At 71.2% G+C, this 55,821-nt stretch carries 52 protein-coding genes and 2 pseudogenes (1 of these 54 only partly in view); 12 read left to right on the top strand and 42 right to left on the bottom strand.

The features are described 5' to 3' along the window. The 7 genes from ACFY6U_RS37490 to pdhA all read right to left on the bottom strand — a co-directional run. A protein-coding gene (locus tag ACFY6U_RS37490; RefSeq protein WP_390045580.1) for an NAD(P)H-quinone oxidoreductase crosses the window boundary here: on the bottom strand, positions 1–662 show its 5' portion. The gene continues 319 nt to the left of window position 1, outside the view; the window shows 662 of its 981 coding nt (coding positions 1–662); it begins with the start codon at positions 660–662; the stop codon falls past the left edge of the window. Between the two features lie 63 nt (positions 663–725). Beyond that, entirely contained in the window at positions 726–1,823 is a 1,098-nt protein-coding gene (locus tag ACFY6U_RS37485; protein ID WP_390045578.1) for a potassium channel family protein, read from the bottom strand. Further along, complete coding sequence (locus ACFY6U_RS37480) at positions 1,820–3,208, bottom strand: molybdopterin molybdotransferase MoeA (protein WP_390045577.1); 1,389 nt, start codon at positions 3,206–3,208, stop codon at positions 1,820–1,822. The genes ACFY6U_RS37485 and ACFY6U_RS37480 overlap by 4 nt, the downstream gene beginning before the upstream one ends. Next, a complete protein-coding gene (locus tag ACFY6U_RS37475; RefSeq protein WP_390045575.1) occupies positions 3,205–4,134 on the bottom strand; it encodes an NTP transferase domain-containing protein in 930 nt (309 codons plus the stop codon). Before ACFY6U_RS37475 ends, ACFY6U_RS37480 begins: the two co-directional genes overlap by 4 nt. Positions 4,135–4,329: 195 nt before the next feature. Then, a complete protein-coding gene (locus tag ACFY6U_RS37470) occupies positions 4,330–5,676 on the bottom strand; it encodes a dihydrolipoamide acetyltransferase family protein (protein WP_390045573.1) in 1,347 nt (448 codons plus the stop codon). After that, complete coding sequence (locus ACFY6U_RS37465) at positions 5,676–6,680, bottom strand: alpha-ketoacid dehydrogenase subunit beta (protein WP_294004403.1); 1,005 nt, start codon at positions 6,678–6,680, stop codon at positions 5,676–5,678. The genes ACFY6U_RS37470 and ACFY6U_RS37465 overlap by 1 nt, the downstream gene beginning before the upstream one ends. Continuing rightward, positions 6,677–7,822 carry a pyruvate dehydrogenase (acetyl-transferring) E1 component subunit alpha gene (gene pdhA / locus ACFY6U_RS37460; RefSeq protein ID WP_390045571.1) on the bottom strand — a complete coding sequence of 382 codons (1,146 nt, stop codon included), beginning with the start codon at positions 7,820–7,822 and terminating at the stop codon, positions 6,677–6,679. Before pdhA ends, ACFY6U_RS37465 begins: the two co-directional genes overlap by 4 nt. Positions 7,823–7,997: 175 nt before the next feature. On the opposite strand from pdhA, the gene ACFY6U_RS37455 reads away from it, so the two are divergent. Continuing rightward, positions 7,998–8,501, top strand: coding sequence for an Lrp/AsnC family transcriptional regulator (locus ACFY6U_RS37455; RefSeq protein ID WP_390045569.1), 504 nt, complete (start codon positions 7,998–8,000; stop codon positions 8,499–8,501). A gap of 12 nt (positions 8,502–8,513) precedes the next feature. Here the strand turns inward: ACFY6U_RS37455 and ACFY6U_RS37450 are convergent, their stop codons facing one another. Together ACFY6U_RS37450 and ACFY6U_RS37445 are read right to left on the bottom strand one after the other, a co-directional pair. Then, positions 8,514–9,101: a TetR/AcrR family transcriptional regulator gene (locus ACFY6U_RS37450; RefSeq protein WP_390045567.1), complete on the bottom strand. Its 588-nt coding sequence runs from the start codon at positions 9,099–9,101 to the stop codon at positions 8,514–8,516. Beyond that, positions 9,098–10,612 (bottom strand): 3-hydroxyacyl-CoA dehydrogenase, encoded by a 1,515-nt coding sequence (locus tag ACFY6U_RS37445; protein ID WP_390045565.1) that lies wholly within the window; start codon positions 10,610–10,612, stop codon positions 9,098–9,100. Before ACFY6U_RS37445 ends, ACFY6U_RS37450 begins: the two co-directional genes overlap by 4 nt. A gap of 149 nt (positions 10,613–10,761) precedes the next feature. Here ACFY6U_RS37445 and paaN point away from each other — a divergent pair, with 149 nt between their 5' ends. After that, on the top strand, positions 10,762–12,453 hold the full coding sequence (gene paaN, locus ACFY6U_RS37440; RefSeq protein WP_390045563.1) for a phenylacetic acid degradation protein PaaN: 1,692 nt from the start codon (positions 10,762–10,764) through the stop codon (positions 12,451–12,453). 310 nt (positions 12,454–12,763) lie between these two features. On the opposite strand, the gene ACFY6U_RS37435 is transcribed toward paaN, so the two are convergent. The 4 genes from ACFY6U_RS37435 to pepN form a co-directional block, all read right to left on the bottom strand. Continuing rightward, positions 12,764–13,498 carry a TrmH family RNA methyltransferase gene (locus ACFY6U_RS37435; protein WP_390045561.1) on the bottom strand — a complete coding sequence of 245 codons (735 nt, stop codon included), beginning with the start codon at positions 13,496–13,498 and terminating at the stop codon, positions 12,764–12,766. Beyond that, a complete protein-coding gene (locus ACFY6U_RS37430) occupies positions 13,495–14,706 on the bottom strand; it encodes an HTTM domain-containing protein (RefSeq protein WP_390045559.1) in 1,212 nt (403 codons plus the stop codon). The genes ACFY6U_RS37435 and ACFY6U_RS37430 overlap by 4 nt, the downstream gene beginning before the upstream one ends. Further along, positions 14,703–15,503, bottom strand: coding sequence for a DUF5819 family protein (locus ACFY6U_RS37425; RefSeq protein ID WP_390045557.1), 801 nt, complete (start codon positions 15,501–15,503; stop codon positions 14,703–14,705). Before ACFY6U_RS37425 ends, ACFY6U_RS37430 begins: the two co-directional genes overlap by 4 nt. A gap of 391 nt (positions 15,504–15,894) precedes the next feature. Beyond that, on the bottom strand, positions 15,895–18,330 hold the full coding sequence (gene pepN, locus ACFY6U_RS37420) for an aminopeptidase N (RefSeq protein WP_390045555.1): 2,436 nt from the start codon (positions 18,328–18,330) through the stop codon (positions 15,895–15,897). Positions 18,331–18,491: 161 nt separating this feature from the next. Between pepN and ACFY6U_RS37415 the strand changes: the two genes are divergently transcribed. Then, the gene (locus ACFY6U_RS37415; protein ID WP_390045553.1) at positions 18,492–19,649 is read left to right on the top strand and encodes an acyl-CoA dehydrogenase family protein; all 1,158 of its coding nucleotides are present in this window, start codon (positions 18,492–18,494) and stop codon (positions 19,647–19,649) included. A 131-nt stretch (positions 19,650–19,780) separates the two neighbouring features. Here the strand turns inward: ACFY6U_RS37415 and ACFY6U_RS37410 are convergent, their stop codons facing one another. The 6 genes from ACFY6U_RS37410 to ACFY6U_RS37385 all read right to left on the bottom strand — a co-directional run bounded on the left by ACFY6U_RS37410 (position 19,781) and on the right by ACFY6U_RS37385 (position 25,174). Further along, positions 19,781–20,110 carry a rhodanese-like domain-containing protein gene (locus ACFY6U_RS37410; RefSeq protein WP_390045930.1) on the bottom strand — a complete coding sequence of 110 codons (330 nt, stop codon included), beginning with the start codon at positions 20,108–20,110 and terminating at the stop codon, positions 19,781–19,783. A 49-nt stretch (positions 20,111–20,159) separates the two neighbouring features. Beyond that, on the bottom strand, positions 20,160–20,972 hold the full coding sequence (locus ACFY6U_RS37405; protein WP_390045551.1) for a hypothetical protein: 813 nt from the start codon (positions 20,970–20,972) through the stop codon (positions 20,160–20,162). A 9-nt stretch (positions 20,973–20,981) separates the two neighbouring features. Beyond that, positions 20,982–21,461, bottom strand: coding sequence for a hypothetical protein (locus tag ACFY6U_RS37400; protein ID WP_390045549.1), 480 nt, complete (start codon positions 21,459–21,461; stop codon positions 20,982–20,984). 70 nt (positions 21,462–21,531) lie between these two features. After that, complete coding sequence (locus ACFY6U_RS37395) at positions 21,532–22,950, bottom strand: DUF2252 domain-containing protein (RefSeq protein WP_390045547.1); 1,419 nt, start codon at positions 22,948–22,950, stop codon at positions 21,532–21,534. A 296-nt stretch (positions 22,951–23,246) separates the two neighbouring features. After that, on the bottom strand, positions 23,247–23,906 hold the full coding sequence (locus tag ACFY6U_RS37390; protein WP_390045545.1) for a response regulator: 660 nt from the start codon (positions 23,904–23,906) through the stop codon (positions 23,247–23,249). Continuing rightward, positions 23,879–25,174 carry a sensor histidine kinase gene (locus ACFY6U_RS37385; RefSeq protein ID WP_390045543.1) on the bottom strand — a complete coding sequence of 432 codons (1,296 nt, stop codon included), beginning with the start codon at positions 25,172–25,174 and terminating at the stop codon, positions 23,879–23,881. Before ACFY6U_RS37385 ends, ACFY6U_RS37390 begins: the two co-directional genes overlap by 28 nt. Positions 25,175–25,339: 165 nt before the next feature. Here ACFY6U_RS37385 and ACFY6U_RS37380 point away from each other — a divergent pair, with 165 nt between their 5' ends. Beyond that, a complete protein-coding gene (locus ACFY6U_RS37380; RefSeq protein WP_390045541.1) occupies positions 25,340–26,218 on the top strand; it encodes an ABC transporter ATP-binding protein in 879 nt (292 codons plus the stop codon). Continuing rightward, positions 26,212–28,656, top strand: coding sequence for an FtsX-like permease family protein (locus tag ACFY6U_RS37375; RefSeq protein WP_390045539.1), 2,445 nt, complete (start codon positions 26,212–26,214; stop codon positions 28,654–28,656). The genes ACFY6U_RS37380 and ACFY6U_RS37375 overlap by 7 nt, the downstream gene beginning before the upstream one ends. A gap of 685 nt (positions 28,657–29,341) precedes the next feature. On the opposite strand, the gene ACFY6U_RS37370 is transcribed toward ACFY6U_RS37375, so the two are convergent. From ACFY6U_RS37370 to ACFY6U_RS37350, 5 genes are all read right to left on the bottom strand, one after another. Next, positions 29,342–30,493 carry an ABC transporter substrate-binding protein gene (locus tag ACFY6U_RS37370; RefSeq protein ID WP_390045537.1) on the bottom strand — a complete coding sequence of 384 codons (1,152 nt, stop codon included), beginning with the start codon at positions 30,491–30,493 and terminating at the stop codon, positions 29,342–29,344. Positions 30,494–30,610: 117 nt separating this feature from the next. After that, entirely contained in the window at positions 30,611–30,991 is a 381-nt protein-coding gene (locus ACFY6U_RS37365; protein WP_352178932.1) for a nuclear transport factor 2 family protein, read from the bottom strand. A gap of 35 nt (positions 30,992–31,026) precedes the next feature. Continuing rightward, the gene (locus ACFY6U_RS37360) at positions 31,027–31,437 is read right to left on the bottom strand and encodes a nuclear transport factor 2 family protein (RefSeq protein ID WP_390045535.1); all 411 of its coding nucleotides are present in this window, start codon (positions 31,435–31,437) and stop codon (positions 31,027–31,029) included. Positions 31,438–31,439: 2 nt separating this feature from the next. Continuing rightward, positions 31,440–32,246, bottom strand: coding sequence for an MBL fold metallo-hydrolase (locus ACFY6U_RS37355; protein ID WP_390045533.1), 807 nt, complete (start codon positions 32,244–32,246; stop codon positions 31,440–31,442). 184 nt (positions 32,247–32,430) lie between these two features. Further along, complete coding sequence (locus ACFY6U_RS37350; RefSeq protein WP_390045531.1) at positions 32,431–32,757, bottom strand: hypothetical protein; 327 nt, start codon at positions 32,755–32,757, stop codon at positions 32,431–32,433. Positions 32,758–33,242: 485 nt separating this feature from the next. Here ACFY6U_RS37350 and ACFY6U_RS37345 point away from each other — a divergent pair, with 485 nt between their 5' ends. Then, the gene (locus ACFY6U_RS37345) at positions 33,243–33,680 is read left to right on the top strand and encodes a MarR family winged helix-turn-helix transcriptional regulator (RefSeq protein WP_030319631.1); all 438 of its coding nucleotides are present in this window, start codon (positions 33,243–33,245) and stop codon (positions 33,678–33,680) included. A gap of 230 nt (positions 33,681–33,910) precedes the next feature. On the opposite strand, the gene ACFY6U_RS37340 is transcribed toward ACFY6U_RS37345, so the two are convergent. Further along, positions 33,911–34,864: a nuclear transport factor 2 family protein gene (locus tag ACFY6U_RS37340; RefSeq protein WP_390045529.1), complete on the bottom strand. Its 954-nt coding sequence runs from the start codon at positions 34,862–34,864 to the stop codon at positions 33,911–33,913. Positions 34,865–35,041: 177 nt separating this feature from the next. On the opposite strand from ACFY6U_RS37340, the pseudogene ACFY6U_RS37335 reads away from it, so the two are divergent. Continuing rightward, positions 35,042–35,175, top strand: a pseudogene (locus ACFY6U_RS37335) (aldo/keto reductase); the annotation flags it as partial. A gap of 267 nt (positions 35,176–35,442) precedes the next feature. Here ACFY6U_RS37335 and ACFY6U_RS37330 read toward each other — a convergent pair. The 4 genes from ACFY6U_RS37330 to ACFY6U_RS37315 all read right to left on the bottom strand — a co-directional run bounded on the left by ACFY6U_RS37330 (position 35,443) and on the right by ACFY6U_RS37315 (position 38,593). Beyond that, positions 35,443–36,381, bottom strand: a complete 939-nt coding sequence (locus ACFY6U_RS37330; RefSeq protein ID WP_390045527.1) for a catechol 1,2-dioxygenase — start codon at positions 36,379–36,381, stop codon at positions 35,443–35,445. Positions 36,382–36,477: 96 nt separating this feature from the next. Continuing rightward, the gene (locus tag ACFY6U_RS37325; protein ID WP_390045526.1) at positions 36,478–37,143 is read right to left on the bottom strand and encodes an NAD(P)-dependent oxidoreductase; all 666 of its coding nucleotides are present in this window, start codon (positions 37,141–37,143) and stop codon (positions 36,478–36,480) included. A 36-nt stretch (positions 37,144–37,179) separates the two neighbouring features. After that, positions 37,180–37,824, bottom strand: a complete 645-nt coding sequence (locus ACFY6U_RS37320; protein WP_390045524.1) for an FMN-dependent NADH-azoreductase — start codon at positions 37,822–37,824, stop codon at positions 37,180–37,182. A gap of 55 nt (positions 37,825–37,879) precedes the next feature. Continuing rightward, entirely contained in the window at positions 37,880–38,593 is a 714-nt protein-coding gene (locus ACFY6U_RS37315; RefSeq protein WP_390045522.1) for a DsbA family protein, read from the bottom strand. Positions 38,594–38,714: 121 nt separating this feature from the next. Between ACFY6U_RS37315 and ACFY6U_RS37310 the strand changes: the two genes are divergently transcribed. After that, the gene (locus tag ACFY6U_RS37310; protein WP_390045520.1) at positions 38,715–39,125 is read left to right on the top strand and encodes a winged helix-turn-helix transcriptional regulator; all 411 of its coding nucleotides are present in this window, start codon (positions 38,715–38,717) and stop codon (positions 39,123–39,125) included. 45 nt (positions 39,126–39,170) lie between these two features. Further along, positions 39,171–39,876, top strand: a pseudogene (locus ACFY6U_RS37305) (bifunctional 5,10-methylenetetrahydrofolate dehydrogenase/5,10-methenyltetrahydrofolate cyclohydrolase); the annotation flags it as partial. A 337-nt stretch (positions 39,877–40,213) separates the two neighbouring features. On the opposite strand, the gene ACFY6U_RS37300 reads toward ACFY6U_RS37305, so the two are convergent. Continuing rightward, positions 40,214–41,146, bottom strand: a complete 933-nt coding sequence (locus ACFY6U_RS37300; protein ID WP_390045518.1) for an oxidoreductase — start codon at positions 41,144–41,146, stop codon at positions 40,214–40,216. A 114-nt stretch (positions 41,147–41,260) separates the two neighbouring features. Here ACFY6U_RS37300 and ACFY6U_RS37295 point away from each other — a divergent pair, with 114 nt between their 5' ends. Further along, a complete protein-coding gene (locus tag ACFY6U_RS37295) occupies positions 41,261–41,854 on the top strand; it encodes a TetR family transcriptional regulator (RefSeq protein WP_132888402.1) in 594 nt (197 codons plus the stop codon). A gap of 670 nt (positions 41,855–42,524) precedes the next feature. Here the strand turns inward: ACFY6U_RS37295 and ACFY6U_RS37290 are convergent. The 4 genes from ACFY6U_RS37290 to ACFY6U_RS37275 form a co-directional block, all read right to left on the bottom strand. Then, the gene (locus ACFY6U_RS37290; protein ID WP_390045517.1) at positions 42,525–42,917 is read right to left on the bottom strand and encodes a hypothetical protein; all 393 of its coding nucleotides are present in this window, start codon (positions 42,915–42,917) and stop codon (positions 42,525–42,527) included. Between the two features lie 142 nt (positions 42,918–43,059). Continuing rightward, positions 43,060–44,559 carry an MFS transporter gene (locus tag ACFY6U_RS37285; protein WP_390045516.1) on the bottom strand — a complete coding sequence of 500 codons (1,500 nt, stop codon included), beginning with the start codon at positions 44,557–44,559 and terminating at the stop codon, positions 43,060–43,062. A gap of 110 nt (positions 44,560–44,669) precedes the next feature. Further along, positions 44,670–45,689, bottom strand: coding sequence for an NAD(P)/FAD-dependent oxidoreductase (locus tag ACFY6U_RS37280; protein WP_390045928.1), 1,020 nt, complete (start codon positions 45,687–45,689; stop codon positions 44,670–44,672). A gap of 346 nt (positions 45,690–46,035) precedes the next feature. Further along, the gene (locus tag ACFY6U_RS37275; protein ID WP_390045515.1) at positions 46,036–46,419 is read right to left on the bottom strand and encodes a hypothetical protein; all 384 of its coding nucleotides are present in this window, start codon (positions 46,417–46,419) and stop codon (positions 46,036–46,038) included. 24 nt (positions 46,420–46,443) lie between these two features. On the opposite strand from ACFY6U_RS37275, the gene ACFY6U_RS37270 reads away from it, so the two are divergent. Next, positions 46,444–46,653 carry a hypothetical protein gene (locus ACFY6U_RS37270; protein WP_390045514.1) on the top strand — a complete coding sequence of 70 codons (210 nt, stop codon included), beginning with the start codon at positions 46,444–46,446 and terminating at the stop codon, positions 46,651–46,653. A 414-nt stretch (positions 46,654–47,067) separates the two neighbouring features. Here ACFY6U_RS37270 and ACFY6U_RS37265 read toward each other — a convergent pair whose 3' ends face one another. The 8 genes from ACFY6U_RS37265 to ACFY6U_RS37230 form a co-directional block, all read right to left on the bottom strand. Next, positions 47,068–47,583, bottom strand: coding sequence for a DUF302 domain-containing protein (locus tag ACFY6U_RS37265; RefSeq protein WP_390045512.1), 516 nt, complete (start codon positions 47,581–47,583; stop codon positions 47,068–47,070). Between the two features lie 51 nt (positions 47,584–47,634). After that, complete coding sequence (locus ACFY6U_RS37260) at positions 47,635–48,513, bottom strand: alpha/beta fold hydrolase (protein WP_390045510.1); 879 nt, start codon at positions 48,511–48,513, stop codon at positions 47,635–47,637. A 112-nt stretch (positions 48,514–48,625) separates the two neighbouring features. Continuing rightward, positions 48,626–48,811 carry a hypothetical protein gene (locus tag ACFY6U_RS37255; RefSeq protein WP_390045508.1) on the bottom strand — a complete coding sequence of 62 codons (186 nt, stop codon included), beginning with the start codon at positions 48,809–48,811 and terminating at the stop codon, positions 48,626–48,628. Between the two features lie 106 nt (positions 48,812–48,917). Further along, positions 48,918–49,268, bottom strand: coding sequence for a UBP-type zinc finger domain-containing protein (locus ACFY6U_RS37250; RefSeq protein ID WP_390045506.1), 351 nt, complete (start codon positions 49,266–49,268; stop codon positions 48,918–48,920). Continuing rightward, on the bottom strand, positions 49,265–50,749 hold the full coding sequence (locus ACFY6U_RS37245; RefSeq protein ID WP_390045504.1) for an ATP-binding protein: 1,485 nt from the start codon (positions 50,747–50,749) through the stop codon (positions 49,265–49,267). Before ACFY6U_RS37245 ends, ACFY6U_RS37250 begins: the two co-directional genes overlap by 4 nt. Then, entirely contained in the window at positions 50,746–52,422 is a 1,677-nt protein-coding gene (locus ACFY6U_RS37240) for an FAD-dependent oxidoreductase (RefSeq protein ID WP_390045502.1), read from the bottom strand. Before ACFY6U_RS37240 ends, ACFY6U_RS37245 begins: the two co-directional genes overlap by 4 nt. A gap of 185 nt (positions 52,423–52,607) precedes the next feature. Continuing rightward, positions 52,608–53,450, bottom strand: coding sequence for an alpha/beta fold hydrolase (locus ACFY6U_RS37235; protein ID WP_390045500.1), 843 nt, complete (start codon positions 53,448–53,450; stop codon positions 52,608–52,610). Positions 53,451–53,558: 108 nt separating this feature from the next. Further along, positions 53,559–54,374, bottom strand: coding sequence for an oxidoreductase (locus ACFY6U_RS37230; RefSeq protein WP_390045498.1), 816 nt, complete (start codon positions 54,372–54,374; stop codon positions 53,559–53,561). Positions 54,375–54,578: 204 nt separating this feature from the next. On the opposite strand from ACFY6U_RS37230, the gene ACFY6U_RS37225 reads away from it, so the two are divergent. Continuing rightward, positions 54,579–55,202 carry a TetR/AcrR family transcriptional regulator gene (locus tag ACFY6U_RS37225; protein ID WP_390045496.1) on the top strand — a complete coding sequence of 208 codons (624 nt, stop codon included), beginning with the start codon at positions 54,579–54,581 and terminating at the stop codon, positions 55,200–55,202. Positions 55,203–55,821 lie beyond the last annotated feature (619 nt).

Here is a 55,821-nt window from a genome sequence, read left to right as displayed (position 1 = left end):
AGGTACTTGGCGCCCATGTTGTCCAGGATGACGTCGGCCCCCGCGCCGCCGGTGGCCTGCTTCACCTCGGCGACGAAGTCCTGCTCGCGGTAGTTGACGAGGATGTCCGCGCCGAGCTCGGCACAGAAGTCCAGCTTCTCCTTCGTGCCCGCGGTGACCGCGACCTTGGCACCGACCGCCTTGCCCAGCTGGATCGCCATGGTGCCGATGCCGCTGGAGCCGCCGTGCACGAGAAGGGTCTCGCCGGGGCGCAGGTGGGCGATCATGAAGACGTTCGACCAGACCGTGCAGGCCACCTCGGGCAGGGCTGCGGCCTGCTTCAGGTCCAGGCCCCCGGGCACCGGCAGCAGCTGTCCGGCCGGCACGGCGACCTTCTCGGCGTAGCCGCCGCCCGCGAGCAGCGCGCACACCTCGTCGCCGACCGACCAGCCGGAGACACCGGGGCCGAGCGCGGTGATCCGCCCGGAGCACTCAAGACCGGGGTACGGGGAGGCGCCCGGCGGCGGGTCGTAGTAGCCCTGCCGTTGCATGATGTCGGCGCGGTTGACGGCACCGGCCACCACCTCGACCAGCACTTCGCCGTCCCCGGGCACGGGATCGGGAACCTCGTCCCACACCAGCGCCTCGGGCCCACCAGGTTCGGGAATCGTGATCGCATACATGCGGCCGACGCTACTCCCCGCCCGTCCGGGCCCCGCTGGTGACGTCACCGGCGGCTCGCCCGGTCAGGCGCGGGGTATCGGTCGTACATCGGGGGCGACCTGGCTGCCCGGCGAGGCCCGCACGATCGTGATCAGCCGGTCCGTCGCCTCGATGGTGCCGACGGCCGGATCGTCGTACCCGAGCACCCGGTGGCCGCGTACGACGCTCACCACCAGGTCGGCCGTCTCGCGTGGCGTCCTGCCGACCTCGGCCTTGACCGCGGGGCGCTCCACGAGGTCAAGGCCGCTGCCCTGCTGGATGAGGTCCTCTATGACCATGCCGGCGGCCGGACTGAGCACGGACAGCCCGAGCAGCCGCCCGGCCGCGCTGGCGCTGGTGATCACGGCGTCGGCGCCGGACTGCTTGAGCAGCGGCGCGTTCTCCTCCTCGCGGACCGCCGCCACGATCTTCGCGGCCTTGTTGAGCTGCCGGGCCGTCAGGGTCACCAGCACGGCCGTGTCGTCACGCTGGGTCGCGATGATGATCTGCCGCGCCCGCTGCACCTCGGCGCGCTTCAGCACCTCGCTGCGGGTCGCATCGCCCATGACGCCCGCGTATCCGTCGGCCGTGGCCGCCTCGATCACCTGGGAGCTCGGGTCGACCACGACCACCTGCTCCTTCTTCAGCCCGGTCGCACAGACGGTCTGGATCGCCGACCGCCCCTTCGTCCCGAACCCGACGACGACGGTGTGATCGCGCAAGGCCGACCTCCAGCGGTTCAGGCGCCATTCCTCCCGGGTGCGTTCGGTGAGGACTTCGAGCGTGGTGCCGACCAGGATGATCAGGAACAGCACACGCAGGGGCGTGATGACGAAGATGTTGGTGAGCCGCGCACTGTCGCTGACGGGGGTGATGTCGCCGTAGCCCGTGGTGGAGAGGGTGACGGTCGCGTAGTAGAAGGCGTCGAGGAGGTCGACCGAGCCGTCGGAGTTGTCGGTGTAGCCGTCACGGTCGGCATAGACGATCAACGCGGTGGCGACCAGCACCAGCAGCGCCATGGCGAGCCGTCTGGCGACCTGGCGGATCGGGCGCTCCACCACCTTCGTCGGGAGTTTCACCCGATGGGTCACCAGGTGTTCGTCCGCCTGGCGGGCGATGGCGTCATGGCCGGGAAGTTTCACGTGAAACAGACTCCGATGCCCGCGGCCGCCCACGGCAGGTCAAGGAGTTCCGTCTCCGTACCCTGCTGTGCTCCGCCCGGCGCCACGACCGCGAGCGCATCGGCGGCGGCGATGCCGCGGAGCATGGCCGGGCCGTTGTAGTGCAGCGGGACCGCGGTGTCGCCCCGCAGGACGACCGGGATGAGCCGGGTGTCGTACGGGTGCCCGTGCGTCGCCTCCGCCAGGGGCAGCGTGTACGGCTCGGGGGCCGGGTGGGCGGCGAGGGTGCGCAGCAGGGGTTCGGCGAGGGTGAGCAGGCCGGAGACGGCTGCGAGGGGGTTGCCGGGGAGGCCGACGAGGTGCTGGTTCTCCTTGGTGCGGGCCAGCAGCATGGGGTGGCCGGGGCGCACCTTGACGCCGTCGACGAGGAGTTCGGCGCCGATGCGTTCCAGGGTGGGGTGGATGTGGTCGACCGGGCCGGATGCGGTACCGCCCGTGGTGACCACGAGATCGGCCGTCGACGAGGTGATCGCCTTGTACAGGGCCTTGGCGTCGTCGCCGATCCGGCGGACGGCGGTGACCTCGGCGCCGAGCCCGCGCAGCCAGGGCGGCAGCATCGGGCCGAGCGCGTCCCGGATGAGTCCGTCGTGCGGGAGCCCTTCGGTGAGCAACTCGTCGCCCAGGATCAGGACTTCGACGCGGGGGCGGGGAACGACGGTGACGGTGTCGTATCCGGCGGCCGCGGCGAGACCGAGGACGGCCGGGGTGACCAGGGTGCCGACGGGCAGCAACTGGTCGCCGGTGCGGCACTCCTGGCCGCGCGGGCGGATGTCCTGGCCGTGGACCACCTCGCGGGTGGGGTGCAGTCGGCCCTGGGCGTCGAGACGGCCGTGCTCGCTGCGCAGCACCGCGGTCGTGTCCGCCGGGATCCGGGCGCCGGTGGCGATACGGACCGCCTCGCCGTCGGTGAGCGGCTCGGGCTGCGCGTGCCCGGCCAGCACGCCTTGCTCGCGGACGTCCCAGGGGCCGGGGCCGGCGACCGCCCAGCCGTCCATCGCGGAGGTGTCGAAGGAGGGCAGGTCGGTGAGCGCGTCCAGCGAGGCGGCGAGGGTCAGCCCGAGAGCGTCGCCCAGCGGTACGGAGACGGGGGCGCGGCGGGCTCCCGACCGGGCGGCGGACCGGGCGGCGCGGGCGGCGGTCTCGCGGGCCTGGGGCCAGGGGGTGGCGCGGTGGCGGTGCGCCGAGTGACCGCCGTGCGCGTGCTCACCGTGGGGGGTGGGCGCTGCGGTCGCGTCCTGCCGGGGCTCCCTGGGCTCTCTCACGAGGGCGAGCGCCTCCTCGACGTCGAGATCGTCGTCGGTGTCCGCGGTGGCGGGGGTGCCGGACCGGGTGCCGCGGGCGGTCACCGGCCGGGCCCGGGGGCGGGGTTGCCGGGGCCCGGCTGGTCGGAGCCCGGCCCGTCGGTGGCGGGCTTTCCGGTGCCGGCCTCGGCCTCTTCCGCCCAGCGCAGGGCCAGCGCGGCGGCCTTGTGGGCCGCCTCGGCGACCGCCTCGGGGCCGCCCTTGCCCTGTGCGGCCGCGTAGCCGACGAGGAAGGTGGTCAGCGGGGCGGCAGGGCGGTCCACGCCGTGCGCGGCGTCTCTGGCCAGGTCGAGCAGAAGGCGGATGTCGACGTCCAGGTCGATGCCCAGTTCGTCCTTGACTGCGGAGATCCATTCATCCAACACGTGCCCATGCTCCCTGATGCGTGCCCTGGCGTCGGCGATGTCGTCCCAGGTGTCGCAGTCGAAGGCCGCGAGGGGGTCCGGGACGCGGGTGAGGTTCAGTGCGGCGGTCAGGCGCCGCAGGGGGAGGCCGGTGAGGCCGTTGCCGCTGTCCTCGGCGAGGGCCGAGAGGGCGTGGCGGAGTGCGGTGGTGCGGTAGGCCGCGACGAGGGGCTGGTCCCGGCCGTCGGCGTCGGTGAGCAGGGCACCGTCCGCGGCGGACGCGTGCAGGGCCGCCAACAGGCGCTCCACGGTCGCCTCTTCGAGGAACGGGAGGTCTGCGGAGAGTACGACCGCGCGGTCGGCGGTGGTGTGACGCAGGCCGGCGTCGAGGGCGGCGACCGGGCCGCCGCCCGGGGGGTCCTCGCGGGTCCAGTGGACCGGGCGGGAGGTGGGGCGGGGGGCCGCCACGACGACGGTCCGCCGGGCTCCGGCGCAGGCCGTGAGGACGCGGTCGAGGAGGGGGCGGCCGCCTACCCGGACGGAGGGTTTGTCGGTTCCGCCGAGGCGCCTTGCGGCGCCGCCGGCCAGCACGATCGCGTCGTAGGGCGGGGGGTCGGTGGCGGTCACCTTTCGAGTATGGGGGGCGTTCTGATCACGGGGAACCGACGGGAGGCGTGGGATCTGCAGGGTGTGGTTGCGTGCGCCTGGGAGGCCGGGGGGAGCGGCCGTACGCGGGCGCGGGTTGTGTGTGGCTGGTCGCGCAGTTCCTCTCCCCAGCCTTCGGCGGGGGGGTACCCCCAGCGCCCCTATAGGCAGGGGCGCTCAAAGTGTCCTGAGAAGGACCGTCGGCTGTTCTACGCAGTCGGCCACGTACCTCAGGAAACCACCCGCTGTGCCGCCGTCGCAGACCCTGTGGTCGAAGGTGAGGGACAGCTGGACGACCTGGCGGACCGCCAGCTCGCCTTCGTGGACCCAGGGTTTCGGGACGATGCGGCCCACGCCGAGCATGGCCGCCTCGGGGTGGTTGATGATCGGGGTGGAGCCGTCGACGCCGAAGACGCCGTAGTTGTTCAGGGTGAAGGTGCCGCCGGTGAGGTCCGTGGGGGTGAGGGTGCCGGCGTGGGCCGACTCGGTCAGGCGGGCGAACTCCGCGGTCAGGGACTCGGCGTCGCGGGCATGGGCGTCGCGGACGACGGGGACGACCAGGCCGCGGTCGGTCTGGGCGGCGAAGCCCAAGTGGACGTGGTCGAGTTGGACGATCTCGCGGGCCTCGACGTCGACGTAGGAGTTCAGCTCGGGGTGGCGGGCCAGGGCGGCGGTGCAGATCCGGGCGAGGAGCGCGAGGAGGGAGATCCTCGGGCCCGCCGCCGCGTTCATCGCCGTGCGCGCGCGCATCAGCTCGGTCGCGTCGGCGTCCACCCAGCAGGTCGCGTCGGGGATCTCCCGGCGGCTGCGGGAGAGCTTGTCGGCGACCGCGCCCCGGATGCCCTTGAGGGGGGTGCGGATGCCGGAGGGCGCGTTCAGAGGGGTGGGCGGGGTCTTGGGGGCGGCGGCGCGGGCCGCGCTGACCCGCAGGGCGTCCTCGACGTCCGCGCGCAGGATCAGGCCGTCGGGGCCCGAGCCGGACAGCCTGCGCAGGTCCAGGTCGTTGTCCCGGGCGAGGCGGCGGACCAGGGGGGAGATCACCGGGACAGGGCCCTCGGTGAGCGGAGCGGGTGGTGCGGGCATCTGGGCGTGGGGCGCCGTTGCCGCTTCCGTGAGGGCGGCGTGCGGCGCCGGTTCCCGGGCGGTGTCCCGGTCGGCCGTGCCGTTGGCCCGCTCCGGGACGGCGTTGCGGACCCTGCGGCGGCGCGCCGGAGGCGTTCCCGTGCCGTATCCCACCAGGACGTTGCCCGAGCCCTCCGGCTCGGGGACGGTGGTCGCCTCGCCGACGGCGACCGTCAGGAGCGGGGCGCCGACGGGCAACTCGGTGCCCTCCTCGCCGAAGCGGGCGGTGACCACACCGCCGTAGGGGCAGGGGACCTCGACCATCGCCTTGGCCGTCTCGACCTCGACGACCGGCTGGTCGATCGCGACGACCTCGCCGACCTGGACCAGCCAGGTCACGATCACCGCCTCGGTGAGCCCCTCCCCGAGGTCGGGCAGTTTGAACTCCAGCACCTGTGCCATCAGCCCTCGGCCTCCCACTGCAGACGCGCCACCGCGTCCAGGATGCGGTCCACGCCGGGCAGGTGGTGGCGCTCCAGCATCGGCGGCGGGTAGGGAATGTCGAACCCGGCCACGCGCAGCACCGGCGCCTCCAGATGGTGGAAGCAGCGCTCGGTCACGCGGGCCGCGATCTCCCCGCCCGGGCCGCCGAACCCGCCCGACTCGTGTACGACGACCGCGCGCCCGGTGCGCCGTACGGAGGCGCAGACCGTCTCGTCGTCGAACGGCACCAGGGAGCGCAGGTCGACGACTTCCAGGTCCCAGCCCTCCGCCTGGGCGGCCTCGGCGGCTTCGAGGCAGACCGGTACGGACGGGCCGTAGGTGATGAGCGTGGCGCTGCGCCCTGTTCGGCGCACCACCGCGCGGCCGATGGGTTCAACGTCCGTCGGGTGCTCGGGGTTCCAGGTGTCCTTGGACCAGTACAGGCGCTTGGGTTCGAGGAAGACGACCGGGTCGTCGGAGGCGATGGACCGGCGCAGCAGCCCGTAGGCGTCGGCGACGGTGGCGGGGGTGACGACGTGCAGGCCCGGAGTGGCCATGTAGTAGGCCTCGGAGGAGTCGCTGTGGTGCTCGACGCCGCCGATGCCGCCGCCGTAGGGGATGCGGACGGTGATCGGGAGGGGCATCCGGCCGCGGGTGCGGTTGCGCATCCGGGAGACGTGGCTGATGAGCTGTTCGAAAGCGGGGTAGGCGAAGGCGTCGAACTGCATCTCCACGACCGGGCGCAGGCCGTACATGGCCATGCCGACGGCGGTGCCGAGGATGCCGGCCTCCGCGAGGGGGGTGTCGGTGCAGCGGGTCTCGCCGAACTCCTTGGCGAGGCCGTCGGTGACCCGGAAGACCCCGCCGAGGGTGCCGACGTCCTCGCCCATGACGTGCACGGCGGGGTCGGCGGCCATGGCGTCCCGCAGCGCGCGGGTGAGGGCCTGCGCCATGGTGGCGGGCTTGACGGCGACGGTCGTCATCGCGGGCCGCCTTCCTGGTCCTGCTGCTCGGCCTCCAGCTCGGCGCGGAGCAGGGCGCGCTGTTCGCGCAGCTGTGTGGTGGTTTCGGCGTACACCTGGTCGAAGAGGTGCATGGGGTCGAGTTCGGGGTCGCGGTTCATGCGCTCGCGGAGGTCGGCGGCCATGGTCTCGGCGTCCTCGCGGGCGCGCCGTACGGTGTCCTCGTCGAGGAGTCCGCGGTCGGTCAACTCGCGTTCGAGCAGCAGGATCGGGTCGTGGTCGCGCCAGGCGTCGACCTCGGTGTCACCGCGGTAGCGGGTGGCGTCGTCGGCGTTGGTGTGGGCGTCGATCCGGTAGGTCACCGCCTCGACCAGGGTCGGGCCGCCGCCCTCGCGCGCGTGCCGTACGGCGTCGGCGAGGACCTCGTGCACGGCGGCCGCGTCGTTGCCGTCGACCAGGCGGCCCGGCATGCCGTATCCGACGGCCTTGTGGGCCAGGGAGGGCGCGGCGGTCTGCTTGGCGAGCGGGACGGAGATGGCGAAGCCGTTGTTCTGGACCAGGAAGACGACCGGGGCCTGCCAGACGGCGGCGAAGTTCAGGGCCTCGTGGAAGTCGCCCTCGCTGGTGCCGCCGTCGCCGACCATGGCGAGCGCGACCACGTCGTCGCCCTTGAGGCGGGCCGCGTGGGCGAGGCCGACGGCGTGCGGGAGCTGGGTGGCGAGGGGGGTGGAGAGGGGGGCCACGCGGTGGGCGTAGGGGTCGTAACCGGTGTGCCAGTCGCCGCGCAGCAGGGTGAGCGCCTCGACGGGGTCCACACCGCGGGCGATCACCGCGAGGGTGTCGCGGTAGCTGGGGAAGAGCCAGTCGCGCTCCTCGAGGGCGAGCGCGGCAGCGACCTCGCAGGCCTCCTGGCCCGTGCTGGAGGGGTAGACCGCGAGGCGGCCCTGTTTGGTGAGGGCGGTGGCCTGGGCGTTGTACCTGCGGCCGCGGACGAGCTGGGTGTACAGCCGGCGCAGCAGTTCGGGGTCGGCCTTGGCGGCCGAGTCCGTCCCCAGGACGCGGTACGGGCGCTCGTCGGGCAGCAGCGGTGCGGGGTCCGTCCGGGGCTGCCAGGCGGGCGGCGGCGACGGGCGGTATGCGCCGCGCTGCTCCATGACCGTCATGACGGCACCTCCTTGTGGGGGTGGCTACGGGAGACGGGTCGCCTGTGACCCGTCCCACCTACCGATTGTTCGGTCGTCGGCACATTTTGGCTACAGGCGGCTCCAGGCTGTGGACAAACGGTTCTCCACAACCTGGAATGAACGCAGTACGTCCATGGTAGGGAGGTGGGGGGACATGGCACCTGAACAAATGGCCGAGGGCCCGCAGGACCGCGCGGCACTGCCGCCCGCGCGCCCGCTGGACGCCATTGATCAGGACATCCTGCAGATCCTGCAGGCGGACGGCCGGGCGTCGATACGGTCGGTCGCCGAACGCGTCCATGTCTCCCGCGCCAACGCCTACGCGCGTATCAACCGGCTCGTCGAGGACGGGGTGATCCGCGGTTTCGGCGCCCGTGTGGACCATGAGCGGGCCGGTCAGGGCACCTCGGCGTACATCACGCTGAAGATCGTCCAGAACAGCTGGCGGACCGTGCGCGAGCAGCTGCGGCAGCTGCCCGGCGCCTCCCACATCGCCCTGGTGGGCGGGGACTTCGACGTCCTGCTCCTGGTGCACACGCCCGACAACCGGGCGCTGCGCGAGCTGGTGCTGACCCGCCTCCAGGCCATCCCCGAGGTGCTCAGCACCCGCACCCTGCTGGTGTTCGAGGAGGAGGACCTGGAGCCGGAGGACGGCTGAGCACGGCTGAGGTCAGTGCGCGCGCAGGCCGGAGAAGACCAGCCGGACGACCGCTTCGGAGACCTCGCGCTCGCTCGCGCCGCGGCCGTCGGGGCGGTACCACTCCACGATCGAGTTGACCATGCCGAAGACCAGCCGGGTGGCGAGGCGCACCTCGACGTCACCGCGTATGTCGCCCTCGGCGGCGGCCGCCTTCAGCAGGTCGGCCACCCGGTGGTCGAAGTCCCGGCGCCGCTCCAGCGCCCACCGCTCGGTGCCGGTGTTGCCGCGCACCCGCAGCAGCAGTGTCACGTACGGCAGTTCGGTGATCAGCACCTCGACCATGCGCCGTACGACGTGTTCCAGGCGGTCGGCGGCGGGGCCCACGCGCGCGTGCTCCTCGTCGAGGATCGCGAACAGGCCGTCCAGGGCCCGGCTGACCGCGCGGCGCAGCAGCTCCTCCTTGCCGGCGACGTGGTGGTAGATCGACGACTTGGAGATGCCGGCCGCCTTGGAGAGGTGCTCCATGGAGGTGCCGTCGTAGCCGCGCTCGTTGAAGACCTGGACGGCCACCGAGAGCAGGGTCTCGGGGGTGTAGGTGTCGCGCTTGGCGGTGGTCATGAGGCGCCCTCCCGCTTCTCGGTGGCGTAGGCGTGCCGGTAGAGCGCGAGGGAGGGGGCGTAGCGGCCGCTCGGATCGCGCAGGTGCAGGTCGTCGAGGAGGTCGTAGGCGAAGTCCCGGCCGAGGCGGCGGCTCCACTCGAAGGGGCCGAGCGGGTAGTTGACGCCCAGGCGCATCGCGGTGTCGATGTCCTCCTCGGTGGCGACGCCCTTGGCGACGGCGTCGTGCGCCAGGTCTACGATCCGGGCTACCGTGCGCGCGACGATCATGCCGGGGACGTCGCCGATGACGCTGACCTGCTTGCCGAGCGCCTGGAAGAGGCCGATCGCCTCGCCGAGGGTCTGGGGCAGGGTGTCGTGGCCCGCGGACAGGGCGATGCGGGTGGCTCGGCGGTAGTCGAGGGCGAGGTCGAAGTAGACGACGTCCCGGAACTCCACCGACGTCTGGCCGTCGGCGAGGACCAGCTGGCCACCGCTGGGCAGGACAAGTCGGGTGCCGTGGTCCTCGCCCTCCTCGCGGACCTGGATGCCGGCCTCGCGGATCATCGCGAGCAGTTCGGCCGCAGGGCCCAGGCTGCCCTCGGCGACGACGTAGGCGGGCCGGTCGGCGGGCTCGGCGGTGTGCGGCTCCGCGGGCTCGGCGTCGTCCGCGTAGTCGTACCAGCCGTGCCCGGTCTTGCGGCCGAGCCGGCCGGACTCGACCAGCCGGCGCTGGGCCAGGGAGGGCGCGAAGCGGACGTCCTGGAAGAACGCCTGCCACACCGAGTGCGTGACGGACTCGTTGACGTCCTGGCCGATCAGGTCGGTCAGTTCGAAGGCGCCCATCTTGAAGCCGCCGCACTCGCGCAGCACCGCGTCGATGGTGGCCGGGTCGGCGGCCTGCGCCTCGTAGACCGCGAACGCCTCGGCGTAGAAGGGCCGCGCGATGCGGTTGACGATGAAGCCCGGGGTGTCCGCGCAGGCGACCGGCGTCTTGCCCCACGAGCGGGCGGTCTCGTACGCGCGCGTGGCCGACGTGACGTCGGTGGCGAACCCGGAGACGACCTCCACCAGCGGCAGCAGCGGGGCCGGGTTGAAGAAGTGCAGGCCGACCAGGCGGGAGGCGTTGCGCAGGGCGCCGCCGATGGCCGTCACCGACAGGGAGGAGGTGTTGGTGGCGAGCAGACAGTCCTCGCCGACGATGTCCTCCAGGGCCCGGAACAGCTCCTGCTTGGCCTCCAGCCGCTCCAGGACGGCCTCCAGGACCAGCGTGCAGTCGGCGAACTCGGTGAGCTCGCCGGCGGGCAGCAGCCGGGCGCGGGCGGCGTCCCGGGCGGCGGCCGTCATCCGGTCCTTCTCGACGAGCCGGTCGAGGCGGGCGACGATCGCCGCGGCCGCCTCCCCGGCCCGCCCGGGGACGGTGTCGTACAGCCGGACGGGATGGCCCGCGACGAGTGCGACCTGGGCGATGCCCTGGCCCATGGTGCCGGTGCCGACGACTCCCACGGTGCTGCTGAGGTCGAGTGCTGTCATGTGCGCGATCCTCCCGCACGGGGTTTTCCACAGATGCGGCAGGCCCCCTTGTCCCGACCGATCGTTCGGTTACTCTAACTCTGTCCGGCCGTTTCCGCCCAGGTCATGAGCTTCAAGGGGAAGCTCATCAGACGAGGAGTTGGTCCCGCATGACCGCCGAACTCACCGCGCACGAGCTGATCGCCAAGCACCGGCCCACGCTTGACCAGGCGCTGGAGGCGATCCGCACGCGCGCGTACTGGTCCCCCCACCCCGAGCACCCCAAGGCCTACGGCGAGCACGGCAGCCTGGACGCGGCGGCGGGCAAGGCCGCCTTCGACGCCCTCCTCGGCAACCGCATCGACCTCGGTCAGCCCGGCACCGACGACTGGACCGGCGGCGAGGTCTCCCCGTACGGCATCGAGCTGGGCGTGACCTACCCGCATGCCGACGTCGACACACTGCTGCCGGCCATGCGGGCCGGGCAGCGCGCGTGGCGTGACGCGGGCGCGGAGGCGCGTGCGGTGGTGTGTCTGGAGATCCTCAAGCGGATCAGCGACCGGACGCACGAGTTCGCGCACGCGGTCATGCACACCAGCGGCCAGGCCTTCATGATGGCGTTCCAGGCGGGCGGCCCGCACGCCCAGGACCGCGGCCTGGAAGCGGTGGCCTACGCCTACGCGGAGCAGGTCCGCACTCCCGACGCGGCCGAGTGGACCAAGCCGCAGGGCAAGCGCGACCCGCTCGCGCTGACGAAGACGTTCAAGCCGGTCCCGCGCGGCATCGCGCTGGTCATCGGCTGCAACACGTTCCCGACGTGGAACGGCTACCCGGGCCTGTTCGCCTCCCTCGCCACCGGCAACGCGGTCCTGGTGAAGCCGCACCCGCGCGCGGTGCTCCCGCTGGCCCTCACCGTCCAGGTCGCCCGCCAGGTCCTCGCCGAGGCCGGCTTCGACCCGAACCTGGTGGCACTGGCGACGGAACACCCCGGCGAGGGCATCGCCAAGACGCTCGCGACCCGTCCCGAAATCAAGATCGTCGACTACACCGGCTCGACCGCCTTCGGCGACTGGCTGGAGGCCAACGCCCGGCAGGCCCAGGTGTACACCGAGAAGGCCGGTGTCAACACGGTCCTGGTCGAGTCGACCGACAACTACAAGGGGATGCTCTCCAACCTGGCCTTCTCGCTCTCCCTCTACAGCGGCCAGATGTGCACCACCCCGCAGAACCTGCTGATCCCCCGCGACGGCATCCGCACCGACGAAGGCCCGCGGACGTACGACGAGGTGGTCGCCGACATCGCCCGCGCGGTCGACGGCCTGCTCGGCGACGACGCCCGGGCCAACGCGCTGCTCGGCGCCATCGTCAACCCCGACGTCAAGGCCCGTCTTGAGGCCGCCGCCGGGCTCGGCGAGGTCGCCCTCGCCTCCCGCGAGATCGCCAACCCGGAGTTCCCGAGCGCGGTCGTGCGCACGCCGGTGATCGTGAAGCTGGACGGCGCCAAGCCGGACGACGAGGCCGCCTACACGAGCGAGTGCTTCGGCCCGGTGTCCTTCGCCGTCGCCGTCGACTCGGCCGCCGACGCGGTGGAGCTGCTGCGGCGGACGGTCCGCGACAAGGGCGCGATGACGGTCGGCGCGTACACGGTCGACGCCGACGTGGAGCGCGCGGTGGAGGAGGTCTGCCTGGAGGAGGCGGCCCAGCTGTCGCTGAACCTGGTGGGCGGGGTGTACGTCAACCAGACCGCCGCCTTCTCCGACTTCCACGGTTCGGGCGGCAACCCGGCGGCGAACGCGGCGCTGTGCGACGGGGCGTTCGTGGCGAACCGGTTCCGGGTGATCGAGGTGCGCAGGGAGGCGTAGCGCGCGGGGCGCGCGACCGGCCGACGCAAGCGGCAGGGGCGGGGCGTGTGAGCGGCCGACGTTTTCGGTGGGCACCGGTTCCTGTCCAGGCCGTCACCAGTTCGTCGGTCTCCGCCGTCTCTTTGGCCGCCGCAACGGCGCTCCGCCACGACGGCGTTGACCGGCGGTGCCGAACCGGGCGGCACCCGCCGTTGCGGCGGACGGTCGTTGGGCGGGTGCGGCACCGCTGTGGCTGGTCGCGCAGTTCCTCCTCCAGCCTTCGGCCGGGGGTACCCCCAGCGCCCCTTTCGGGGCGCTCCGGTCCCGCCTCCTACAAAGCACTCCAGTGGTACAAGGTCATCGCCACGCTCGTCGCCAGGTTGTAGCTGCTCACCTGGGGGCGCATCGGCAGGCGTAGGAGATGGTCGGCACGTGTGCGTAGCTCCCCCGACAACCCGGTCCGCTCGGAGCCGAAGGCGAGGATCGCGTCGTCGGGGAGTTTCACCGCTCTGATGTCCTCGCCCTCCGGGTCGAGCGCGTACAGCGGGCCCTTCGGCAGTTCGGCCACCGTCAGCCGTTCCACCGCCGTGGCGAAGTGGAGGCCCGCGCCGCCGCGGACGACCGTCGGGTGCCAGGGGTCGAGGGTGCCGGTCGTGATGACGCCGGTCGCCCCGAAGCCCGCCGCGAGGCGGATCACCGCGCCCGCGTTGCCCAGGTTGCGCGGCTCGTCGAGGACCACGATCGGGGCCGTGCGCGGGACGCGGGCCAGCTCGCGCAGGCTGGCCTCGCGGGACGGCCGTACGGCCAGGGCGGCCACGGCCGTGGGGTGCGGGCGCGGGACCAGGGACGCGTACGTCTGCGCGGGCACCTCCGTCAGCAGCGCGGCCAGCGCCTCCCGCACGTCCGGTGCCAGCTCCTCGGCCAGGGCCAGCGCCGCCGCCCGGTCCGCCGTGACCGCCACCGGCACCTCCGCGCCGAAGCGCAGCGCGTGCTTGAGGGCGTGGAAGCCGTCGAGGAGGACGGCCGAGCCGGCCAGCCGCGCCCAGTGGTCGAGGGGGTCGGTCATGCCCCGAAGCCTACGCGGGGCTGTTCGTCGGGCTCCGGCGAGCGCTGCGCGGGCAGCTCCGGGGCGGTCCGGTGGGAAACCCGGTCGCGCGCGCGTGCCGCCCAGCCGCCGACCCGGTGCAGGAAGGAGGCCGGCAGGAAGACGGAGTCCGCCGCGATCATGGCCAGCGAGAAGAAAGGCAGCCCGAGGACCACCGCGATCACCGCGTGCTCGGTCATCATCACGGCCAGCAGCACGTTCTTGACCCGCCGGTTGAACAGCGTGAACGGGAACGCGACCTGCACGATGACCGTCCCGTAGGTCACCAGCATCACCATCGTGCCGTTGGCGGACAGCAGGTCGGCGAGGGCCGGCCAGGGCGAGAAGTAGTCCAGGTGGAGCGGGTAGTAGACGGCGGTGCCGTCCTGCCAGCGGGAGCCCTGGATCTTGTACCAGCCGGCGGTGGCGTAGATCAGGCAGGCCTCGGCCATGATCACGAACAGGGCGCCGTTGTGCAGGATGTTCGCGACGACGTCGAGCAGGATCCGGGGCTCGGACGTACGCCCGCGACGGCCGGCCGCCCACCACAGGGCGGTGCCCGCCCAGGTCGCCCACAGCACGGCCGGGACCAGCCAGCCACCGCCGGTGCGGCCGGTGAGGGCCGCCGCGAGCAGGACCAGACCCGACGCCGCCCACAGGGCGGGACCCGCCAGGTCGGGGGCCACGCGCAGGCCCCGCGCGCGTGCGGCGCTCGCGCGGGCCGCCCGGCGGGCGTCCAGGGACCACACCTGGCCGCAGCGCGTGAACACCAGGTAGAAGGACATCAGGTGCAGCACGTTGTCGCCGCCGTCGCCCACGAAGACGCTGCGGTTCTGCAGGGACAGCACACCGATCATGAAGAACAGCGAGGTGGCCCGGGTCCGCCAGCCCACCAGCAGCAGCGCGCTGGAGACGACGGCGAGGAAGTAGAAGACCTCGAAGAAGACCTGGCTGTCGGAGGCCAGCAGCGCCGTGAAGGCGTGGTTGTCGGCGGTCAGCTGCTGGGCGAGGTCGAAGCTCCAGGTGGCGTGGGGGCCGTACAGCTCCTGGCGGTGCGGGTACTCGCGCAGCAGGAACAGCAGCCAGGTGGTGGCGAAGCCGATGCGGACGACGGCCGTCTGGTACGGGCCGAGCGCCGCCTCGGTGACCCGGGCGATGGCACGGGACAGGCACAGGGCGAGACGGTTCACCGCACACCGCCGTTCGCTTCGTCCTTCGTGACCGTCCACCAGGGCAGCACCCGGTAGACGGGCGTGTCGGAGACCTTCTCGCCGCTCCAGTCCGGCGGGGTCACGTTGGTGGTACTGGAGCGCACTTGCACGCGTTCGATGGTGCCCTTCCGGCTCGTGGCGTCCCCCTTGTACATGCGCATCACGACGATCCGTCGCAGGTACTGCTCGGACAGGGAGCCGCGCAGGCCGATCGGCCGGTTGTCGGTGCCGTGCGTGGAGGTGAAGAAGTCCCAGGCCCGGCGCAGCTCGTTCTGCACGGTGTGGCTGGGTACCAGGCTGCCGTCGATGGCCCTGCCGTCCTGTGCGGACAGGTCGTTCCAGCCGGTGGTGCTCGTGGTGCCGTCCGGCATCAGCACATCGGCGCGCACCTGCACGGCGATGTTCTGCTGCAGCGGGTTCGGCGCGAAGAGCTTCCAGTTCTGTTCGAACTCCGGGTACACCCAGTCCTCGATCGCCTTGCCGTGCTGCTTGGTCACCGTGTTCGCCGGTGCCACGCTCAGGAACACCATCCCGAGGTGCACGCACGCGGCGACCGCGACCAGGGCGAGGGCGAGGGCCGCACCGACCTGGTAGCGGGGGGAGAGGGCGGCGACGCCGGTACGGGGGAGGGTGGGGGACTCCGCCGGTGGGCCGGGTGGCGGCTGTTCCGGAGAGGCCGGACGGGCCGGTGGGGCGGGCTCCGGCTCCGCACGCGTCCCGCTCGGGGCGTCCGGCCCGTGCCGGGCGTCCACGCCCTCGTCGTACGCGTCGTCCATGCCGCCCCGTTCCCCGATTCCGCCGCGTCGTCCGGGCGGCCGCCGATCCGGCACCGCCCGGTGTGCCGCTGCCCGGCACTCGCACGGAACGGTACTCAGCACCGGCCACCGGGCGCAGCCCCGGGGACGAGGCCGCCGGCGTGGCCATCACCACTCCGGGCGCGGCCGTCGGCCCTTGCGGTCCGGGGCGCCAGAGCCCGACGTCCGAGATCGCCGCAGGTCATACGGCGTACGAGCGCACCCACCGACTGCACTTCCGCGAGTTCTCCACAGGTCGCGGCCGAGGTTTTCCACAGGGATTGATCGTCGGTACGGGCACGGCGACCATGGGATTGGCCGGAACCGAACGATCGGGCGGGGCACGGCCCGGCTGGGCTGTGCCCCGCCGGGGTCAGGCCTTCGCGATCCGGGCGTCGAGCATGCGGCGGACGGCGTCCGAGCGTTCCAGAAGGGTTTTGCGGACCACGGGAACCGCTTCCCGGGCCGCCTGACGGACCTTCTCGATGTATTCGGCATCGACGGCGTACGACGGGAAGAGGTGGGAGGTGTAGGTCATCGCCGGGATCATGCCGCCCTGGTGCAGTTCGGGGATCAGGTCCAGGTAGCGCTCGGCGTAGGGGGCGAGCTGGGTGTCCTGGCCGGGACGCCAGAAGGCGGCCGCGACCGCGGAGACCGACGCGACGGGCACCTCGCGGTCCACGGTCAGCCGCTGCCAGACCTCGGCCTTCGCGGCCGGATCGGGGAGGGCGGCGCGGACGGTGAGGGCGCGGACCCAGGCGTCGGGGTCGGCGTCGCGTTCGAGCAGCGCGGCGGACTCGGCGGTGACGTCGCCGCCGAGTTCGGCCTCGCGGACGAGGGCGCGCCAGCGCAGGTCGACGTCGTCGCCGGCCTGCTCGCGGAGCCAGGCCAGGTCTTCGGCGCCGGTCGCGGTGCGGGCGAGGCCGCGCAGGGCGACCTGGCGGCGGCCCGGGTCGGCGGCGAGCCGCCGGCACACCGCGGCCACGGCCTCGGTCAGCGCGGGGCGTTCGGCGGGCGGGGCCCAGAGCTCGGCGATGTTGGTCACGAGCGTGAGGTAGGGCTCGATCACGGCGTCGGACGTCTCTGCCGCGAGAACCGCGGTGAGGCAGTGGCCGGCCTCGGCCGCCGTGGCCTCGCCGGCCGTGAGCATGTCCCAGACGGTGGCGGCGGCCACGCCCCGCGAGATCGCCGTGGGCAGCTGGGCCGCGGCGCGGAAGAGGGTGTCCCGGGCGGTGGGGTCCGGGCGCGTGGTGGCGAAGGTGAGGTCGTCGTCGTTGACCAGGAGGAGGTCGGACGTGGCGGGAAGGCCGGTGACCGGGGTGCGGGCCTCGGTGACCTCGACGCGGACCAGCGCGGTGCGTTCCAGGGCGTCGCCGGCGCGGTCGTACGCGCCGACCGCGAGGACCTGGGGGCGCGGGTTGCCGTCGGCGAGCAGGGCGAGGGTGTCGCCGTCGTGCTCCAGGGTGAAGCGGTCGGTGCCGGCGGTCTCCAGCCAGGCCTTGCGCCAGCCGGTCAGGTCGCGGCCGCCGGCCTCGGCGAGGGCGTCGATCAGGTCCTGGAGGGTGGTGGTGCCCCAGGCGTGGCGGGCGAAGTAGGCGGCCATGCCGGTGCGGAAGCGGTCCTCGCCGACGTAGGTCATCAGCTGGTGCAGGACGGAGGCGCCCTTGGGGTAGGTGATGTTGTCGAAGATCGACGCGGCCTGGGCGACGTCGTGGATGGGCTGGTGGATCGGGTGCGAGACCGGGCCCTGGTCGGAGAGGTACGCCCTGACCTTGCCGCTGAGGAGATGGCCGGCCCAGGCGTCGGTGTGGCGGGTGGCGCCCTCGGCGGCCCAGTGGCAGGCGAACTCGGCGAAGGCCTCGTTCAGCCAGAGGTCGTCCCACCAGCGCATGGTGACGATGTTGCCGAACCACATGTGCGCCATCTCGTGCAGCAGCACCACCGCGAGCAGCTCGCGCTCGGCGGGCGTCGGCTCGGCCCGCCGCAGGAAGGCGTCCGACCACGTCACACAGCCGTAGTTCTCCATCGCGCCGCCGAACTCGGGCATGAAGACCTGGTCGTACGTGCGCTGCGGGAAGGGCATCGCGAAGGCCTCGGCGTAAAAGGCGAGGCCCTGCCGGGTGAGGGTGAAGATTTCGTCGGCGTCGCGTTCCAGGACCTCGGCGAGCGAACGGCGCGCGTAGATGCCGAGGTCGTGGCCGTCGGCCTCGCGGCGGATCCCGTGGAAGGGGCCGGCGTTGACGACGGTGTTGTACACGGACAGCGGCGGGGTGTCCGGGAAGCTCCAGCGGCGGGCCGCGCCCTGCTCCTCGATCCGCGGGTCACCGGAGTTGCTGAGGACGGTCCAGGCGGCCGGGGCCGTGACGGTGAAGGCGTGCGGGGCCTTGAGATCGGGCTGGTCGAAGCAGGCCCAGACGAACCGGGCCTCGTCGGGTTCGAAGCTCGTCCAGACGTACACCTCGCCGTCGGCGGGGTCGGTGGCCTTGTGCACGCCCTCCCCGGCCGCGGTGTCGGCCTGGACGCTCTCGACGCGCAGCACGTTGTACGCGGCCAGACCGGGCAGCGGGATCCGGCCGTCGCCGGCGGGGGTGAGGGGGGTGCCGTTCAGGGTGGCGGCGTGGACCTCGGCCGCGCAGTCGACGAAGGTCTCCGCGCCCGGCTCGGAGCAGGTGAAGGTGACCGTGGAGACGCAGCGGACCTCCGGCCCGCCGGGCAGGGCGGTGAGGTCGATGTCTATGTCGTACCGCTCGACCGTGACCAGTGCGGCCCGGTGCTCGGCCTCGGTGCGGGTCAGGCTTCGGATCCCCATGTGTCCTCCCTCGTGTGTCCGGCCCCCGTCGGCGGACAGCGGCCGTCAGCCTATGACGGGAGGAGCTGGTGATCGCAGGGGTTTTGGGTTCCCTTCTTCTAGAACCTGTTCTATCTTGACGGACCGTCAGATCAGCGGGGACCCGCCGGGAGGACAGGACCGTGGACTTCACCTTCACCGAGGAGCAGTTGGCGGCGGCCGAAGCGGCGCGCGGGGTGTTCGCCGGGGTGGCGCCGGACGCGGTGCCGAGCCCGGCGCTGACCACCGGCGCCGTGGCCGAGGGCTTCGACCGGGAGCTGTGGGACAGGCTGGCGGGCGCGGATCTGCTGAGCCTGCTGCTGGGCGAGGAGTACGGCGGCGCCGGTCTGGACGCCATCGCGCTCTGCCTGGTGCTTCGGGAGTCGGCGAAGGTGCTGGCCCGGGTGCCGCTGCTGGAGCACGGCGCGGCCCTGGCGGCCCTACAGACGTATGGAACGGCGGAGCTCCGGGACCGGCTGGCGGCGCGGGCGGGGCGGGGCGAGCTGGTGCTGACCGTCGCCGCGAGCGGGCGCACCGGGCACGACCCGGCCGAGCTGGCGGTGACCGCGCGGCGGGACGGTGACACCTGGGTGCTCGACGGGGTGCAGACGGCGGTGCCGTGGGCGTATGACGCCGATCTCGTCGTCGTACCGGCGCGCACCGAGACGGACCGGAGCGTGCTGGCGCTGGTGGCGCCGGACGGCGAGGGGGGCGCGTCCGGCGTCTCGGCCGGGGTCACGGTCGCCGAGCAGGTGTCGACCAGCGGCGAACGGCTCGGGGAGCTGCGCCTGGAGTCGGCTCGGGTCGCGGACCGGGACGTGGTGGTGGCGGAGGGGGCCTGGGAGTGGCTGCGGGAACTGCTGGTGACCGGGACGTGTGCGCTGGCGCTCGGGATGGGTGAGCGGGTGCTGCGGATGACCGGCGAGTACGCCGGGAAGCGGGAGCAGTTCGGGCATCCCATCGCCACCTTCCAGGCGGTGGCCGTACAGGCCGCCGACCGGTACATCGACCTGCGGGCCATGGAGGCGACGCTCTGGCAGGCGGCGTGGCGGATCGCGTCGGGGGCGGCCGGGGCGCTGCCGGCGGCCGGAGACGTGGCGGTGGCGAAGATCTGGGCGGCCGAGGGGGTGCGGCGGGTGGTGCAGACCGCGCAGCATCTGCACGGGGGGTTCGGGGCCGACACGGAGTATGTGCTGCACCGGTACCACGCGTGGGCGAAGCAGATCGAGCTGGCGCTCGGGGGGGCCGGGGCGCATGAGGAGGCGTTGGGGGACTTGCTGGCTGCGCATCCACTGGGGTAGGGGATGGGAAGGGGGGCGCTCGGTCGTATGTGATCCGCGGGCCGGATGGGGGCTGGTCGCGCAGCTCCTCCCCCAGCCTTCCGCCGGGGGTACCCCCAGCGCCCCTGAAGGGGCGCTTCAGCGCGGCCTTCTCAGATGACGAAGCCCGGTTCTCCCCCGTCCGTGACGACCTCGCGGCCCGCTGCCTGCCACACCTGCATGCCGCCGTCGACGTTCACGGCGTCGATGCCCTGCTGGACCAGGTACATCGTGACCTGGGCCGAGCGGCCGCCGGAGCGGCAGATGACGTGGACGCGGGCGTCCTGAGGGGCCGCCTCGGTGAGTTCGCCGTAGCGGGCCACGAACTCGCTGATCGGGATGTGCAGGGCACCGGCGGCGTGGCCCGCCTGCCACTCGTCGTCCTCGCGGACGTCCAGCAGGAAGTCGCCGTCCTTGAGGTCCGCGACCTCGACCGTGGGCACACGCGCTGCGAAGTTCATGTCCCCGACGCTACCCGACCCGAGCGGAGGGCTACTCCTGGGTCAGCAGGGCCGCCAGTTCCGCCTCGCGTTCGGTCACGTCCTTCCGGAGCCGCTCCGCGATCTCGTCGAGGAGGCCGTCGGGGTCGTCCGGGGCCAGCCGGAGCAGGCCGGCGATGGGGCCGTTCTCCAGCTCCTTGGCGACCAGGCCGAGCAGTTCCTTGCGCTCGGAGAGCCATTCCAGGCGGGCGTACAGCTCCTCGGCCCGGCTCGGCCTGCGCTCCGGCGGGACCGGGCCGGCCGCCCACTCCTCGGCCAGCTCGCGCAGCAGGGCCTCGTCTCCGCGGGCGTAGGCCGCGTTGACCCGGCTGAGGAACTCCTCGCGCCGCTCCTGCTCGGCCTCGTCCTGCACCAGGTCGGGATGGGCCTTGCGGGCCAGCTCGCGGTAGAGCCGGCGGGCCTCCTCGCTGGGGCGGACCCGCTGCGGCGGCCGGACCTCCTGCTCGGTGAGCATCGCGACGGCCTCCGGGAACAGGCCGTCGCCGTCCATCCAGCCGTGCAGCAGCTCCTCGACGCCGGGGATGGGCAGGACCCGGGCCCGGGCCTCCTCGGCGGCGCGGATGTCCTCGGGGTCGCCGGTGCGCGCGGCCTTCGCCTCGGCGATCCGCGCGTCCAGCTCCTCGATGCGGAGGTAGAGCGGGCCGAGCTTCTGTTCGTGCAGCCGGGAGAAGTTCTCCACCTCGACGCGGAAGGTCTCGACCGCGATCTCGTACTCGATCAACGCCTGCTCGGCGGCCCGCACGGCCTGCTCCAGCCGTTCCTCGGGCCGCGGTGCCTGGGACTGCTCAGCTTCCGGGGTCGTCACCCGACCAGCCTAGGGCCTGTCGTCGCCGGCGGTGGCCGGGACCCACTCGGCGACCAGATCGGTGCAGGCCACGACGAGGGTGCCGGGGCGGCAGGCCAGCTCGTGGGTGCAGCCGCCGGGGTGCGGGAGGATCTCGTCGAGGATCACCTCGCCGAGCGAGGTGAGGTCGCAGGCGCCCAGGATGTCCGTCTGGAAGCGGGAGACGCCCGTGTAGCGGACGATCAGGTCCTCGTCGTGCTGGTAGCAGTTGCGGCGGAAGCGGATCTCGATGTCGGCGGGGGCCGTGCGGCGCATGTCCAGCGGGTGCAGGTCCTTCACGCAGCGGCGGCCGCCGAACTCGTAGTGGCGCGGGTCGGTGGCGAAGGCACGGGCGCCGGGCGGCAGGCCGTCGGCGAGTTCCGGCAGCCGCGCCAGGTAGGGGCCGGGGTCGACGGAGACCGCGGCCACGCCCTCGTCCGCCGCGCCGTCGCCTATTTCGACGTACTTCACTTCAGTACCTCTCGGGAGACCGGAGGCCGGAAGCCGGAAGCCGGGGACGGGAAGCCGGAGAGCACGCGGATCACACCCCGAGCTCCGCCGCTATCCGTCCCGCCCGCACCGCGGTCACCAGCTCCTCGTGGTCCGCCTCCGTACGGTCGGCGTAGGTCACGGCGAACGCGGCGATCGCCTCGTCCAGCTCCTCGTTCTTGCCGCAGTAGCCGGCGATCAGGCGCGGGTCGGCGCTGTGCGAGTGCGCGCGGGCCAGCAGGGCGCCGGTCATCCGGCCGTAGTCGTCGATCTGGTCGGGGGACAGGGCGGCCGGGTCGACGCTGCCCTTGCGGTTGCGGAACTGGCGGACCTGGAACGGGCGGCCGTCCACCGTGGTCCAGCCGAGCAGGATGTCGCTGACCACCTGCATCCGCTTCTGGCCGAGGACCACCCGGCGGCCCTCGTGGTCGACGGCCGGCGTCTCGAAGCCGGCCGTGGCGAGATGGGGGACGAGCGCGGACGGGCGGGCCTCCTTGACCTGGAGGATCAGCGGCTCGCCGCGGTGGTCGAGGAGGAGGACGACGTAGGAGCGGGTGCCGACGCTGCCGGTGCCGACGATCCGGAAGGCGACGTCGTGCGGGGTGTGCCGGGCGAGCAGCGGGTGGCGGTCCTCGGAGAGCGTGGTCACGTAGTGCTCCAGGGCGGCGGTGACCGCCTCGGCCTCCGCGTCCGGGACCCGGCGCAGCACCGGCACGGCGTCCACGAAGCGGCGGCCGCCGTCCTCGGTGGGCGCGGTGGAGCGGGCCGCGAACCGGCCGCTGGTGTTGGCGCGGGCCTTCTCCGAGACCCGGCGCAGGGTGCCGACCATGTCGTGGGCGTCGGAGTGGGAGACCAGCTCCTCGTCCGCGATCGCGTTCCACGCGTCCAGCACCGGAAGCTTGGCCAGCAGGCGCATGGTGCGGCGGTAGGCACCGGCCGCGTCACCCGCGGCCTTGCGGCACATGTCCTCGTCGGCGCCCGCCTCCCGGCCGGCCAGCACCAGGGAGGCCGCGAGCCGCTTGAGGTCCCACTCCCAGGGGCCGAGCACCGTCTCGTCGAAGTCGTTCAGGTCGATGACGAGGTCGCCGCGCGGGTCGCCGTACAGGCCGAAGTTGGCCGCGTGGGCGTCGCCGCAGATCTGGGTGGCGATCCTGGTCATCGGGGTGCGGGCCAGGTCGTGCGCCATCAGGCCGGCCGAGCCGCGCAGGAACGCGAAGGGGCCGGCCGCCATTCTCCCGACCCGTATGGGGACCAGCTCGGGGATGCGGTCCCGGTTGGACTCCTCCACCGCGCTCACCGCGTCGGGACGGGAGCCGTCCAGGTCCAGGGCGTCGTGGCTGCGGCGCGGGACCGCCGAACGCAGCGCCTTGCCCTCCTCCTTGGGGGAGCCCTTCGAGGGCCACTGCGCAAAGCCCTTCGGCGCGGGCAGCCTGCGCCCGCCGACCGTCGTCAGCCCTTCCACTCCGGTCACGTCGACCGCCTCCCCCGTCGTACTCCACGCACACACGCACGAACATCAACTCGTGGAGACGGTACAGGTGGGGGCCGAAAGCCGTCAGACCCTGTGGATAACTTCGGGGTGGTTCAGGAAGGGTGGGTCACCGTCGTCGTATATCCACCGGCCGGTGGGGGTTGTTCGCGCAGTTCCCCGCGCCCCCAAGAAGGGTGGGGCCACTGGTCCCACCTCAAAGGGGCCCGGGGAACTGCGCGAACAACCACGACGCACCCGCAGCCGAAAACGTCCCGGAAGGCCCCCGAACAAAGTAGTCACGCCCTCAGATACGCCAGCACAGCCAGCACCCGCCGGTGCGAATCCTCCGCCGGCGGCAGGTCCAGCTTCGTCAGGATCCCCCCGATGTGCTTCCCCACCGCCGCCTCGGAGACCACCAGCTCTCTCGCGATCGCCCCGTTCGACTTCCCCTCGGCGACCAGCGCGAGCACCTCCCGCTCGCGCGGGGACAGCCGCTCCAGCGGATCCCGGCGCCGGCGCAGCAGTTGCCGTACCACCTCGGGGTCGACCACCGTCCCCCCGCCGGCCACCTCCCCCAGCGCCGCGACGAACTCTGCCACCTGCCCCACCCGGTCCTTGAGCAGGTAGCCGATGCCCGACCCGTCCCCGGAGTCGAGGAGTTCGGCGACGTAACTGCGCTGCACGTACTGGCTGAGGACCAGGATCGGCAACGTCGGCCTGGCCGCACGCAGCCGCACCGCCGCCTGCAGGCCCTCGTCCTGGAAGCCCGGCGGCATCCGCACGTCCGTCACGACGACGTCGGGCGCGTGCTCCCCGACCGCCGCGACCAGCGCCTCCGCGTCCCCGACCGCGGCGACCACCTCGTGACCGAACCGGCCCAGCAGCCCCGCGATCCCCTCCCGCAGCAGCACGCCGTCCTCGGCCAGGACTACGCGCAGAGGTCGATCGGCTCGCACGGCAACTCCACACGCAGCAGGGTCGGTCCGCCCGGCGGGCTGGACAGGGAGAGTCTGCCATCGAGGACGGACACCCGGTCCGCCAGTCCGGTGAGGCCGCTGCCCGCCCCGGCCGCCGCGCCGCCGCGGCCGTCGTCGCGCACCTCCAGGTGCAGCCGGCCGTCCCGGTGCCCGCCGGTCACCTCGCAACGGCCCGCACCACTGTGCCGGTCGACGTTGGCGAGCGCCTCCCGCACCACGAAGTACGCGGCCGCCTCGACCGCCTCCGGCAGCCGCCCGGGCAACCGGAGACCGACGTCCACGGGAACGGCCGTCCGATCCGCCGCATCCGCCACCGCCGCCTCCAGGCCATGGTCGGCCAGCACCTTCGGGTGGATCCCGTGCACGATCTCCCGCAGCTCGGCGAGCGCCTCGCCCGCCTCCCGCTGGGCCTTGGCGAGCTGGTCGGCGAGCGGACCAGGCGGGGCGTCCAGACGGGCCAGGCCCAGGGTCATCGAGAGAGCGACCAGGCGTTGCTGGGCCCCGTCGTGCAGATCGCGCTCAATGCGTCGCCGTTCCGCCTCGAAGGCGTCCACCAACCGCGCCCGGGACCGCGCCAGTTCGACGACCCGGTCCCCCAACTCGGCCTCGCGCGGCGCGATCAGCAGCCGGACGAGTCCGGCCCGCGCACCGGCCGCCACGCCCAGCGCATAGCCGCCGAGGGCCAGCAGCAGCACCCCGGCCAGCGCGATGCCGAAGGCGGCCGGCCAGCCGGTGACCGTCCACGCCTTCAGCACCTTCGTCTCCCGGCCGCCGCCGACCGTGGCCAGCAGCAGCGGGGCGGCGGCCATCGACAGCGGGCAGATCAGCGCGAGCGTCACGGCGAGCGCGTCCACCGGCCACAACAGGCCCGCGAACAGCAGCGCATGGCCGAGCTCGCGCCAGGTCGCCCGCTCCCGCAGCCGGGTCGCGAGCCACGCCCGCAGTCCCGGGGCGGACGGCCGGACATGGGGGTCGTACACCCGCTCCCGGTCGACCAGCCGCAGCCGGCACCGTTCGAGCCAGGCCACCGGAAGGCCCGCGAGCGCCGTGAGGAGCAGCAGCGGCAGCCCGACGAGTACCACGGCGAGCACCCCGCCGGCCGTGACCGCGACCACCAGACCCACGAGGAGTACGGCTCCGGTCACCGCGCCGGTCAGCAGGTAACCGGCGGCCCGCCAGGGCCAGGAGGAGATCAGGAAGCCGGGCCCGGCCATGGCCTGCCAGACGCTGCGGGGACGGGGCTGCATGCGGTCACCGTAGGCGGCGGGCGGACGGCGCGGCCATCCGTCCAGCCGCCGGAGCGGGGGTATGCCTGGCCCTACCCCGGGTCTCGGTCCTGCCGCAGTGCGCCGCCCCGCCCCCGAACGGTTTCGTGGCCGTACCGCCGCCGTCGAACCGACATGTGAGGACCCATGGACGCCATCAACCTGCGCTCCGTCAGCAGACGTCACGGCTCAGGCGACCGCGCCGTCACCGCGCTCGACGAGGTCTCCCTGGACTTTCCGAGGAGGACGTTCACCGCCGTCATGGGGCCGTCCGGCTCCGGCAAGTCGACCCTGCTGCAGTGCGCGGCGGGCCTCGACCGGCCGACTTCCGGGTCGGTGACCCTGGGCGGGACCGAGCTGACCGGGCTGAGCGAGACGAAGCTGACCCTGCTGCGCCGGGAGCGCGTCGGCTTCGTCTTCCAGGCGTTCAACCTGCTGCCCTCGCTCACCGCCGAGCAGAACGTGGCGCTGCCGCTGCGGCTGGCGGGCCGCCGTCCCCCGAGGGCCCGGGTCCGCGAGGTCCTCGGCCGGGTGGGACTCGCCGACCGCGCCCGGCACCGGCCGGGCGAGCTGTCCGGCGGGCAGCAGCAGCGCGTCGCGCTGGCCCGCGCCCTGATCACCCGCCCCGACGTCCTGTTCGGCGACGAGCCGACCGGCGCCCTGGACTCACGGGCCGGCCACACGGTGCTGACGCTGCTGCGCGCGATGGTGGACGACGAGGGCCGGACGACCGTCATGGTCACCCACGACCCGGTCGCCGCCTCCTACGCCGACCGCGTCGTCTTCCTCGTCGACGGCCGGGTCGTAGGCGAACTGACCGGCGCGTCGGCCGCCGACATCGGCACGCGCCTGACCGGACTGGAGGCGCAGCCGTCCGGGCCGCAGACTCTGCCCACTTTTCCGCAGCCCCCGCCCTCCGAACCACAGACTCCGCCCTCCGAACCGCAGCCCCCGCCCTCCGAACCACAGACCCCGCCCTCCGAACCCCAGACCCAGCCGTCCAGGCCGGAGGCCCAACCATGCTGAGCGTCGCCCTGCACACCCTGCGCGCCCGACGGGTCACCTTCGTCGGCAGCTTCGTCGCCCTCGCGCTGGGCGTGGCCCTGCTCACCGTGATGGGCCTGGCACTCGCCTCCTCGCTGGACGCGCCGCGGCGGGCCCCGGAGCGGTTCGCCGCCGCCCCGGTCGTCGTCAAGGGCGCCGACACCCTGCGGGTCGCCACCCCGATCGGCACCCGCACCCAGCGGCTCGCACAGCCGCGGGCCGTGCCACCCGCCGCCGTCACCGGACTGAACAGACTCGGCAAGGTCACCCTCGACCGCACCTTCGCCGTGCACGCGGAGAACGGGCCCGGCGACCTCGTCGGGCACCCCTGGCCGGTCGCCGCCTTCGCGCCGTACGAGCTCACCTCGGGCCGCGCACCGCGCACCGCCCGCGAGGTCGTCGTCACCGGGACCTGGACGACGCCCGGCCGCACCCTCCGCACGGATCACGGCAGCGTCACCGTCGTCGGCACGGTCGCCGACCGCGGCTTCGAGCACGCCGTCTTCTACACCGACGCGCGGGCGGCGCGACTGGCGCCCCGCAGCACCCAGCTGGTGGTGGCCGCGCGACCGGCGGCCGTACGGAACGCGGTGCGGGGCATCCCGGGCCTACAGGTCCTCACCGGCGACGGCCGGCGTCTCGCCGACCCGGACCCGGACCGCGACCGCGAGGCGCTGACCGCGCTGAACGCCCTGTTCGGCACCGCAGGCGGGGTCACCGGCTTCGTGTCGGTCTTCGTGGTGGCGTCCACCTTCGCCTTCGCGGTCGCCCAGCGCCGCCGCGAGTTCGGCCTGCTGCGCATCGCCGGGGCGACACCCGGGCAGCTCCGCAGGACGGTGCTGGCCGAGGCCCTGCTGGTCGGAGCGCCCGCCTCGGCGGTGGGCTGCGTGCTCGGCGGGTACGGCGCACCCCGCCTCGCCCGCTGGACCGCCGACGGCGGACTCGCCCCGGGCTGGTTCCGGATCGGCGGCCACACCTGGCCGTACGGCGCGGCCTTCGCGGCCGGTCTGCTCGTCGCCCTGCTGGGCGCGGCCACCGCGTCCCGGCGGGCGGGCCGGACCCGGCCGACGGAGGCGCTGCGCGAGGCGGACGTGGACGGCAGGCCGATGACCCGCGGGCGTTGGCTGTGCGGTGCGGGCCTGTTGCTGACCGCGGCCGTACTGCTGCTCCTCGACGCCCCCGGCGACCTGCTGCACCGCAAGACCTACGTGAGCCGGCCGATGGTGCTGATCACGGCGGCCGCGCTGCTCGCGCCCGTCCTGGTCCGTCCGCTGGTCCGGCTGCTCACCTGGGCCCCGGCCCGGCTCCCCGGCGCCACCGGCCTGCTGGTGCGCGAGCACGCGGCCGCCGGGGTGCGTCGTACGGCGGCCGTCGCGGCCCCCGTGCTGGTGACCGTCGCCCTCGCCGGCTCGCTGCTCGGCGCCACCGCGAACCTGAACGCGGCCCGGGCCGCCGAGACCCGCGACCGGACCACCGCGGCCTTCGTCGTCACGCCCCCGGACGGCGCCGGGTTCGACGGGGCGACGCTCCGGGCGATGCGCGCGGTGCCGGGCGCCGAGGTGTCGGCGACCTCGGCGAGCGCGGTGTACGTGCTGGAGGACGGGGTCGCCCTGATCAGGTCCGAGGCGCGGGCCGCCGATCCGGCCGCGCTGGCGGCCACCGCCCGCCTCCCGCTCGCCTCCGGCCGGGTCGGCGGGCTGGACGACGGCTCGATCATCGTGAACGAGGAGTGGGAGCGGCACACCGTCGGGCAGCGGGTCCGGGTGTGGCTGGGCGACGGCACCCGGAAGACGTTGCGGATCGCCGCCGTGCTGCGGACGGGCACCGGCGACAACGGCGTGTACGTCACCCCTGCCAACGCCCGGGGCGCGGCCGTCGACCGGGTCGACGTGGGCCTGCGGGTCGGCGCGGACGCGGACGCGGTGGCCGCCGGGCTGCGGGAGGCGGTCCGGGCGAGCGGTGGGCGGGTGCTCACGGCGGACCGGTGGGTGGCGGCGACCTACCCGCAGACCGACCGGACCACCCGGCTCGGCCTTCTCCTGGTCCTCGGCATCGCGCTGGTCCACACCGGGATCTCCCTGGTCAACACCATGGTGATGGCCACCGCCGACCGAGTGCGCGAGCTGGCCGCGCTGCGACTGGCCGGGGCCACCCGGGGGCAGCTGCTGCGGCTGGTCGGCGCCGAGGCGCTGACGGTGGTCGCGGTCGGGGCGCTGCTAGGACTGCTGGTCGCGGTGCTCCAACTGGCGGGAATGTGGCGGGCCTTGCACCTGCTGTCGGCGCCGGCCGCGATCCGGCTGCCGTGGACGGCGATGGGCGCGGCAGCCGGAGCCTGCGCGCTCCTCGCCACGACCGCCGCCGTCGCCACCGCGTGGCCCGCCCTGCGCCCCCGGAGAGACAAGGCCACGCCCGTGAGATAGCTCACGGGCCGGCGCCCTCCGGGCCTCCGCTTGCCTGGCAGCGCCGTGCGATGCCTCACAGCCGCACACCGCCGCCGACAACGAGAAACGGGCCCCACCGTGACTTCCGTCACCGGCGGAGACCCGTTTCATCGGTATCTCTTGTGTGGGGAACCGACGGAATGGGCTGGTCAGGGCCTACACCGGCACCCACGGAGATCGTTCCCGCGCTCTCGGGCCGATTTTCCCAGTACCCAGGCCAGCGGCTGCGGCAGGAGACGCCCGGCCTTCCTGACCGCCTTGCCGCCGGCGCCGACCAGGACCGGCCCACCGGTCCACTCCACCCCAGCCGCACCCACACACCCGTCCGCACCGACCGTCCCGGAGATCCGCCACCTTCTCGCCACCGTCTTCACCCCTCCGGTCACGTCCACAGCCAGGCTGCTGCACTGGTCCAAGCCAACTGGCGCAGATACCACCAGGCCACAGCCCGACGCTGTCACTACCAACGACGATCCGCGACGAACTCACCAGACAGATGACGAACTCATCAGACAGATCATGAAACCGCACCGGAGTACTGGGCAGGAGCGTCGGCAGGGCCGGAGTCGCTGAGTCTGTCCATCGCCTGTAAGGCGGCCAGGAATTGCCGGGCCGCCCGGCCCATCGCGCGGGGAGTGAGGGGCCGGGCGGCACCGGTCGGCGGTCAGGCTCCGGGGTGCAGGCCGAGCCAGCCCGGTGAAGGGTCGCCCTTCACCTCCCCGAAGTACAGGGCGAAGGTCTGCTTCCAGCGCTCGATCGCCGCACGGTCGGCCATGAAGCGAGGGAAGCCGTCGAGGTTGCCGTTGGGGTACTCCCAGACGGGCTTCAGCCCGCTCGGCGGGGTGACATCGGTGCGGACCGACCAGCCGTTGGTGGCGGCCTTCTGCTGCTCGACGGAGAGCCGCCAGTTCAGGTACAGCTTGGCGGCGGTGGGGTTCTTGGCCTGCTTGAGGATCGCGGCCCGCTGTCCCCAGGACATGAACGGCGCCTCCTCGGGCAGCACCCACTTGACCGGCCCGGTGGACAGCGGCGCGCCGGAGCCGCCGATGCCGACGGCCTTCTGGCCGCTGGTGACGGCCGCGCTCGGGGTGTAGCTGCCGCGGGCGAACTGCAGTTCCTGGGTGGCCAGTCGAGCGAGCCAGTCCCAGCCGTACTTCTCCACGTAGAGGGTGTAGAGGTAGAGGACCGCGTCGTCGTCGTGCGGGTAGGAGGAGGCGATCTTCCCCTTCCAGCGGGCGTCGGCCAGGTCGAGCGGACCGCTGGGGATGTCGGAGCCGACCGCGGCGGGACCGTACATGTAGCTGAAGGCACTGACCTGGACGGCGACCCACGCGCCGTGCGGGTCCTTGAAGGGAGCGTAGAGCTCGGAGAAACCGGCCGGCTTGTAGGCGAGCAGGCGGCCCTGCTCCTTCCAGCGCACGAAGTCCTGCACGGTCTGGAGCTGTACGACGTCGGGTATCAGGGTGTCGGTCGCGAACTGGTTGTCGACGCGGACGTCGTGGTACTTGCTGTAGTCGACGACCACCGTCAGGTCGATGTCCGGGAACCGGCTCTTGAAGCCGTTGCGGATTCCGTCCGCCTGACTGGAGATGTCACCACCGGCGTAGAGCACGAGCTTGCCGCCCTCCGCGAGGGCTGCCTGGTAGAGCTCGTCAAGAGTCCGCTTCTCCTCGCCGCCGCCCGTCGCCACGCGCCCCGCAGAGACTTGGCCGGTGGCGGCCTGAGCGGGGGTGACGGAGGCAGCGGCGACACCGAGACCGAGAGCGGCGCCCGCTCCGGTGGCAAGCAGGCGGCGTCGGCTGGGAAGGCTGGTCATGGTGGGGGGAGCCTCTCTGTCTGTTCTGTTCGGTTGTCTGTGTGGTGCGGCTGGACCACGGCAGCGGAGCAACACGGCGCCCGGGTACGGCACGGGCGCCGTGCTGCTGCTGTGGGGTCAGAACATGGTGTTGTCGTTGGCGCTCTTCTCGGGCACCTCCTGAATCACGTCCCAGTGCTCGACGATCTTTCCGTCGGCGACGCGCCAGAAGTCCGCGACGGCCATGCCCCGGTCGCCGGGCTTGAGGTGCAGGTTGCTGTGGGTGACCACCAGGTCCCCTTCGGCGATCACGCGCTTGATGTCCAGGCGCAGGTCGGGGAACTGCCCGCGCAGCCAGTGCACATAGCCGACGAAAGCGCCCGGGCCGTCCTGCGCCTCCGGGTTGTGCTGGGTGTAGCTCTCGCCGAGGTGTGCGGTGGCGGCCGCCTCGGGCTGGTAGTCGTTGAACGCCTGCTCGTAGAAGGCGGTCACGAGTGCCTTGTTGTCCGCAGCGGACATGTCTGTCTCCTGCCTCGCGGTGGGTGCGGTACGACTCAGTCGTTCATGGCCTCGCGGACGAGCGCCGTGTCGACGAACTGTTCGAAGCGGACGATGAGTCCGCCCCGTACGGTGAAGTGGTGCGCGACCCGGACGTCGATCGGCTTACCCGTGGCCTTGTTGGTCGCGGTGTAACGGGCGAGGACGACGACGTTCTCGCCGTCGACGACGTAGGTGTCGTCATGGGCGGCCCAGCCGTCCCACTCCTTGCCGAGCTGCTCCATGACGTTCGAGGTGACGCCCTCGGGCGTGCGATAGGTCCCGGCCAGCGGGAAGCCGGCCATTTCCGTCCACTCCACGTCGGGGGCGAGGGTGGCGCGCAGGGCCTCCAGGTCGCCGGCGGCCGAGGCCAGGTACTGGCGGCGGACGACGTCGGCGGGAGCCGTCGACGAGGCGAACTCGCTCATGGTCAGCCCCACTTCATCTCGCCCTTGGCGACCTTCGAGCCGATCTGGGCGGCGATCAGCATGCCGTTGTCCGGGAAGCGCTTTACCAGGGCGTCGTTCAGCGCGGCACCGTCGGCGGCCTTGCCGAGCTCCTCCTCGAAGGCGATCAGGTAGTCGCGGGTGGCGGTGATGGCGGAGCCGTCGGCCGCGGTGCCGGGCAGGCGGTGGCCGGGGACGACCAACTGCGGGTCGAGTGCGGCCATCTCGTCGAGCAGGTCGATCCAGGCGGCGCGGTCGCCGGCGGTGGGGGTGTCGGCGACCCAGACGTGCTCCTGCTGGAAGAGCAAAACGCCGCCGAGCAGGGCGCGGTGCTCGGCCTGCCAGAGGTAGTGGCGGTCGGGCAGGCCGGCCGGGCCGCCCTTGAGCTCGAAGCGGTGGCCCTCCAGGGTGAGGTCGCCGGTCAGCGGCTCCAGGTCGACCAGGCGGGTGGGGAGGTTGGGGCCGAGCGCGGCCCAGGCCTTGAGCTTGCCCTCGTAGGAGTGGGCGATGTGCTCGATGACGATCGGGGTGGCGACGAACCTCGCCTCGGGGAAGGCGTCGGCGATCACCTCGGCGCCGAAGTAGAAGTCGGGGTCGCCGTGGGAGACGAAGACGGTGGTCAGCGTCTTGCCGGAGTCGAGGATCTCGGCGACCAGGCGGTGGCCGTCGGCGCGGGTGAAGGCGGCGTCCACCAGCAGCGCCTCGCTCTCGCCGGTGACGAGGGTGGCCGTCTTGTTCTTGCTGCCGGCCGGGAAGTCGAGGTCCAGGACCTTGAAGGAGAGAGTGCTCATGTGTGCTTCCTCGGGTGAAGGGTGATGGTCGGGGAAACGCCTCGCGGCGAGGTGTACGACGTGAACTGGCTCGAGGTGGGCAGCCCGTGTCGAGCCGGGGTTCAGCCTTGGGTGCCCGGCTGGTCGATCGGTTGGAGGCTGAGGACGTGGGGTCGGACGAGTTGGCGCCGTGTACATCGCCGATTTAGAGGCTGAGGCGGGCCTCGTAACGGTCGAGGGCAGCGCGGGCGCTCATGAACTGGCCGAGGCCGAGCGGGTTCATGGCGGCGTGGTCGAAGATGCCCTTGCGGCCGGCGGGCGGGGCGATGTCCGTGCCGGCGCGATTGCGTGCTCCTGCGCGTCCCTGGACAGCAGTCGGCCCAGCTACAGCTTGACGGCGGCCTGTTACGGAGCGTTCTTGAGGAGGGATGCCGGTCTGCGGCCAGGCCACCCCGGGGGACTTGCCGCTGCCGAAATCCGCCACGTGGTCGCCGGTTCCCACCAGGTCGGCGGAATCCCGGGTGCCCCGCACGAACCTCGGGTGCTGGGCGAGCGGCTTCTTCAGGTAGTCGAAGCGGTAAGTGTCGGTGAGCTCCTTGATCTGCGGGGTGGACCGTCTTCCAGCCGACCGGTGTGCAGTTCTCCAGTGACCCTTCCTTCTTCCAGCGCGGGAAGTCGTCGAGGGTCTGCAGGTGGACGACGTCGGCGACCACGTGGTGCTCGGCTGCCTGCCGGTACAGCGCCCGCACCTGGGCCTCCTCGCTTGAGCCGGTCCGCTCGGCGGTGGAGGAGGTGGCGGCGTCCGCCGAAGTGGGCGCCGCAGACAGCCCGGACGCGAGGACGCCGCCCATGGGAGCTACGACGCCGAAGGCGGCCAGGACGCGCTTTCCCATGGGCGGACTCCACATCTGTGGGGTGGACACGGCGAAGTATCTGCCGACGCAGACAATATATCTGCTACAACAGATATTGCAACAGCAGATTCTTCCGCTCATGTCCTTCTGTCATCCTTGAGGAGTGAACGAGCAACTGCTGAACGACGACGACGTGACACTCTTCGGTCTCTTCGTGGAGGCCCACAGCCGTATCAAGCCCCTGGTGAACCGCGATCTCGACATACCGCACACCTGGTTCGAAGTGCTGCTGCGACTGGGCCGCACCCCCGGCCACCAGCTCCGCATGACGGACCTGGCAGAGGCCGTGTCCTTCAGCTCGGGCGGCTTCACCCGGCTCGCCGACCGCATGGAAAAGGAAGGACTCATCCGCCGCGACCCCGATCCTGCCGACCGACGAGCCGCACTCGCCGTACTGACCGACAAGGGCGGTCAGGCGCTCGACCACGCACTGACCGCCCACGTCTCCCACCTGCGCAACCACCTGGCCGGACCACTCTCAGCCGAGGACCGCCGCCACCTCGAGCGCATCCTGCGCACGCTCCGCGACGCGAACGCGTAAGTTCCTGTCCTTGATCCGGATCACCGTCGCGGGCTTCGGACGCCGCCAGAACCTGCCTCTGGCTCCCCATGACGGTCGTCGGTTCAGCAGGTGTTTTTGATCCCTGGCCGGTTCCTGCGCGGGCGCCGCTCTCCGGGCTGCCGCGGCCGACGGCACCCGCGCCCGGGCGGTGTTCGCCAACGTGCACGTCGACGGACCGGGGCGGGGCTGACGGGCGGGGCCCCGGCCTCTTAGAACATGCCGTTGCCGTTGGCCGAGGTCTCCGGGACGTTCTGGATGATGTCCCAGTGCTCGACGATCTTGCCGTTCCGCACCCGGAACAGGTCCAGGATCGCCGCGCCCCGGTCTCCGGGATAGTTGACGTAGTGGCTGTGGACGGCCACCAGGTCGCCCTCGGCGATGATCCGCTTCGGGGTGACCGTCAGTTGCGGTGCCGAGGCGAAGTAACCGCCGAGGCCGGCCTTCGCGGCGGGCACGCCGTTCAGCATCTGCGGGTTGTGCTGGAGGTAGCCGGGGTCCCAGTAGCGGTCGAGGGCGGTCAGGTCCTTGTGGACCATGAGCTCGTCGAAGGCCTTGGTGACCAGCGCCTGGTTGGCCTCGGTGAGCCGGTGGTCCAAGGGCTGCGAGACCTGCGGTGAACTCAGCGTGGAGAACATGTCGTTGCCGCTGGCCGTGGTGTCCGGGACGTTCTGGATCACGTCCCAGTGCTCGGCCAGCTTCCCGCCCTGGAAGCGGAAGATGTCGATGACGGACGCGCCCTTGGTGCCCGGGACCAGCACCACGTTGGAGTGGAGCAGCACGAGGTCGCCCTGGGAGATGGCCCGCTTGACGTTGTACCGGGCCTCGGGGAACTGCTGGTGGATCGAGGTGGCCAGGGCCTTGAGGCCCGCCGACCCGTCGGCCGCGGTCGGGTTGTGCTGGATGTAGTCCGGCCGTACGAAGCGGTCGACGACCGCGGCGTCCCCGCGCTCGAACACTCCCTTGACGACGGTGATGGCGACGGCCTTCTGGTAGCCGAGACGGGCGGCATCGCCGTAGCCGCCATGGCCGTGCGCCGCGTGCCCGGCGGCCGGGCCGTGCGGGGCCGCCACGGCGGGTACGGCGGTCGCGCCCAGGACCGCGGCGGCGGCGAGGAAGGCGACGACGGCTCTGCGGGCGGGGGTGGTGGGGGCAGTAGGGGGCATGGTGCGCTCCAAACATCTCATGCGTGCGAAACCGAGAGCTTGAAGTTTCAAACTCTGTAATGGCAGATAATCACCGCGGAGCGGTCCACGTCAACCGTCCTTGCCGCCCCTTGGCGCTCCTTGCCTCTCCTCGACGCTCTTGCCTGGAGCGCACTCGAAGCCGTGGGCTAGGTGGTCATGAAGTACACGCAGCTCGGACGCACGGGCTTCAAGGTCAGCCGACTGGCCCTCGGCACCATGAACTTCGGACCGCAGACGAACGAGGCCGACAGCACGCGATCATGGACGCGGCGCGGGACACCGGCATCAACTGTCGGCTCCGGCAGCGGTGACCTCGCAAGGCTCCTGGCTCGACGTGCCGCAACAGTGACAGCAGTCGATTCTGGCGGGGCGGCTTCGGAGGTGCCGCTGCTGCTGCCACTGGAGGCGATCGAAGTGGACGCCTTCCGGCACGAGCATGCGGGGGACACCTTCTGGTGTGGCTGGGATCAAGCCTGAGCTGAGGCGCCGCCCACACCGCGTTCTTCGCCGGGGGAACGTCGGCGGTCGGCCGGCAGGTGCGGCGTGGCAGCTCCCGGTCACTGTTTCCAGAAGCCCTCGAGGACGTACGGGTCCTTCACCTCGTCGAAGCCGATGGGGCGGAGTATGTAGTCGCAGGTGAGGGTCCGGTACGGGCCGGTCAGGCCGCGTGCTTCCCACGCGGCGGCGTCGTCGTGGAGTTCGGTCTTGTGGATCAGCTCCCGTGCGATGGCACCCTCGGTGACTATGTCGACGAGCGGATCGCCGTCGAAGTGGATCTGGTGGGTGAGCATGTGATGGTCGTCGTGGGTGATGTGCGCGTGGATGTGCCTCGCGCGCGCGTTGGCCCGTCCCAGCATGTGCAGGAGGTCGTCGAGCAGGCTGCCCGGCACGGCCGAGGCTTCCACCCCGGGCACGACGGTCCGGTACTCGTAGCGGCCGTCGGCATCCGTGACGATCTTGCCGCGGAGGTGGTACTTGGGCAGGTCGAAGTCGACGACGTCGAGGCCCTCCAGGGGTCCCGCCTGCTCGGGTGTCAGACCCGAGTACCGGCCGTCGGCGGTGGTCTGCCAGAGATCGATCACCGCGCCGGGCAGCGGCTTGCCCGAGGTGGAGCGTACGGTGCCGGAGACGAACAGGGTACCGCCGGGCTCGTCGGGCGCCATCGGCAGCACGCCGGGGTTGTCGATCTCCGGTGCCCCGGGCACGTAGGCGGGCCCGGTCGCCATCCACGTGGAGGCGCCGTCCTTCTCCGGGTGGGCGTAGGCCCTGCCGTAACTGACCTCGATCGTGCGATTGGCGACGAGCAGGGTCGTCGCCAGCATGAACTCCCCTGACCCGACCAGCTTCTGCACGTAGGTGATGGCCTGGCCCAGCTCCTCGTGCGTGATGCCGTGCCTGAGCGCCACGTCCCCGAACGCCTTCTGAAGATCGTCGAACACGACGCGCAGGCGCTGGTTGAACGCGATGTCGGTGCGGGGGGTGTCAGTTGTTGCCACGTCACTCCAGTCCGGCGTCGCCGTCGACGGACGGCGCGCCTAAGGTCGGACAGCCGTTGCGCATGAGGTGGGTGTGGATCATGGGGTGGGGGTGGGTCATCCTCGTGTGTTCCAGACGAGGGGGGCTTTGCGGATCCATGCGTCGTCCTCGATCGTCTGGACGAGGAACTGGGCGAGGACGGCGCGGTTGATCCGTGCGCCGGGCTTTTCGGTGCCGGCCTCGGCTGCCCGTACGGGACCACTCAGGGGCTTGTCGGTCAGGGTGACGGCGCGGGCCAGGGTCCAGTCGATGCCGGACGAGGCGCGGACGACCTGGTCGAGGCCGGTGTGGTCCGCGAAGCCTGCCTTGATGTTCGACAGGTTGATGAACGCCTTGACCAGCGGGTTGAGCCGGGCCCAGTCGTCGCCCGCGCCCTGCGTGGACGTCAGCACGATGCGGCGGATGCCCTGTTCGCGCATGACGGTGAGCGTGTTGCGGGCGGCGTCGGTCATGAACATCGGCGGGCTGACGGGCTTGGCCCACGGGTTGTCGGAGGCGCGGGCGTTGTTCAGCGCGCTGATCACTGCCTCGGTGCCTTCGGCGGCCCGGCGGATGTCGTCGATGTCCGCGGGGGTGCCCTGGATCAGCTCGACGCCGGCCGGTGCCTGCACCGTGTCGGGGTTGCGGACAAGGGCGCGGACGCGGTGGCCGCGCTGGGCCGCGTGCTCCAGGACGTGGGCGCCGGTGCGGCCGCTGCCGCCGAGGACCAGGAGGTTGCTCATGGTGATCAAATGCCTTTCGGGCAGTTCAGGGGTGGATCAGGCGGCCGGCCGGCCGGTCAGGGCAGAGCCCAGGCGGCGGGCCTCGTCGTGCGCCTTGGTCATGGACGCCTCGTGCATCGGAAGCATCGGAGCCATCATCGGCACGTACGGGGCCATGGTCAGTTCGGGCAGGACCGTCGTCAGGTCGAGGCCGAGGTTGGTCGGGTGGCCCAGGACGGTTTCCAGCGCCGGCACCAGGTGGTCCATGCCCTCCTTCGGGGCGCCGGGGCCGTAGCCGCCGCCGCGCGCGGAGATCAGCACGGCCGGGCGGCCGAGGGTGGGAGGGGGACCGTCGAAGCTCAGGGTGCGCCCGGCGACCATGATCTGGTCCAGCCACGCCTTGAACACGGACGGCATCGTGAGGTTGTACATCGGCACGGTGAACAGGTAGGCGCCGGCGCCGAGGAACTCCTCGATCAGCTCGTCCTGGACCGCCGCGGCCTTCGCCTGCTCGGGGGTGTGCTCGGCGGGGTCGGTGGTACGGGCGGTGATGCCCGCCGCGCTGAGGTGCGGGGCGGGGGAGACGGCCAGGTCGCGGTGGACGACCGCGCCCTTCCACTCGTCACGGAAGGACCGGGCGACCTGACGGGAGACGGATGCCTCGTCGAGCGAGGAGGCGTCGATGTGCAGCAGGTAGGACATGGGGAAGTCAGCCTTTCGAATCGATCAAGGGTGGGTCGGGGGGGAACGGTGGAGGTCAGCTGTGGGCCGGTACGGCGCAGCCGTCGGGGCCGCAGACCGCAGCGTCGCCGTCGGTGCCGAGGGTGAGCGGGTGGGATGCGTCCCAGGCCGTGCGCAGCACGTGGAGAAGGCCGTCGCTGTCCTGCGCGCCGGGGATGCCGTACTTGCCGTCGATGACGATGAAGGGCGCGCCGGTGGCGCCCAGGCGCTGGGCGCGGGCGGCATCGTCGCCCACCTGCCGCTGGTAGCGGTGCTCGGTGAGCGCCCGGCGGGTGCCCTCGCGGTCCAGAGCGATCTCCTGGCCCAGGTCGAGCAGGTCGTCCATGCTGAAGACGGGGCGGGCCTGGCCGAAGTAGGCGCGGAAGATCGCGTCCCAGGCTTCGCGGTTCTTGCCCTCGGCGGAGGCGTGGGCGAGGAACTCGTGCGCCAGGTCGGTGTTGCCGACCAGGTTGTCCAGCACCTTGTAGGGGGTGAGCCCCTCGGCCTCGGCCAGCGCCTCGATCCGACGCGTGGACGCCTCGGCCTGGGAGCCGCCCATGCCGTGCCGGCGCAGCAGCGCGTCACGGACGCTGAACGTCTCATCCACGGGGAAGGAGCTGCTCAGCGGGAACGAGTGGTGGACGACCTCCACCTCGTCGCCGTGCTCGAACCGCTCCACGGCCCGGTCCAGACGGTGGCTGCCCAGTCCGCACCAGGGGCAGGTGACCTCGGCCCAGATCTCGATCTTCATGACGCGCGCCTCCCGTGCCTGCGCTTTGATTCCTACGTTTTGTTCGTAGCGCCATGATGGGCCAGTATGGAAGTCGATACAAAAGGCACATCGGTGTTCGTGCCGGAGAGGAATGTGCGTCATGGAGGTCACCGGCAGTTCGGGCGGCGCGGCGGCGGTGGGGCCCTGTGCCCGCATCCCCGCCGAGCACATGGAGTTCATCCGGCAGGTCCTCGACCGCGTCGGAGACAAGTGGAGCCTGCTGCTCATCGCGGTCCTGGAGTCCGGCCCGCTGCGCTACACCGACCTGCAGCGCCAGGTCCCCGGAATCTCCCAGCGGATGCTCACCCTCACGCTCCGCCAGCTCCACGAAGACGGTCTGATCACCCGCACCGCATACGCGGAGGTTCCACCGCGCGTCGAGTACTCCCTCACCCCGCTGGGGCGCGGCCTCCACGAGATCGTGACATCCCTGATCGGCTGGGCCACCGACCACCACGACGAGATCCGAGCGCACCGGGCCCGCGCTGCGGCGCCAGCAGCCCGGTCCTGACCGCAGGATCAGCGATCGGCTGTCGGCGCCGGGTGCAGCGCGGATGCCCGACGCGTCGTCGAGGAGACATCAGGCAAGGCGGCAGAGCTTGCGCGGCGTGTTGGTGTGACGCCTTGCCTGGCAACGGTGCTGGTGGGTGAAGATCCGGCTTCGGTGACGTACGTACGGATGAAGCGGGCGCGTTGCGCGAAGGCGGGCATCGAGTCTCGGCTTGTCAGCCTGCCGGCCACCACTACAACCCCTGAGCTGGTGGACACCCTCCAATCCCTCTCACGGAACGCCGAAGTGCACGGCATCTTGCTTCAGCACCCCGTAGGCCCTCACATCGATGAGCGGGCAGCGTTCGAGGCCATCGGGCCGGAAAAGGACGTCGACGAAGTCACGATGAGCTCATTCGGGGCGATGAGCTTCGGGCTGCCTGGTTTCGCATCCTGCACCCCGGGCGGGAACATGCGGCTCCTGGACGAGTACGACGTCGATCTTGCAGGTCAGCATGCCGTTGTCGTGGGTCGAAGCACGGTCCTCGGCAAGCCCGTCGGAATGCTCCTGCTCACCCGGGACGCCACAGTCACCTACTGCCACTCCCGTACGACTGATCTGGCCGCGACCGTGCGGGAAGCGGACGTGGTTGTGGCGGCCGTGGGACGGCCTCGGCTTTTTCGCGGCGAAGACGTCAAGCCGGGGGGCCGTCGTGATCGCCGCCGGATACAACCCCGGCATCGTGCCGCCGCCGGACTTGGCGGCCACCTCCACCTGCCTGCTCCTGGCCGGCCGCACGGTGCGCCACGCCTGGATCCGCGCTGTGGACAACTATCTGGCCGAGGCGGACGCTGCCCGGCGTGCGGAGGCCGAGATCCTGGCCATGCATGTGTGGACCGCCGTGCATGGCCAGTTGGTCCTGTGGCGTACTCTTCCGAGCCCTGTGGCCGGCAGCGAATCCGTCCTGGTCGAGCTGGAGCAGTCCCTCCTGAATCGCCTTCTTCCCGTAGTGGGCCGTTCGGAGCCGTGAGGCCGGGGCGCGGCAGCACGCACTCCTCAGGGCACTCCCTCACCGCTGCAGCTGTATGCGGGCCGAAGATGGCCTTGGGTCATGCCGAAGGGGCGGGTGCGTAGGACACACCGGTCAGTTCCTCGGACAGCGCCCACAGGCGGCGTGCGGTGTCAGGGTCCTCCGCCGCAGGGTCGGGGCGGACGACCGTGGGATGTCCGCGCAACTCCTTCCATCCGTCGGGGCCGAAGAACTGCCCGCCCTCGACGTCCGGTGCCGTCGCGGCGCGCAGTTGGGGAAGCGTGCCGATCTCGACGTCCTGGGCGAACAGCCGGTTGACGAGGGCGCCTCCCACCCGGAACAGGCCGGTCGGGCCGGTGCGCTGGAGGTTGGTGGCTGTGATCCCGGGGTGGGCGAGCAGGCTGCGTACCGGGCTGTCGGCCGCGCGGAGCCTGCGGTCGAGTTCCAGGCCGAAGAGGACGTTGGCGAACTTCGACTGGTCGTAGTACTTCACGCGCTGGTACTTCCGGGCGCCGGAGAGGTCGTCGAAGTGGATCTGCCCGCCGTGATGCCCGATCGAGCTGACGGTCACCACACGCGGGTCACGCCCCTGCCGCAGCAGGTCCATGAGCAGGCCGGTGAGGGCGAAGTGGCCGAGGTGGTTACCGGCGAACTGTGACTCGTGGCCCTGGGGGCTCAGCGTTCGGGGTGGCGTCATGACACCCGCGTTGTTGATCAGGACGTCGACCTGCAGGGCGTCGACGTGCGCGCGGGCGGCGAACGCCTTGACCGAGTCCAGATCGGCGAGGTCGAGATGGCGCGTCTCAAGGCTTGCGTCGGGATCGGCGGCGCGGATGTCGGCGACGGCCCGGCGGCCCTTGGCCTCGTTGCGTACGGCCATGACGACGTGCCCACCGTGCCGCGCCAGGTGGCGGGTGGTGGCCAGGCCGAGGCCGCTGTTGGCTCCGGTGACGACGAAGGTCCGGCCCGTCAGGTCGGGGATGCGGGATGCGGTCCATTTGCTGTCTGACATGAGACCCAGACTGCCGTTCGTGGCACAGTGAGTCAATAAGGGCCTGGAGAGACTCATCTGGCTCGGACTAGCATCGGTGTCGTGGGAGATGCGAAGACGGCCCCGGCGGCCAACATGGCGGAGCGCAAGCGCCTGCTCGTGCGCAGCGAACTGGCGGAGGCCGCGGTCAAGCTGCTGGCCGACCAGGGATTCGAAGAGACGACGGTCGACCAGATCGTGGCCGCCGTGGGAATGTCACGCCGTACGTTCTCGCGCTACTTCGATTCCAAGGAAGACGTGATCGTGCACATGCTGGCGGAAGCCGGCGTGAAGTTGTGCGCGGAGCTGAACGCCCGGCCCGCCGACGAGCCGCCCGCGGTGGCGTTGCGTCGTGCCCTGTCGGTGTTCACCTCGATGAGCGTCGGCAATCCGGCCAAGATGCTGCGCGTGAGCAGGCTGATCCTCGACACCCCGGCCCTTCTGGCCCGCTTCCTGGAGCGGCAGTCCCAGTGGCAGGCCGAGATGACCGGCATCCTCGCCCTGCGTGCCGGACTGGACCCGGACGTCGACCTGCGTCCTGCCGTCGCTGCCGGCGTCGCCCTGACGGCCTTCCAAGCCGCCCTGCGCCGCTGGGTGGACAGCGACGGCAGCGAAAGCCTGGACGAGGTCGTCGATCAGGCTCTTGCCCTGGTCGGACCAGTGATCGAACTCGGAGTCGATGCGGGCTGACCGACTCCCGAACTGCATATCGGCCCGTCACACGGCGCCTGGTCAACGCGCAGAAAAACCCGGCTGTGGGCTGGATCCGCGACCTTCTCGCCCCGGCTGTGCCTGATCACCCAGGGCAAGATCCTCTACGCCCACGCATGAGGACAGACAGCTCGTAGCGCTCGCGGCCGTACTGATCCCACTCCTTTCGCCGTCATTGGTGCGCCGCGGTGATCCCCTTCTGCGATATGCGGTCCGCTCGCCGCGGGGCACTGCACAGCGGCAGAGGAACAGCAAAAGGCCGTGGACCGACTCTCTTCGGGTGGCGGCTGCGGTATACGCCGCAGACCAGCTCCTGGACCGCAGATATCCAGCCGGCGAAATCGCTGACCGGATCTTCGATCTCCGCCTTATCGATCACCGGCGCAGACCATGACACATGGACGTCGCGGAGCTGGCGTACGGGCCTGGACTGCGGCCCAATCCCTTCGTCGAGCCGCTGGTGCGCCGCGGGCTGATCACTCTCGGCGGCTGGCTCTGATCGGACCAGCGCCGCAGCTCCGGCGAACGGTTGTCAGTCCAGCGGCCGGACGTCTTCGTACGCCCCGCTGCCATCCGGTGGTGGCGGCGCGGGCGCACCGGGGTCCGGCCTGGGCACGTAACCTCGGCGGTGAGCATCCACCGCATCGCGTTACCCCAGCCGACGGCCTTCGGGAGGCGAAGGGCCCCCGCCGAAGGGAAAGATGCCGCAGCTGATCTCCAGTTGAGCGAAGGTCACTGACGCCGCGGCGACGGCGATGTCGGCGGCCAGCGCGACGGCGGTGCGGACAGCGCCGCAGCTGACGTCGTGGTCGCGGGCGAGGGCGGCGATGGACCGGCCTTCCAGGTACGCGGTGTGCACGATGTCGGTCTTGTCGGCCGCGATGGCGGTGCGGTGCCCGCCCTTGTTGCCCTTGGCCTCGGCGGCCCGCAGTCCGTCGTAGGTCAGCTCGCGCTGGAGTTCGCCGGCGGCGAGGGTCTGCACCATGAACTTCACCGTGGACAGCAGTTCTCCGGTCCGCGGGTGGCGGGCGGTGAGGTCCATCGCGGAGAACGCCCCGTCGTGGATGCGCAGGGCGAGACGGTCGCGGTGGAATCCTGGAGATGCCCTGCTTTCCTGCGCTGATTGGTGTCCTGAGAACAACAGTCATCGCAGGTAGCAGGGCATCTCCAGGGTGGATCCAGGCTCAGTGGGCCATCACGGGCTCGCCCTCGGACGGCTCCAGGGCCCGATTCGGGATCAGGAACGCGGCGATCACCGCACCGACCACGAAGAACCCGGAGCCCCACGCCAGGGTGGCCGTGTAGCCCTCGACCCCGGCCTGCGCCGCGGCCAGCGCGCTGGGCTTGTGCGACGTCATGTAGTCGGTCGCGGCCGACGAGGCAACGGTGGTCAGCAGTGCCGTGCTGATGGAGCCACCGATTTGCTGACCGGTGTTGATCAGCGCCGAGGCGACACCCGCGTCCTCGTGGTGAATGCCCGAGGTCGCCCCCTGGAACGCGGTGGACATCACCGCGCCGATGCCGAGACCCAGCAGGATCAGGCCGGGCATGATGTGGGCGGCGTAGGTGCTGTCCAGCTCGAGCCGGGTCAGCAGGGCCATCCCGGACGCGGCCACGAGGAAGCCGCCGCTGACGACGATCTTCGGGCCGATCTTGGGCAGCACCAGCGAAGACATCGTGGTCGACGAGGCGACGACGGCCGCGACCATCGGCAGGAACGCCAGACCGGTCTTGATCGGCGAGTAGCCGAGGCTGGCCGCGAAGTAGTAGGTCAGGAACAGGAAGATCGAGAACATCCCCATGCCCAGCACGAACACCGCCATGAACGAACCACCGCGGGTCCGGTCCAGCACGACTCGCAGCGGCAGCAGCGGATGCGCGACCCTGGTCTCCAGCCAGACGAACACCACGAGCAGCACCGCGCCAACGATCATGGAGCCGAGAGCGACCGGGTCGGTCCAGCTGGTGGACTCGACGTGCGCGAACCCGTAGACGACGGCGAACAGCGCGGCGCTCACCACGGCGATGCCAGGAATATCGAGTTTGGGCTTCTTGGTGATCGCGGGCTTGGCCAGCAGCAGCAACGCACCGATCAGGGCGGGGACCGCGAAGACGACGTTCACGTACATCACCCAGCGCCACGACGCCCATTCGGTGAGCATGCCGCCGAGCAGCAGCCCGATCGCGCCGCCCGCACCACCCAGCGCACTGAAGATACCGAAGGCCTTCGCCCTTTCGGACGGTTCGGTGAAGGTCACGCTGAGCAGTGAGAGTGCCGCGGGCGCGAGCACCGCGGCGAAGAGACCCTGGGCCACACGTGCCGCGACGAAGATCTCGAAGCTGCCGGCCGAGCCGCCGACGACGGACGCGGCCCCGAAACCTGCCAAGCCGATCACGAAGAGGGTACGTCGGCCCAACAGGTCACCGAGTCGGCCGCCGAGCAGCAGCAGGCTGCCGAACGCCAGGGCGTAACCCGTGATGACCCACTGCCGGCTGCCGTCGCTGAAGCCGAGGTCCTGCTGCGCCTCGGGCAGCGCGATGTTCACGACGGTCGCATCGAGCATGACCATGAGCTGTGCCATGCCTATGACGACCAGCACCCACCAGCGCACGGCATGTGAGCCGCGAAGGCCCGAGTCTCTCTTTCCGGGGGCGGCCGCCCCACGGTCGATGCTGGTACTCATTTTCTTCCCTTGCTTGGTGGGCATGACTGAAGGCCGTCTGTAAACTGATTGGTTTCCTCACCGATGAAGGTGAGGCGAGGGTGACGGGCTGAGATCTCAGGGCTTCGAGATCATCGTGTGGCCGCTTTGGCGCTTCCCTCGGCGATCTCCTGGAGGGCCGCGTCGGTGTCCGCGATGGCCAGCGTCTTGTTGATGTCAGCGCCAGCCAGTGCACCGGCCGCTGCGGAGGCCCCGACCTGGGCGACCGGATCGGTGACGTTGCCGGCCACCCACACACCCGGCACGTCGGTGGTGCCGGCGATACCGGAGGCGAAAGCGCGGCCCATGTTCGGCAGGTCCTGCACCGGCAGGTTCAGACCTTCCAGGCCCTGGGTGCGGGCCTGCATCTGCGGGGCGACCGCGAGGACGCGACGGGCCACGACCTGGCCGTCGGCCAGGCGCACTCCGGCGAGGGCATCGTCCTCGTCCTTGACGACCTCGGTGACCGGGGTGTCGATGACGCGGATGCCGCGGGCGGCGAAGCGGGCGCGGCTGTCCTCGTCCAGGTCGGTGCCGTGGGTGAAGTAGGTCAGGTCCTCGGTCAGCTGACGGAACAGATACGCGTGGCCGATGGAGGCCGCGCCGGTGGCGAGGATGCCGATGGGCTCATCGCGCACCTCCCAGCCGTGGCAGTACGGGCAGTGCACCACACTGTGCCCCCAGTGCTCGGCGAGCCCGGGCACCTGTGGCAGCACATCCGTGAGGCCGGTGGCCACCAGGATGCGGCGGGCGGTGATGCTGCGGCCGTCGGCCAGGGTGACGGTGAACCGCAGGTCCGAGTCCGCCGACGGGGCGGCGGACTCGGCCGAGACCACCTTGCCGAACACGACGCGTCCGCCGTACTGGCGTACCTGCTCCCGGCCCCGTCGAAGGATCTCGGACGGCGGGGTGCCGTCCAGGGCGATGAGGCCGTGCACGGCCTCCGCGGGCGCGTTGCGCGGGGAGCCGCTGTCGATCACGACGACCGAGCGGCGGGAGCGGGCGAGGATCAGTGCACCGTTCAGCCCCGCGGCGCCCCCGCCGATCACCACCGCGTCGACGGTCCCCTCGGCCAGTGCGTCGCTCGCGTACGGAGGAGTCGTCACAGCCATGGCCTCCTGCTTTTCCTGGTCAGTCATGGTTCGGTCAGTCCTTCGAGTTCTGGGTGGTTGCAGGGGGCAGCTGTTCAGGAAGCCCAGGATGGGGTCGGCGACCGTCGTGGGCCGTTGTGGAGAGTCCGGCCCCGGTTTGCTTGGGACGTTCGTGATGTAGAGATCCAGTACGGCGATGAAACTCGCCGTCGCCAAGATCGCGAGGATCAGGCCGTGCCTTGCCGGCCCTCGAAGGCGTCGCAAGGCCGGGCGGCGCGGAGGAGTTCAAAGGCATGGGTTGCCCTCAATCGCGCCAGGCGCGCACGCAGCCTGTCCGGTGAGCTCAGGACCGTTGTGTACTGGACTGTCAGAAACCTAGGCGGTTCTGTACTGAGTTGTCAAGTACGGCAGGCCGGCCCTCGCTCACCACGACGATGCCCGGAATGTCGAGTTTGGGCTTCTGGACTAGGTGATCACGGGCTTGGCCAGCAGCAGCAAGGCACCGATCAGGGTGGGCCGCGAAGGCGGTGTTCACGTACATCACCCACCGCCACGACGCCCATCCGGTGAGCGTGCCGCCGAGCAGCAGCCCGAACCGCTCCTTGGTTTCGGGCCCGAAGATGCCTGCGAAGTCCTCGCCGGGGCGAACAGCAGAAGACCGCAGTGCCACGCTCTGATCGAGACTCAGCTGGTGCTGTAGCACCGTGTCGAGTACCCGACCAAGTGCCGCGGCGGTGCTGACGGTGTCCAAGCAGGTCGGGGTAGGCAGAAGTCGTTGTGGCGCTGGGTCGCCCAGGCCGAGAGTGACGGCGGCGAGGCGCCCGGGGTCGCCGAGGAGAACGAGGAGATCCGCCGGCTGCGGGCGGAGAACCGTCGGCTGCGTGAGGACGTGGCGATCCTGAAGGCGGCCACAACTTTCTCCGTCGGGGAGCTCGACCCCCGCAACGCTGATGGTCGCCTTCATCGACGAGCAGCGTTCACCTGACGGTTCTGACCGGCCGGGTTGACGGCTGCATCGCTGGTTACTGCCCGCTTCGGGTCCAGGAAACAGGTCATGCCCTTTCCAGGGAAGATCTGCAAGTTGGGGTTGCTGAGCATGGCGTGGGCGTGCCGCTTGGTGCGCAGGACTTGGCCGGCGAAGCGAGTGGCGGCTGGACGCGGTGCCGGAGGTCTCCGCTGCCGGGCCGCTGACCTGCTCGCCTTCACGCAGGCGCTGGTGTGCGTCGGCGAGGGTGTCCAGCCGGGCCAGCCAGTCCCCGAAAGCGAGGTCGTCGGGGCTGTCCAGGTTCCCTCATCGGAGGGGGCGGTCCGGCAAGACCGCCCCTGATGGGCCACCAGCCCACTACACTCCCGACGATGCCTCTGACCAGACAGTGAAACGTTGCTGGAGTGCCAAGGGTCAGGCCGTGATCAGCTCCGGTGGTACCGGCAGTGTCATGAGGCGGAGCAGTTCAGCGACTTTGGCGTCGAGTTGTGCTCCGACCTCGGCGATGCGGGGATCGCCGAAGCTGGCGAATTTGCTCGAGGGCTGGTCGATGCTTATCTGTACGTGGCCGGAGGCGGTCTCGTAGATCGCGGTGCGCAGCGGGGCGTACAGGATGGTGCCGGGGTCGTGCCGGAACATGGTCTCCGCGATGACGTTGTTGCCCATCATGTAGGTGACGGCGCGCAGCTGGTGTCCCGACAGCCGCATCACCGGCATCGGGTCCAGCGTCCAGTAGATGGCAAACGAATTGGGTGTGTGTGCGGCGATGTAGGCCTGCAACGCCGCGAGGTCGCCTGTGCCGGCCACCTCGGCGAGTTCGGCGAAGTCGATGGCGGGTACCAGCGACTCGTAGCGCCGGCGGACGTCGTCGAAGGAGTCCTCGGTGTCGATGACAAGGCGGTTGACGAGGTGGGGGACGGCCTGAGTCATGGCGCTTCCTCATGTCCTGGCGGGGATGGGCGGGGTGCCGGTCGTTTGGGGTCAGGCCGCGTCGAGCAGGATCCGCGCCATCTCGTCGGGCCGCTCCAAGGCGGAGAAGTGGCCGGTGCGGGGCACGGTGATGCGGTGGACGTCCGTCAGCGCGTTGGCCACGCGGTCTCGCTCGGCGGGCCGGGACCAGTCGTTCTCGCTGTAGACGAGGGTGACGGGTGCCGACACGCGCGGGTAGCGCTTGCGGGCCCGGTCGAATCCCTTGAGGCTGCGGAAGATCCCTCGGGACACCTTGGCGTAGCCCTTGCGGCGGCCGCTCCTCAGTAGCTCGGTGATGAAGTCCTCGGGCAGCCGGGTCTTGTCGACGTAGCCGCCCTGCAGAATTGCCCGAAAGATGGGCCGCGGCTCAAGGGGGGCGAAGACGGGGCCCAGCACGGGCATCCGCACGCTGGAGATGATGACGCGGGAGAGCCAGTTTCCCCGCTCCCCGCCCTGGGGGTAGTCGTAGCTGTTGAACGCCACGACCCGGCTGACCCGGTCCTTCAGGTCGATCGATGCCGACAGGGACAGGGCGCCCCCGAGCGATTCGCCCGACAGGGTGACGTCGTGAAGATCCAGTCCGCGGACGAATTCCACGACCGCGGCCCGCAGTTGCGGCTCCTCGTACTGTGCGCCGGGGACGATGTCGGACCATCCCATCCCGGGCAGATCCAGCGCGTAGACCGTGTAGTGGTCCCACAGCAGCGGGATCACCCGCTGGAAGTAGTCGAGCTGGCCGCGCACGGTGTGCATCAGCACGAGGGCGGGGCCGGTGCCCACCGTGTAGTAGCGCAGCCGCGAGCCATCGGCCCGGGTGAAGAACCGCACCTCGCCGCGGCCGTCGCTCCAGGTTCTCGCGTACGTCGCGTCGGGAGACTCGTTGCGTTCCATGTTTCTGTCCTTTCAGGTGAAGAGAATGCCGCAATACGGGCATTCTCCTTATTTTGTTGGTCTGTGAAGTTGATCAGGGTGCAAAGAGGTCGGTCGCCCGCAGTGTCCTGTCTCAAAGGCCCGCGAGGGCCGTGTCAGTGATCCCGCGGAACGTCGGCCGGTCGAACGACTTGGCCATGACCCGCAGCCCGGCGCGGGTGCTCTGCAAAAGCAGCGCTTGCGCTTGGGCGTCTACGTCCTGGCCGATGTCACCGTCCCGCTGCCCCAGCCGCATGCGGGTGGCGAAGAACTCGATCATGCAGACGGGTCAGCTCGTCGTCGCGGCCGATGAGTGGAGTGCCGCACAGGTTCTGCGGCACAGTTGAGTCCTGACATCCACGACTGACAGCCCTGGTCGGCCAGGCTCAGCGCAGTGTGTCCGCCCAGTTCGCCGGCACGCGCCCCGCCGGTCCCGGCGTGGGCTGGTCGGCAGGGTGGGCGTCCGGGGGAGCCAGGGCCGGACCGGAGTCGTACAGCTTGGACGTCTCGAAGTTCCAGAACCAGGCCTCACCCGGCTCGTAACTGCGGATCACCGGATGGCCGGTGTCCCGGAAGTGGCCGGTGGCGTGCTTGGCGGGTGAGTCGTCGCAGCATCCGATGTGGCCGCACTGGGCGCAGCGCCGCAGATGGAACCACCAGCCGCCGTCGGCGTCGCACTCGACGCATCCGGCACCGCTGGGCGGGACGCTGGGGTCGATGCCGGGGTCCTTGGTCATGTGGGCTCCTGGGCCGGGCCGGGGTCGGTATCGGGCTTGGTGTCGGAGTCGGTGGCGGTGAGGGGGAGCAGCACCTGGAAGCGGGTGTCGCCGGGTACGGACTCGACTTTCAGGTCACCGTGGTGCTTGTTGACGACGATCCGCCAGGAGATGTCGAGCCCCAGCCCCGTGCCCTCGCCCACCGGCTTGGTGGTGAAGAACGGGTCGAAGATCCGGCCGCGGATCCCGGCCGGCACTCCCGGGCCCGTATCGCGGAACTCCACCAGCAGCCGGTCGTGCACCTGAGCGGTGCGTACGGTCAACGTCCCTTCGCCGCCCGCGCTCTTGATGGCGAAGACGGCGTTGTCGATCAGGTTGGTCCACACCTGGTTCAGTTCGGCCGGGTAGGCCGGAATCCTCGGCACCGAACGGTCGTACTCCTTCACGACCTTGACCTGTGGACCGATCTTGCCCGACAGCATCAGCAGCGTGCTGTCGAGGAGTTCGTGGACATCGGCGACCTGGTGGGGGGCGCGGTCCAGCTGCGAGTACTGCTTGGCGGCGTCGACGAGGTGCGAGATGCGGGTGGTGGAGTCCTCGATCTCGGACATCAACAGCTCGGTCTCGACCGTGTAGGTGAGGCACTCGAAGGCACTCGGCAGGATTTCCTGCTCGTCGACGGCCGCCGCGATCTGCTCCAGCCAGCCGACGTCGAGACCGCCCTGCACGAAAGTCGGCGCGATCTGCCAGCCGTTCTTGACCCCGTGGTCGTCCAGCCAGTCGGCGAGTTCGTCCTCCCGGTCGGACGCTTCGAGCGGGCTCAGTGCGGGCGCCTTGGAGACCCGCTCGGCCGTGCGCTCTTGGAGGTCGATCAGGGCCTTCAGGGCGTCGCCGTGGTAGGGGCCCGAGGCGATGACGCTGAGCTTGTTGCGCATGTGCGCGGCCCGGTCCCTGAGCGACGAGGTGGCCCGTACAGCCGCCGCGGCCGGGTTGTTGAGCTCATGGGTGAGACCCGCGGACAACGAACCCAGCGCCAGCAGCCGTTCGCGCTGCCCGACAGCACGCTGAAAGGTCTGCGAACCGAGGAAGAGCCCCTCCAGGAGATGGATCGCCATCGGAAACCACTCGCGCATGAAGTTCGCGAACGATTCGGCGGGCAGTACGAAGAACCGCGTCGGCTCCGACACCCGCAGCGAGTTCATGTACCGCTGCGGTTTCCCGTCCCCGAGGTACGCCTGTATGGCCCCCGCGTACACCCCTGGCTGGGACGTGCGGCTCACCTCGATGTCGTCGCTGCCCACTCGGCGCGACATGACGACCGCGCCCTCGATCATCACGTAGAAGCAGGTCGCCGGGTCACCTTCGGTGAACACCGGCCCCGGGTCGAACAGTTCGATCCGTCCCTCGCTGCACAACCTGCCGAGCTGTTCGGAGCTCAGCTTCTCGAACAGGAACAGCGAACTGATCTCGGCCGCTCTGCACGGCATTACCCGCCCGCTCACGACTGCTCCCGATACCGGTGTACGAGCATCACGGCCATGGCTCCCTCTCCGACGGCGGACGCGACCCGCTTCGCGGACTCCGCGCGCGCGTCCCCGGCGACGAACACGCCGGGGATGTTGGTCTCCAGGTGGTACGGCGGCCGGTCCAGCTCCCAGTCCGCTGGTGGCCGCCCGTCGGCGGTCAGATCGGGCCCGGCGAGGATGAACCCGCGCTCGTCCCGCAACACGGTGCCCTCCAGCCAGTCGGTCAGCGGGGCCGCGCCGATGAACACGAACAGCCACTGCGCGTCGACCCGTTCGGTCTGACCGCTCGTCGTGTCGCGCAACGTCAGCTGTTCCAGGTGGCCGTCGCCGTGCGCGGCCTCGACGACCGTGTGGGCCCGCACCGAGATGTTCGGCGCCTCGTTGATCTGCTGGATCAGGTAGTGCGACATCGACGCGGTGAGGTCCGCTCCGCGCACCAGCAGGGTCACCGACTTGGCGCCCCTGGACAGGTACATCGCTGCCTGCCCGGCCGAGTTGGCGCCGCCGACGATGTACACGTCGTGGCCCTGGCAGGCGGCGGCCTCGGTGAGCGCGGACCCGTAGAACACCCCGCGGCCCGACAACTCGTCGGCACCCGGCGCCTCCAGCTGCCGGTACGACACACCGGTCGCCAGAATCACGCTGTGCGCCGCGATCTGCGACCCGTCCGCGAACCGTACGAGCCGCGCCGCCCCGCTGCTCTCCAGTCCGGTCACCTCCCGCGCGGTGAGGATCTCGGCGCCGAACTTCGCGGCCTGACGTCGCGCCCGGTCGGTGAGCTGGCCGCCGGACACCCCGTCCGGGAAGCCCAGATAGTTCTCGATCCGCGAACTCTGCCCGGCCTGCCCGCCGGTCGCCGACCGCTCCACGAGCACCGTACGCAGACCCTCCGAGGCCCCGTACACGGCCGCGCCCAGCCCGGCCGGCCCGCCGCCGATGACGACCAGGTCGTAGAAGTCGGCCGTGGGTGTCGTCGCCAGCCCCACGTGCGCGGCCAGTTCGGGCACCTCCGGCTCGACGAGCGCCGTACCGTCCGCCGTGATCACCACCGGCAGCCGCTGCCCGTCCTGGCCCGCGGCCGCGAGCAGCCGCTGCCCCTCGGGCTCCTCGGTGGAGTACCAGCGGTACGGCACCTGGTTGCGGGCCAGGAACTCCCGTACGTCCGACGAGCGGGCCGACCACCGGTGACCGACGACCTTGGTGCTCGGCACCGGTCGGAAGTCACTGCACCGCCACGCCTCCAGCAGATCGTCGAGCACCGGGTAGAGCTTCTCCTCCGGCGGGTCCCACGGCTTGAGGAGGTAGTGGTCGAGGTCGACGACGTTGATCGCGTCGATCGCCGCATTCGAGTCCGCGTACGCGGTCAGCAGCACACGCCGGGCGCCCGGATACACGTCCAGGGCCTGTTCGAGGAACTCGATGCCGTTCATCTGGGGCATCCGGTAGTCGGCCAGGATCACCGCGACCAGATCACCGCGCAGCTTCAGCTCCCGCAGCGCCTCCAGCGCCGACTCGCCGGACTCCGCGCGCACGATCCGGTACGACGCGCCGTAGCGCCGCCGCAGGTCACGGGCGACGGCACGGGAGACCCCCGGGTCGTCGTCCACGGTCATGATGACGGTCCGCGGAGCGTCCGCTGCCTGTGCCATACGTCCCCCACCTCGAGTGATCGGATCACCGGTCGGCGTCGGCTCGGTGCCGCGCCGCCTTTCAGCCGTCGTATGTTCGTCGCCCTGCTTCGCGCCCCGAGGGCCAGCAGCCGGTCGGCCTCGGCCTGCCGGTCGGCCCCGCGCCGCCCATCCCGGTGGTCTCGCCGCCAGAGTCGAGTGATCCGCTACCCGGCCCATGCCACGATCCGTTCCGCGATCGCCTCGGGGGCCTCGATGTGCAGGAAATGACCGACGTCGGGGACGACCTCCATCGCGTGCGGGGCGGCGAACCGATGTCGGTCGTCGACCTTCGGGGGGAGGAAGCAGCCGTCGTCGGCACCGTAAAGCTGCAGCAGGGGCACCGCGATCGGCTGAGACAGGCGGCGCGCCGCCCTGACCATGCCGGGTCGCATCATCTCCCGGTAGTACTTCAGAGGCGCGGGCATGCTCGCCCGCAGGTGCTCGTGCAGCTCCGCCTGCAGAGCTGGATCGAGCGAGAGGCCGGGCGACCGCCTACGCCAGAGGCGGTCGATGAAGGCGAGATCGCGGGCGGTGGCCATCCAGCCGCTTCCCGGCAGTTGAAAGAGCCCCATGTACCAGCTCTGGCGTAGCTGAGCGAGGCGCGGCCGGCTCAGGAACGTGAGTGGGTGGGGGACTGCGAGCGTGACCGCGCGTTCGATCCGCTCCGGCGCGGTGACGCAGGCATCGTAGGTGAGCAGGGCGCCCCAGTCGTGGCCGACCGACTCCACAGCTCGCCCGGGAGACCAGCGGTCGATCAGCGCGATCACGTCGCTGGTGAGGGATGCGAAGTCGAACGGCCCCACGGTCGGGGACGGCGCGTAACCGCGAAGCCAGGGTGCGACGACGTGACGGCCGCGGCGGCCGAGCTCGGCGAGGAAGGGCTTCGGGGTCGGCGGATGGTCCGGGAACCCGTGCAGGACGAGCGTCGGTCGACCATCGGGATCACCGCCCTCCAGCGCGTGGAAGGTGCCGTGTGGCAGGTCGAAGGTGACGCGTTCGAACTCCATGCGTGTCAGCCTTCTCCGAGAGCGGTCGGACGACAGATGCTCATGCTGGCTTCGGTGTCTCTGGTTTTGGACACGTGCGACTCCTCAGGCGCCGGGTGTACTGCGGAGTCAGCCGGCCAGTCGGTTGAGCTTGCGGATCTGTCTGTCGAAGGCGCGCGAGGGCACGATCCGGCGCAGGACGCTGACGCGTTTGGCCATCGAGCCGGCGGTGTACCGGAGCTTGGGCTTGGAATCGGTGGCAGCCGCGACGATCACCTTCGCGACAACGTCCGGGGCGTCGGCGTTGCGCACCGCCGTGGCCAGCACGTCTCGGGAGACCTCCCGCTGCGCAGCGTAGACCGGCAGGGGCGAGTCGGGTGCCATGCTGCTCGCCTCGAAACTCGTGCTTGTGTAGGCCGGCTCGACCAGCAGCATCCGGACGCCGTGCTCGCGAAGCTCGTGGTCGACGGACTCGGAGTAGCCCTCGACCGCATGCTTGGTGGCCGCGTAGACGGCCATGAAGGGGGCCGGGATCAGACCGAGTACCGAGGAGACGTTGACCACGCGGCCACTGCCCTGGGCACGCATGAGAGGCAACACGGCGTTTGCCATCCGCATCACGCCGAAGACGTTGATATCGAATACCTCCGTGGCCTGGTGGATCGAGCTCTCCTCGCCGGCGCCGACCGCGCCCACGCCCGCGTTGTTGACCAGGACGTCGATCCGACCGAACCGATCGATCACCTCTCCGACGAGGGCGCGGACCGACTTGTCGCTTGCCACGTCGAGATCGAGGAACGTCACCCCGGCGAGCGGCTCGGCGTTCGCCGCATTGCGGCTCGTGCCGATCACCGCGAAGCCGGCGCCCACGAGCGCGAGCGCTGCCGCCCGCCCGATTCCGGAGGAGGCGCCCGTCACGAGGGCCACGGGGGGAGCCGTCTGCATGGTGGTTCCTTCGGTTGTGCTCATGACTTCGTCGGGCGCTGTGCGGGGTCGCCTGTGCTCAGGTCGATACGGTCCGCACCGGTCCTGCACGTCCGGACCAAGCCTGTCCGGTGAGCCCAGGACAGTTGTGTACTGAACAGTCGGAAACCTAGGCAGTTCTGTACTAAGTTGTCAAGAAGGGTGGGTCGGCTTTACCGTCTTTGGATGGCCAGACCACGAAGCTTTGACCGCGAACACGTCCTGCATGCCGCCGAGCGGCAGTTCCGCGCCGCGGGCTACAACGGCACGAGCGTCGACGACATCAGCGCCGCCACCGGCATGGGCCGCGGCAGCCTCTACGGCGCGTTCGACGGCAAGCGCGGCGTGCTGATGCAGGCGATGGCCGAGTACTTCGCCCGGCTGGGGCAACTGCCGAAGGTACTCGCCGGACCGGACGAGGGCGCCCTGGAACGACTGCACGGGTACTTGCTCCGCGCCGCCGTCCACGGGGTGCCACTCGCCGCCGACGTCCCCCCCGCCCCTGACCGGGCGGCGGCGGCCTGCTTCGCCGCCAAGATGGCCCTGGAGGTCGGCGCCTCCGACCCCGAGGTGGAACGCCTGGCCAACGACTGCTTCTCAGTGGTCGTGACGGCGGTGGCCGAGTGTGTGCGAGCTGCGCAGCGCAACGGCGACATCGACCCCGACGCGGATCCCGACGACCTCGCGCACCTTCTGTGGACCATCATCCGCGGGATCGATGTCGCAGGCGCGTGCGGCAACAGTCCCGCCCGCCTGACCTCGATTGCGGAGAGCGCGTTCGCCTTGCTGCCTCGCCCGCGCCATCACTGAGAAGGGGCTGCCCTGCCTCGTTGCGCATGCATCTGAGGCGGTCGGCAACTTCGACGCTGCAGAGGGTTTTCGCGCCGCCGAGCGGTTGTCTGGGCGGTCGGCGAAGAACTGCGCTCGATTCCAGCAGCGTCATCCGGCGCTCGCGGCACACGACAACTGCACCACAACCGCCACGGTCCCCGCGATGCCAGTAGGCGGGCCGGGCCCGCCCGGCTGCCGTACACCTCCGGAGAGCGCTGCCCCCACGTTCAGCGACCCGCCTTCAAAGACCGACGGGTGCCAACGCACCCACCATCTGCCCGGGACACCTGTCGCCGCAGACACGGTCCTGCCGAGCCGCTTCGTCGCACCCCACCCCGGTCACCGGGGGCCGGTCATCCGCAGAAACGCCTCGAAGACGCAGCCCCGTCAGGTCCGCGACCTCCGTTTGAGGACTCTCATTTTTGCGTGCCAGGTTCACGGGCGGCGGCCGCCATCGCTGGGCGCTCTGTCCGCCTGCCCCGCCATCAAACCCGAGCAGGGGTGGTTGCGTCCAAGGAAGTGGTGTACGGGTTCGACCTGATCCGGGGGTTTGCTCCGGCGTTGGGATGGTGCCCGCATAGATGAACGGCCACCGGCT

Source organism: Streptomyces sp. NPDC013157, from assembly GCF_042899865.1.
Lineage (GTDB): Bacteria > Actinomycetota > Actinomycetes > Streptomycetales > Streptomycetaceae > Streptomyces.
The sequence above is the reverse complement of the archived record's forward strand: the minus strand, read 5'-3'. Positions and strand labels throughout refer to the sequence as shown.

Coding starts and splice junctions, on each gene's coding strand:
- ACFY6U_RS37355 (WP_390045533.1), bottom strand. CDS start 32,246: ATGAGCACTCTCTCCTTCAAGGTCCTGGACCTCGACTTCCCGGCCGGC.
- ACFY6U_RS37295 (WP_132888402.1), top strand. CDS start 41,261: ATGGCGGAGCGCAAGCGCCTGCTCGTGCGCAGCGAACTGGCGGAGGCC.
- ACFY6U_RS37290 (WP_390045517.1), bottom strand. CDS start 42,917: ATGGACCTCACCGCCCGCCACCCGCGGACCGGAGAACTGCTGTCCACG.
- ACFY6U_RS37425 (WP_390045557.1), bottom strand. CDS start 15,503: ATGGACGACGCGTACGACGAGGGCGTGGACGCCCGGCACGGGCCGGAC.
- ACFY6U_RS37310 (WP_390045520.1), top strand. CDS start 38,715: ATGGAGGTCACCGGCAGTTCGGGCGGCGCGGCGGCGGTGGGGCCCTGT.
- ACFY6U_RS37255 (WP_390045508.1), bottom strand. CDS start 48,811: ATGATCGAGTTCTTCGCCACCCGCATGCGGCTGGGGCAGCGGGACGGT.
- ACFY6U_RS37445 (WP_390045565.1), bottom strand. CDS start 10,612: ATGACAGCACTCGACCTCAGCAGCACCGTGGGAGTCGTCGGCACCGGC.
- paaN (WP_390045563.1), top strand. CDS start 10,762: ATGACCGCCGAACTCACCGCGCACGAGCTGATCGCCAAGCACCGGCCC.
- ACFY6U_RS37450 (WP_390045567.1), bottom strand. CDS start 9,101: ATGACCACCGCCAAGCGCGACACCTACACCCCCGAGACCCTGCTCTCG.
- ACFY6U_RS37225 (WP_390045496.1), top strand. CDS start 54,579: ATGGCCAGACCACGAAGCTTTGACCGCGAACACGTCCTGCATGCCGCC.
- ACFY6U_RS37365 (WP_352178932.1), bottom strand. CDS start 30,991: ATGTCCGCTGCGGACAACAAGGCACTCGTGACCGCCTTCTACGAGCAG.
- ACFY6U_RS37360 (WP_390045535.1), bottom strand. CDS start 31,437: ATGAGCGAGTTCGCCTCGTCGACGGCTCCCGCCGACGTCGTCCGCCGC.
- ACFY6U_RS37240 (WP_390045502.1), bottom strand. CDS start 52,422: ATGGCACAGGCAGCGGACGCTCCGCGGACCGTCATCATGACCGTGGAC.
- ACFY6U_RS37340 (WP_390045529.1), bottom strand. CDS start 34,864: ATGCCCCCTACTGCCCCCACCACCCCCGCCCGCAGAGCCGTCGTCGCC.
- ACFY6U_RS37285 (WP_390045516.1), bottom strand. CDS start 44,559: ATGAGTACCAGCATCGACCGTGGGGCGGCCGCCCCCGGAAAGAGAGAC.
- ACFY6U_RS37435 (WP_390045561.1), bottom strand. CDS start 13,498: ATGACCGACCCCCTCGACCACTGGGCGCGGCTGGCCGGCTCGGCCGTC.
- ACFY6U_RS37315 (WP_390045522.1), bottom strand. CDS start 38,593: ATGAAGATCGAGATCTGGGCCGAGGTCACCTGCCCCTGGTGCGGACTG.
- ACFY6U_RS37280 (WP_390045928.1), bottom strand. CDS start 45,689: ATGGCTGTGACGACTCCTCCGTACGCGAGCGACGCACTGGCCGAGGGG.
- ACFY6U_RS37230 (WP_390045498.1), bottom strand. CDS start 54,374: ATGCAGACGGCTCCCCCCGTGGCCCTCGTGACGGGCGCCTCCTCCGGA.
- ACFY6U_RS37325 (WP_390045526.1), bottom strand. CDS start 37,143: ATGAGCAACCTCCTGGTCCTCGGCGGCAGCGGCCGCACCGGCGCCCAC.
- ACFY6U_RS37300 (WP_390045518.1), bottom strand. CDS start 41,146: ATGTCAGACAGCAAATGGACCGCATCCCGCATCCCCGACCTGACGGGC.
- pepN (WP_390045555.1), bottom strand. CDS start 18,330: ATGGGGATCCGAAGCCTGACCCGCACCGAGGCCGAGCACCGGGCCGCA.
- ACFY6U_RS37465 (WP_294004403.1), bottom strand. CDS start 6,680: ATGACGACCGTCGCCGTCAAGCCCGCCACCATGGCGCAGGCCCTCACC.
- ACFY6U_RS37320 (WP_390045524.1), bottom strand. CDS start 37,824: ATGTCCTACCTGCTGCACATCGACGCCTCCTCGCTCGACGAGGCATCC.
- pdhA (WP_390045571.1), bottom strand. CDS start 7,822: ATGACGGTCATGGAGCAGCGCGGCGCATACCGCCCGTCGCCGCCGCCC.
- ACFY6U_RS37370 (WP_390045537.1), bottom strand. CDS start 30,493: ATGACCAGCCTTCCCAGCCGACGCCGCCTGCTTGCCACCGGAGCGGGC.
- ACFY6U_RS37375 (WP_390045539.1), top strand. CDS start 26,212: ATGCTGAGCGTCGCCCTGCACACCCTGCGCGCCCGACGGGTCACCTTC.
- ACFY6U_RS37250 (WP_390045506.1), bottom strand. CDS start 49,268: ATGACCAAGGACCCCGGCATCGACCCCAGCGTCCCGCCCAGCGGTGCC.
- ACFY6U_RS37455 (WP_390045569.1), top strand. CDS start 7,998: ATGGCACCTGAACAAATGGCCGAGGGCCCGCAGGACCGCGCGGCACTG.
- ACFY6U_RS37470 (WP_390045573.1), bottom strand. CDS start 5,676: ATGGCACAGGTGCTGGAGTTCAAACTGCCCGACCTCGGGGAGGGGCTC.
- ACFY6U_RS37260 (WP_390045510.1), bottom strand. CDS start 48,513: ATGGAACGCAACGAGTCTCCCGACGCGACGTACGCGAGAACCTGGAGC.
- ACFY6U_RS37385 (WP_390045543.1), bottom strand. CDS start 25,174: ATGCAGCCCCGTCCCCGCAGCGTCTGGCAGGCCATGGCCGGGCCCGGC.
- ACFY6U_RS37380 (WP_390045541.1), top strand. CDS start 25,340: ATGGACGCCATCAACCTGCGCTCCGTCAGCAGACGTCACGGCTCAGGC.
- ACFY6U_RS37235 (WP_390045500.1), bottom strand. CDS start 53,450: ATGGAGTTCGAACGCGTCACCTTCGACCTGCCACACGGCACCTTCCAC.
- ACFY6U_RS37265 (WP_390045512.1), bottom strand. CDS start 47,583: ATGACTCAGGCCGTCCCCCACCTCGTCAACCGCCTTGTCATCGACACC.